The sequence below is a fragment of the Streptomyces sp. NPDC029122 genome, from assembly GCF_055569445.1.
Map to the genome: position 1 here is coordinate 55,268 of NZ_JBVHWK010000026.1, position 55,440 is coordinate 110,707.

The 55,440-nt window shown below is 73.8% G+C and carries 52 protein-coding genes and 1 pseudogene (2 of these 53 only partly in view); 22 read left to right on the forward strand and 31 right to left on the reverse strand.

Annotated features, from left to right (window positions below; genetic code table 11):
* From ACZ4WZ_RS26315 to ACZ4WZ_RS26325, 3 genes are all read right to left on the reverse strand, one after another.
* Positions 1–1,271: the 5' end (the start) of a UvrD-helicase domain-containing protein gene (locus ACZ4WZ_RS26315; RefSeq protein WP_467893986.1), read on the reverse strand. It extends 2,296 nt beyond the left edge of the window; the window shows 1,271 of its 3,567 coding nt (coding positions 1–1,271); its start codon is at positions 1,269–1,271; its stop codon lies off the left edge, out of view.
* A gap of 43 nt (positions 1,272–1,314) precedes the next feature.
* Positions 1,315–5,295, reverse strand: coding sequence for a UvrD-helicase domain-containing protein (locus ACZ4WZ_RS26320; RefSeq protein WP_467894080.1), 3,981 nt, complete (start codon positions 5,293–5,295; stop codon positions 1,315–1,317).
* 285 nt (positions 5,296–5,580) lie between these two features.
* Positions 5,581–5,928, reverse strand: a complete 348-nt coding sequence (locus ACZ4WZ_RS26325; RefSeq protein ID WP_467893988.1) for an MGMT family protein — start codon at positions 5,926–5,928, stop codon at positions 5,581–5,583.
* 119 nt (positions 5,929–6,047) lie between these two features.
* Here ACZ4WZ_RS26325 and ACZ4WZ_RS26330 point away from each other — a divergent pair, with 119 nt between their 5' ends.
* Complete coding sequence (locus ACZ4WZ_RS26330) at positions 6,048–8,756, forward strand: lysylphosphatidylglycerol synthase transmembrane domain-containing protein (protein WP_467893989.1); 2,709 nt, start codon at positions 6,048–6,050, stop codon at positions 8,754–8,756.
* Between the two features lie 508 nt (positions 8,757–9,264).
* Entirely contained in the window at positions 9,265–10,818 is a 1,554-nt protein-coding gene (locus ACZ4WZ_RS26335) for an alpha/beta hydrolase (protein WP_467893990.1), read from the forward strand.
* 74 nt (positions 10,819–10,892) lie between these two features.
* Here ACZ4WZ_RS26335 and moeZ read toward each other — a convergent pair whose 3' ends face one another.
* The 7 genes from moeZ to ACZ4WZ_RS26370 form a co-directional block, all read right to left on the reverse strand.
* On the reverse strand, positions 10,893–12,071 hold the full coding sequence (gene moeZ, locus ACZ4WZ_RS26340; RefSeq protein ID WP_467893992.1) for an adenylyltransferase/sulfurtransferase MoeZ: 1,179 nt from the start codon (positions 12,069–12,071) through the stop codon (positions 10,893–10,895).
* Between the two features lie 78 nt (positions 12,072–12,149).
* Positions 12,150–12,905 carry a spherulation-specific family 4 protein gene (locus ACZ4WZ_RS26345; RefSeq protein WP_467893994.1) on the reverse strand — a complete coding sequence of 252 codons (756 nt, stop codon included), beginning with the start codon at positions 12,903–12,905 and terminating at the stop codon, positions 12,150–12,152.
* Positions 12,893–13,894, reverse strand: coding sequence for an NAD-dependent epimerase/dehydratase (locus tag ACZ4WZ_RS26350; RefSeq protein WP_467893996.1), 1,002 nt, complete (start codon positions 13,892–13,894; stop codon positions 12,893–12,895). Before ACZ4WZ_RS26350 ends, ACZ4WZ_RS26345 begins: the two co-directional genes overlap by 13 nt.
* A gap of 31 nt (positions 13,895–13,925) precedes the next feature.
* Positions 13,926–14,969, reverse strand: a complete 1,044-nt coding sequence (locus tag ACZ4WZ_RS26355; RefSeq protein ID WP_467893998.1) for a hypothetical protein — start codon at positions 14,967–14,969, stop codon at positions 13,926–13,928.
* On the reverse strand, positions 14,966–16,564 hold the full coding sequence (locus ACZ4WZ_RS26360) for a DUF3492 domain-containing protein (RefSeq protein WP_467894000.1): 1,599 nt from the start codon (positions 16,562–16,564) through the stop codon (positions 14,966–14,968). The genes ACZ4WZ_RS26355 and ACZ4WZ_RS26360 overlap by 4 nt, the downstream gene beginning before the upstream one ends.
* A 234-nt stretch (positions 16,565–16,798) precedes the next feature.
* The gene (locus ACZ4WZ_RS26365) at positions 16,799–18,313 is read right to left on the reverse strand and encodes a DUF3152 domain-containing protein (protein ID WP_467894001.1); all 1,515 of its coding nucleotides are present in this window, start codon (positions 18,311–18,313) and stop codon (positions 16,799–16,801) included.
* 4 nt (positions 18,314–18,317) lie between these two features.
* Positions 18,318–19,313, reverse strand: a complete 996-nt coding sequence (locus ACZ4WZ_RS26370) for an alpha/beta fold hydrolase (protein WP_467894003.1) — start codon at positions 19,311–19,313, stop codon at positions 18,318–18,320.
* Positions 19,314–19,447: 134 nt separating this feature from the next.
* On the opposite strand from ACZ4WZ_RS26370, the gene ACZ4WZ_RS26375 reads away from it, so the two are divergent.
* From ACZ4WZ_RS26375 to ACZ4WZ_RS26390, 4 genes are all read left to right on the forward strand, one after another.
* The gene (locus ACZ4WZ_RS26375) at positions 19,448–19,663 is read left to right on the forward strand and encodes a hypothetical protein (protein WP_467894005.1); all 216 of its coding nucleotides are present in this window, start codon (positions 19,448–19,450) and stop codon (positions 19,661–19,663) included.
* 157 nt (positions 19,664–19,820) lie between these two features.
* On the forward strand, positions 19,821–20,459 hold the full coding sequence (locus ACZ4WZ_RS26380) for a TetR/AcrR family transcriptional regulator (protein ID WP_467894006.1): 639 nt from the start codon (positions 19,821–19,823) through the stop codon (positions 20,457–20,459).
* A 120-nt stretch (positions 20,460–20,579) separates the two neighbouring features.
* Entirely contained in the window at positions 20,580–20,807 is a 228-nt protein-coding gene (locus ACZ4WZ_RS26385) for a DUF3107 domain-containing protein (protein ID WP_362467386.1), read from the forward strand.
* Positions 20,808–20,934: 127 nt separating this feature from the next.
* Positions 20,935–21,237, forward strand: coding sequence for a hypothetical protein (locus tag ACZ4WZ_RS26390; protein WP_467894009.1), 303 nt, complete (start codon positions 20,935–20,937; stop codon positions 21,235–21,237).
* A 53-nt stretch (positions 21,238–21,290) separates the two neighbouring features.
* On the opposite strand, the gene ACZ4WZ_RS26395 is transcribed toward ACZ4WZ_RS26390, so the two are convergent.
* The gene (locus ACZ4WZ_RS26395; protein WP_467894010.1) at positions 21,291–22,046 is read right to left on the reverse strand and encodes a ferritin-like fold-containing protein; all 756 of its coding nucleotides are present in this window, start codon (positions 22,044–22,046) and stop codon (positions 21,291–21,293) included.
* 485 nt (positions 22,047–22,531) lie between these two features.
* Here ACZ4WZ_RS26395 and ACZ4WZ_RS26400 point away from each other — a divergent pair, with 485 nt between their 5' ends.
* The 3 genes from ACZ4WZ_RS26400 to ACZ4WZ_RS26410 all read left to right on the forward strand — a co-directional run bounded on the left by ACZ4WZ_RS26400 (position 22,532) and on the right by ACZ4WZ_RS26410 (position 25,722).
* Positions 22,532–24,505 (forward strand): DEAD/DEAH box helicase, encoded by a 1,974-nt coding sequence (locus ACZ4WZ_RS26400; protein WP_467894082.1) that lies wholly within the window; start codon positions 22,532–22,534, stop codon positions 24,503–24,505.
* A 99-nt stretch (positions 24,506–24,604) separates the two neighbouring features.
* On the forward strand, positions 24,605–25,474 hold the full coding sequence (locus tag ACZ4WZ_RS26405) for an alpha/beta fold hydrolase (protein ID WP_467894012.1): 870 nt from the start codon (positions 24,605–24,607) through the stop codon (positions 25,472–25,474).
* A gap of 95 nt (positions 25,475–25,569) precedes the next feature.
* Positions 25,570–25,722, forward strand: a complete 153-nt coding sequence (locus ACZ4WZ_RS26410) for a hypothetical protein (RefSeq protein WP_183067205.1) — start codon at positions 25,570–25,572, stop codon at positions 25,720–25,722.
* Positions 25,723–25,782: 60 nt separating this feature from the next.
* Here ACZ4WZ_RS26410 and ACZ4WZ_RS26415 read toward each other — a convergent pair whose 3' ends face one another.
* From ACZ4WZ_RS26415 to ACZ4WZ_RS26425, 3 genes are all read right to left on the reverse strand, one after another.
* Positions 25,783–26,388: a MarC family protein gene (locus ACZ4WZ_RS26415; RefSeq protein WP_467894014.1), complete on the reverse strand. Its 606-nt coding sequence runs from the start codon at positions 26,386–26,388 to the stop codon at positions 25,783–25,785.
* A gap of 61 nt (positions 26,389–26,449) precedes the next feature.
* On the reverse strand, positions 26,450–27,316 hold the full coding sequence (locus ACZ4WZ_RS26420; RefSeq protein WP_467894016.1) for a PHP domain-containing protein: 867 nt from the start codon (positions 27,314–27,316) through the stop codon (positions 26,450–26,452).
* A 584-nt stretch (positions 27,317–27,900) separates the two neighbouring features.
* Positions 27,901–28,155, reverse strand: coding sequence for a hypothetical protein (locus ACZ4WZ_RS26425; protein ID WP_467894017.1), 255 nt, complete (start codon positions 28,153–28,155; stop codon positions 27,901–27,903).
* 134 nt (positions 28,156–28,289) lie between these two features.
* Between ACZ4WZ_RS26425 and ACZ4WZ_RS26430 the strand changes: the two genes are divergently transcribed.
* Positions 28,290–29,048, forward strand: a complete 759-nt coding sequence (locus ACZ4WZ_RS26430; protein ID WP_467894019.1) for a GntR family transcriptional regulator — start codon at positions 28,290–28,292, stop codon at positions 29,046–29,048.
* 435 nt (positions 29,049–29,483) lie between these two features.
* Here the strand turns inward: ACZ4WZ_RS26430 and ACZ4WZ_RS26435 are convergent, their stop codons facing one another.
* Positions 29,484–30,125, reverse strand: a complete 642-nt coding sequence (locus ACZ4WZ_RS26435; protein ID WP_467894021.1) for a DUF6758 family protein — start codon at positions 30,123–30,125, stop codon at positions 29,484–29,486.
* A 57-nt stretch (positions 30,126–30,182) separates the two neighbouring features.
* Positions 30,183–30,767, reverse strand: coding sequence for a suppressor of fused domain protein (locus ACZ4WZ_RS26440; RefSeq protein ID WP_467894023.1), 585 nt, complete (start codon positions 30,765–30,767; stop codon positions 30,183–30,185).
* A gap of 378 nt (positions 30,768–31,145) precedes the next feature.
* Here ACZ4WZ_RS26440 and ACZ4WZ_RS26445 point away from each other — a divergent pair, with 378 nt between their 5' ends.
* Both ACZ4WZ_RS26445 and ACZ4WZ_RS26450 read left to right on the forward strand, forming a co-directional pair.
* On the forward strand, positions 31,146–32,258 hold the full coding sequence (locus ACZ4WZ_RS26445; RefSeq protein ID WP_467894024.1) for a magnesium and cobalt transport protein CorA: 1,113 nt from the start codon (positions 31,146–31,148) through the stop codon (positions 32,256–32,258).
* Between the two features lie 56 nt (positions 32,259–32,314).
* Positions 32,315–32,827: a hypothetical protein gene (locus tag ACZ4WZ_RS26450; protein WP_467894026.1), complete on the forward strand. Its 513-nt coding sequence runs from the start codon at positions 32,315–32,317 to the stop codon at positions 32,825–32,827.
* On the opposite strand, the gene ACZ4WZ_RS26455 is transcribed toward ACZ4WZ_RS26450, so the two are convergent.
* Complete coding sequence (locus tag ACZ4WZ_RS26455) at positions 32,824–33,624, reverse strand: hypothetical protein (RefSeq protein ID WP_467894028.1); 801 nt, start codon at positions 33,622–33,624, stop codon at positions 32,824–32,826. The genes ACZ4WZ_RS26450 and ACZ4WZ_RS26455 overlap by 4 nt on opposite strands.
* Positions 33,625–33,801: 177 nt before the next feature.
* Between ACZ4WZ_RS26455 and ACZ4WZ_RS26460 the strand changes: the two genes are divergently transcribed.
* From ACZ4WZ_RS26460 to ACZ4WZ_RS26470, 3 genes are all read left to right on the forward strand, one after another.
* On the forward strand, positions 33,802–35,073 hold the full coding sequence (locus ACZ4WZ_RS26460; protein WP_467894030.1) for a magnesium transporter MgtE N-terminal domain-containing protein: 1,272 nt from the start codon (positions 33,802–33,804) through the stop codon (positions 35,071–35,073).
* 97 nt (positions 35,074–35,170) lie between these two features.
* Positions 35,171–35,746 (forward strand): DUF1003 domain-containing protein, encoded by a 576-nt coding sequence (locus ACZ4WZ_RS26465; protein WP_467894084.1) that lies wholly within the window; start codon positions 35,171–35,173, stop codon positions 35,744–35,746.
* Positions 35,747–35,789: 43 nt separating this feature from the next.
* Entirely contained in the window at positions 35,790–36,950 is a 1,161-nt protein-coding gene (locus tag ACZ4WZ_RS26470; protein WP_467894032.1) for an Mrp/NBP35 family ATP-binding protein, read from the forward strand.
* 81 nt (positions 36,951–37,031) lie between these two features.
* On the opposite strand, the gene ACZ4WZ_RS26475 is transcribed toward ACZ4WZ_RS26470, so the two are convergent.
* From ACZ4WZ_RS26475 to sigE, 5 genes and pseudogenes are all read right to left on the reverse strand, one after another.
* Positions 37,032–37,769: a hypothetical protein gene (locus ACZ4WZ_RS26475; protein ID WP_467894034.1), complete on the reverse strand. Its 738-nt coding sequence runs from the start codon at positions 37,767–37,769 to the stop codon at positions 37,032–37,034.
* 129 nt (positions 37,770–37,898) lie between these two features.
* Entirely contained in the window at positions 37,899–38,336 is a 438-nt protein-coding gene (locus ACZ4WZ_RS26480; protein WP_467894035.1) for a sec-independent translocase, read from the reverse strand.
* 158 nt (positions 38,337–38,494) lie between these two features.
* Complete coding sequence (locus tag ACZ4WZ_RS26485) at positions 38,495–39,817, reverse strand: S1C family serine protease (RefSeq protein WP_467894037.1); 1,323 nt, start codon at positions 39,815–39,817, stop codon at positions 38,495–38,497.
* A 240-nt stretch (positions 39,818–40,057) separates the two neighbouring features.
* Positions 40,058–40,558, reverse strand: a pseudogene (locus tag ACZ4WZ_RS26490) (anti-sigma factor family protein); the annotation flags it as partial.
* Complete coding sequence (gene sigE / locus ACZ4WZ_RS26495) at positions 40,555–41,334, reverse strand: RNA polymerase sigma factor SigE (protein ID WP_467894039.1); 780 nt, start codon at positions 41,332–41,334, stop codon at positions 40,555–40,557. The gene sigE and the pseudogene ACZ4WZ_RS26490, both read right to left, overlap by 4 nt.
* Positions 41,335–41,501: 167 nt before the next feature.
* On the opposite strand from sigE, the gene ACZ4WZ_RS26500 reads away from it, so the two are divergent.
* A complete protein-coding gene (locus ACZ4WZ_RS26500; protein ID WP_388934014.1) occupies positions 41,502–42,164 on the forward strand; it encodes an O-methyltransferase in 663 nt (220 codons plus the stop codon).
* A gap of 114 nt (positions 42,165–42,278) precedes the next feature.
* Here the strand turns inward: ACZ4WZ_RS26500 and ACZ4WZ_RS26505 are convergent, their stop codons facing one another.
* Positions 42,279–42,446 (reverse strand): DUF3117 domain-containing protein, encoded by a 168-nt coding sequence (locus ACZ4WZ_RS26505; RefSeq protein WP_003966491.1) that lies wholly within the window; start codon positions 42,444–42,446, stop codon positions 42,279–42,281.
* A 332-nt stretch (positions 42,447–42,778) separates the two neighbouring features.
* Here ACZ4WZ_RS26505 and chcB point away from each other — a divergent pair, with 332 nt between their 5' ends.
* A complete protein-coding gene (gene chcB, locus ACZ4WZ_RS26510) occupies positions 42,779–43,582 on the forward strand; it encodes a 2-cyclohexenylcarbonyl CoA isomerase (RefSeq protein WP_467894041.1) in 804 nt (267 codons plus the stop codon).
* Positions 43,583–43,637: 55 nt separating this feature from the next.
* On the opposite strand, the gene ACZ4WZ_RS26515 is transcribed toward chcB, so the two are convergent.
* Both ACZ4WZ_RS26515 and ACZ4WZ_RS26520 read right to left on the reverse strand, forming a co-directional pair.
* Positions 43,638–44,219, reverse strand: coding sequence for a DNA-3-methyladenine glycosylase I (locus ACZ4WZ_RS26515; RefSeq protein ID WP_467894042.1), 582 nt, complete (start codon positions 44,217–44,219; stop codon positions 43,638–43,640).
* The gene (locus ACZ4WZ_RS26520) at positions 44,216–44,551 is read right to left on the reverse strand and encodes a DivIVA domain-containing protein (protein ID WP_467894044.1); all 336 of its coding nucleotides are present in this window, start codon (positions 44,549–44,551) and stop codon (positions 44,216–44,218) included. The genes ACZ4WZ_RS26515 and ACZ4WZ_RS26520 overlap by 4 nt, the downstream gene beginning before the upstream one ends.
* A 76-nt stretch (positions 44,552–44,627) precedes the next feature.
* Between ACZ4WZ_RS26520 and folP the strand changes: the two genes are divergently transcribed.
* Entirely contained in the window at positions 44,628–45,488 is an 861-nt protein-coding gene (gene folP, locus ACZ4WZ_RS26525; protein WP_388934023.1) for a dihydropteroate synthase, read from the forward strand.
* Positions 45,489–45,574: 86 nt separating this feature from the next.
* Here folP and ACZ4WZ_RS26530 read toward each other — a convergent pair whose 3' ends face one another.
* Positions 45,575–46,339, reverse strand: a complete 765-nt coding sequence (locus ACZ4WZ_RS26530; protein ID WP_467894046.1) for an LOG family protein — start codon at positions 46,337–46,339, stop codon at positions 45,575–45,577.
* A 64-nt stretch (positions 46,340–46,403) separates the two neighbouring features.
* Complete coding sequence (gene dapE, locus ACZ4WZ_RS26535) at positions 46,404–47,483, reverse strand: succinyl-diaminopimelate desuccinylase (protein ID WP_388934027.1); 1,080 nt, start codon at positions 47,481–47,483, stop codon at positions 46,404–46,406.
* A 78-nt stretch (positions 47,484–47,561) separates the two neighbouring features.
* Between dapE and ACZ4WZ_RS26540 the strand changes: the two genes are divergently transcribed.
* Both ACZ4WZ_RS26540 and ACZ4WZ_RS26545 read left to right on the forward strand, forming a co-directional pair.
* Positions 47,562–48,566, forward strand: a complete 1,005-nt coding sequence (locus ACZ4WZ_RS26540) for a hypothetical protein (RefSeq protein WP_467894048.1) — start codon at positions 47,562–47,564, stop codon at positions 48,564–48,566.
* A gap of 340 nt (positions 48,567–48,906) precedes the next feature.
* Positions 48,907–49,248, forward strand: a complete 342-nt coding sequence (locus tag ACZ4WZ_RS26545; RefSeq protein ID WP_467894050.1) for an ATP-binding protein — start codon at positions 48,907–48,909, stop codon at positions 49,246–49,248.
* A gap of 84 nt (positions 49,249–49,332) precedes the next feature.
* On the opposite strand, the gene dapC is transcribed toward ACZ4WZ_RS26545, so the two are convergent.
* Positions 49,333–50,427: a succinyldiaminopimelate transaminase gene (dapC, locus tag ACZ4WZ_RS26550; RefSeq protein WP_467894052.1), complete on the reverse strand. Its 1,095-nt coding sequence runs from the start codon at positions 50,425–50,427 to the stop codon at positions 49,333–49,335.
* 116 nt (positions 50,428–50,543) lie between these two features.
* A complete protein-coding gene (gene fdxA / locus ACZ4WZ_RS26555; RefSeq protein ID WP_007266339.1) occupies positions 50,544–50,876 on the reverse strand; it encodes a ferredoxin in 333 nt (110 codons plus the stop codon).
* Between the two features lie 116 nt (positions 50,877–50,992).
* Between fdxA and ACZ4WZ_RS26560 the strand changes: the two genes are divergently transcribed.
* Together ACZ4WZ_RS26560 and ACZ4WZ_RS26565 are read left to right on the forward strand one after the other, a co-directional pair.
* Positions 50,993–51,976: a GNAT family N-acetyltransferase gene (locus ACZ4WZ_RS26560; protein WP_467894054.1), complete on the forward strand. Its 984-nt coding sequence runs from the start codon at positions 50,993–50,995 to the stop codon at positions 51,974–51,976.
* Positions 51,973–52,758, forward strand: a complete 786-nt coding sequence (locus ACZ4WZ_RS26565) for a transglutaminase family protein (RefSeq protein ID WP_467894055.1) — start codon at positions 51,973–51,975, stop codon at positions 52,756–52,758. The genes ACZ4WZ_RS26560 and ACZ4WZ_RS26565 overlap by 4 nt, the downstream gene beginning before the upstream one ends.
* 134 nt (positions 52,759–52,892) lie before the next feature.
* On the opposite strand, the gene ACZ4WZ_RS26570 is transcribed toward ACZ4WZ_RS26565, so the two are convergent.
* Both ACZ4WZ_RS26570 and ACZ4WZ_RS26575 read right to left on the reverse strand, forming a co-directional pair.
* Positions 52,893–54,860, reverse strand: a complete 1,968-nt coding sequence (locus ACZ4WZ_RS26570) for a peptidoglycan binding domain-containing protein (RefSeq protein WP_467894057.1) — start codon at positions 54,858–54,860, stop codon at positions 52,893–52,895.
* A 205-nt stretch (positions 54,861–55,065) separates the two neighbouring features.
* On the reverse strand, positions 55,066–55,440 hold the 3' portion of the coding sequence (locus ACZ4WZ_RS26575; RefSeq protein WP_467894059.1) for a DUF6113 family protein. It continues 9 nt past the right edge of the window; only the last 375 of its 384 coding nucleotides appear in the window; the start codon falls outside the window, past its right edge; its stop codon occupies positions 55,066–55,068.

A 55,440-nucleotide genomic window follows, 5' to 3' on the forward strand; every position in this document is an offset into this window, starting at 1 on the left:
GCGATCTCGCCCGGCTCGGTGCCCGTGCGCACCAGGTGCGCGACGGAGTCGCCGAGCCATTCGAGCTCCTCGGCGTGGGTGTTCAGCAGGGCGCAGCGGACCACTCCGTCGCGCTCGGCGCCGGGGCCGGGGCGCAGCGCCTCGACGCCCTCGTGGAGGGCTCGGAGCGGGGCGGCGAGGCCGTTGGCCAGGGCGAGGAGGCGGCCGCCGCTGCGGCGGTTCTCGCTGAGGGAGAGCCGGGTCGCGGGGCGGCCGTCGGCGTGCGGGAAGTGCTCGGGGAAGTCGTCGAGGTTGGCGACGGACGCGCCGCGCCAGCCGTAGATGGCCTGGCAGGGGTCGCCGACGGCGGTCACGGCGTGCCCGGTGCCCGCGCCGAAGAGGCCGGACAGCAGCAGCCGCTGGGCGACGGAGGTGTCCTGGTACTCGTCGAGGAGGACCACCCGGAACTCCTCGCGCAGCAGGGCTCCGACCTCCGGGCGGGTGGTCGCGAGCCGCGCGGAGAGGGCGATCTGGTCGCCGAAGTCGAAGAGGTCGCGGGAGCGCTTGGCGGCGCGGTAGCGGGAGACCAGTTCGAGCAGCTCCAGGCGGCCGCGTACCGCTTCGGGGACCTTGCGCAGGTCGTCGTTGGTGAGCTTGGCGCCGGCGAGCCCGTCGAGCAGAGCGGTGTCGTACGCGCGCAGCGCGGCCGGCTCGACGAGGTGCTCGGAGAGTTCCGCGTCGAGCGCGAGGAGGTCGCTGACCAGGTCGGGCACGGACTTGGTGAGGGACGGGTAGGGGCCGGGGGCCTCGCGGAGCACCTTCGCGGCGAGCTGGAAGCGGGTGGCGTCGGCGAGGAGGCGGGCGCTGGGCTCGAGGCCGATGCGCAGGCCGTGGTCCTTGAGGAGCTGCCCGGCGAAGGCGTGGTAGGTGGAGATGCGGGGCTCGCCGCCGGCCGTCCCGGCCTCGACGTCGGCCGGGGAAGGGTCGGGGTCGGTGATGCCGGCCCGGGCGAGGGCCTTGCGTACGCGCTCGGCCAGTTCACCGGCGGCCTTGTTGGTGAAGGTCAGGCCGAGGACCTGTTCGGGGGCGACGGTGCCGGTGCCCACCAGCCAGACGACGCGGGCGGCCATGACTGTGGTCTTGCCGGAGCCGGCGCCCGCGACGATCACCTGGGGGGCGGCGGGGGCGGTGACGCAGGCCAGCTGTTCGGGCGTGAAGGGGATCCCGAGGAGCTCCTTGAGCTGCTCGGGATCGTCGAGGACGGGGGTGCGCCCGGACACGTACGCGGTCACCTCAAAAGGCTAGCCGCAGCCGCCGACACTCCCCGCCGCCGTCTCATTCCACGGTCTGGCGGCCCTCGGGCAGGGCGCTGCAGGCGCTGCGGAAGGCGCAGCGGGTGCAGTGTTCGCCGGTGGCGGGGGCGAAGCGTTCGTCCAGGACCCGTCCGGCGGCGGTGGCCAGCAGGTCGCCGACCCATGCGCCGGAGCTGCCGCCGGACAGCGGCTCCTGCGCCTGGATCCTGGGGACCGCGTCGCCGCCGTCGCGCTTCGCGGCGCCCTGGCGCAGCTGGACGAGTTCGGCGCCGCCCGGTTCGGGGCGGCGGCCGTCGAAGACCTCGTCGACGGCTCCCTGGCGGACGGCCAGCTGGTAGACGGCGAGCTGCGGGTGGCGGGCGACCTCCTCCCTGGTCGGGGCGCCCTTGCCGGTCTTGAAGTCGACGACGTACGCGCGGCCCTGCGGGTCGGTCTCGACGCGGTCCATGGAGCCTCGGATCCGTACGGCGTACTCGCCCGCGTCGAGGGTGACGTCGAAGTCGTGCTCGGTGGCGACGGCGGTGCGGCCGCCGCGGTCGGTGGTGTGCCAGCGCAGGAAGCGTTCGAGGGCCGCGCGGGCGTTGTCCTTCTCCTGGCGGGACTTCCAGGGGGCGTCGAAGGCGAGGGCGTCCCAGACGGAGTCGAGGCGTTCCATGAGGACGGCGAGGTCGGCGGGGGTGCGGCCGGAGGCGACCTCGTCGGCGAGGACGTGGACGACGTTGCCGAAGCCCTGGGCGGCGGTGGAGGGGGCGTCGGCCTTGACCTCGCGGCCCAGGAACCACTGGAGGGAGCAGGTGGTGGCGAGCTGCTCCAGCGCGCTGCCGGAGAGGGCGACGGGCCGGTCCCGGTCGCGGAGCGGGGCGGGCGCGCGGGTGGGCTCGTACAGGCCCCACCAGCGCTGCGGGTGCGCGGCGGGGACCAGCGGGCGGTCGTCGTCGTCGGTGAGCGCGGCGAGACGGGCCAGGCGGCGGGCGGCGGCGTCGCGCAGGGCCGGCGAGGCGTCGGGGTCGACGGTGGTGGCGCGGAGCTCGGCGACGAGGGCGGGGACGGCGAGGGGGCGGCGGGGGCGGCCGGTGACGTCCTTGGGGGTGACGCCGAGTTCGGTGAGGAAGCGGGAGGGCTGGTCGCCGTCCTCGGCGGGGGCCTTGACGGCGGTGACGACGAGCCGGTGGCGGGCGCGGGTGGCGGCGACGTAGAAGAGCCGCCGTTCCTCGGCGAGGAGGGCGCCGGGGGTGAGGGGTTCGGCGAGGCCGTCGCGGCCGATGCGGTCGGCCTCCAGGAGGGAGCCGCGGCGGCGCAGGTCGGGCCAGAGCCCTTCCTGCACCCCGGCGACGACGACGAGCCCCCACTCCAGGCCCTTGGAGCGGTGCGCGGTCATGAGGCGTACCGCGTCGCTGCGTACGGCGCGCCCGGTGAGGGTGTCGGCGGCGATGTCCTCGGCCTCGAGCTGTTCGAGGAAGTTGAGCGCGCCGCGGCCTCCGGTACGTTCCTCCGCGCGGGCGGCGTTGTCGAAGAGGGCGCAGACCGCGTCGAGGTCACGGTCGGCGTTGCGGCCGGCGGTGCCGCCGCGGCGGGCCCGGCGTTCGAGCCGCTGCGGCCAGGGGGTGCCGTCCCAGAGGGCCCACAGGGCCTCCTCGGCGGTTCCGCCGCCCTGGAGCAGCTCGCGGGTCTTGCGCAGCAGCAGGCCGAGGCGCTGCGCTCCGCGGGCGTAGGCGGGGTCGTGGGCGGTGAGCCGCTCGGGCTCGGCGAGGGCGCGGGCCAGCAGCACGTCGGAGGGCGCGGGTACGACGACCCCGGCGGCCCGCTCCTCGTCGCGCAGCGCCCGCCCCAGCCGGCGCAGGTCGGCGGCGTCCATCCCGCCGAGCGGCGAGGTGAGCAGCGCGAGCGCCCCCTCGACCCCGACCCACCCCTCGTCTCCGGCGGCGGTGCCGGGGGGAAGGTCCCGCCCACGCGCCCCGAAGCCCGGAGGGGCCTCCCGCTCCCCGGCACCCGGGTGGGCCGGGTCGGCCGGGGCGGCAGGGGTTGCCGGGTCGGCAGGGGTCGCCGGGTCGGCCGGGGCGGCAGAGTCGGCAGGGGCGGCAGGGGTTGCCGGGTCGGCAGAGGCCCCCGGGTCCGCCGGGGCGGCAGAGTCGGCAGCGGCGGCAGGGGTTGCCGGGTCCGGCCGGCCCGGCAGGCCGGTCTCGGCGGAGCCGGACCCCGACAGGTCCGGTGCGAGCACCGGCACGGCAACCGCGCCACCCGGCGCGGCGCCTGCCTGCTCACCGGCCGCCCGGGTGCGGGCCTCCGGCAGGGTCGCCGACACCGTGGCGCTGCCCGGCCGGGCAGCCGCCGACACGGTGACGTCCGGCTCCGCCCCGGGCACGGCGGCGGCGTCCGGCAGTCCGGCGCCGCCCGGCACGGCGGAGCTACCCGGCACGGCGACGGCGTCCCCGTCGCCGGCTGCCGCGTCAGCGGGACCCGGCAGCACGGCCCCGCTCGCCACCGTGTCCGGGGCTGCGTCCGGAGACGAGGTCGCGTCCGGGCCCGCCGAGGCATCCCGGCCGTCGAGCGGCAGCGGCGTGGCAGCACCGCCCGGGCCCACCGGGGCCTCCCCGCCGTCGAGCGGCAGCGGCGCGGAGGGGACACCCGGGTCCACCGCAGTCTCCCCGCCGTCCGGCGGCAGCATCGCGGGCGCCGCATCGGGGTCCGCCGGGGCCTCCCCGCCGTCGAGCGGCAGCGTTCCCGCGGCCGCCGTGGCGGTGAGGCGGAGGGCCGTCAGGAGGGGGGCGACGGCGGGTTCGTGGCGCAGCGGGGTGGACGCCGCGTCGGTCTCCGCGGGGACCCCCGCCGCGATCAGGGCGCGGCGCATCGCCGGGAGGGTGCGGCCGCCCGCGCGGACCAGGACGGCCATGTCCCGCCAGGGCACGCCGTCCTCCAGGTGGGCCCGGCGCAGGATGTCGGCGATGTTGTCGAGCTCGGCGCCCGCCGTCGGGTAGGTGTACACCTCGACCCGGCCGCCTTCCCGCGCGGGCGCGAGGTCGCGGTGGGCCCGGACCGCGGCGGCGGGCAGACGCGGCAGCGGCATGCGGGTGGTGAGGAGGCGGGTGGCGGCGAGCAGGGCGGAGCCCGAGCGGCGGCCGACCGTCAGCGCCCGGACCTGCGCGCCGGGGAAGGCCGAGTCGAAGTCGAGGACGTTGTTGATGTCGGCGCCCCGGAAGGCGTAGATCGACTGGTCGGGGTCGCCGAAGGCCACCAGCGTCCCGGCGGGGCCGTTCAGCGCGCGCAGCAGCCGCAGCTGGGAGGCGTCGGTGTCCTGGTACTCGTCCACGTAGATCACGTCGTAGGCGGAGGACAGCGACGGGGTGCCCTCGGCCAGGAGGACGGCGCGGTGGAGGAGTTCCGCGTAGTCCAGGGAACCCTGGAGGTCGAGGACGTCGAGGTACTCGGAGAGGAAGGCGGCGGCCGCCTTCCAGTCGGGGCGCCCGATGCGCTCGGCGAAGGTGGCGAGTGCCTCCGGGCCCAGGCCGAGCTCGCGGGCGCGGGCCAGGACGGCGCGGACCTCGTCGGCGAAGCCGCGGGTGGTCAGCGCGGCCCGCAGGTCGTCCGGCCAGCGGATGGACCGCAGCCGCCGCTGGCCCTCCAGCAGGGTGCGGACCATCACGTCCTGCTCCGGGCCGGACAGCAGCCGCAACGGGTCCGCGAAGAGCTCGTGGTCCTGGTGGGCACGGACCAGGCCGTAGCAGAAGGAGTGGAAGGTGGTGGCCTGCGGGGCGCGGGCGCCGCCGAGCCGCAGGGCGGCGCGGTCGCGCAGCTCCACGGCCGCCTTCCGGCTGAAGGTGAGGATCAGGATGCGGGCGGGGTCGGTGCCGGCCTCGACCCGGGCGGCGGCCGCCTCCACGAGGGTGGTGGTCTTGCCGGTGCCCGGTCCGGCGAGCACCAGAAGCGGCCCGCGGGTGTGATCAACCACCGCGCGCTGCGCTGCGTCCAGCACAGGGACGGCCACCTGCCGCGGCCCGGTCCGCACCAGGCGGTACGCGTCAGGTGTCCGCGTACGCCGCTCCGAGCGGCCGGGAGAAGAGGTGATCACGTGGGGTGCCGGTCCTGGTGGGTCTGCGGTTGCTGCGGTCTGGCCGGCGGCCGCGGTGGCCGGGAGGCCCCCGGTCGCGTACGCCGAAGAGGCAACGCTACGCCAACCGCGACGGCCCCCGCAGTCCGTCCCGCCGGGGCCGGGCGTCGCCCGGGAGGCCTTCGGCCTCGTCCTCCGTACGGGCCTTCGACCCTCCGTCCGCATCTCGTATGCCGGAAGCTGTCAGGTGTGAGCCTCGTCGCCCCCCTGTCCCTCCTCGCGCCCGTCCCAGCGCGCCCTGCGCATCGCCAGCCGCGGCTCGCCGGAGGCGGTCTCGCGCAGGGGGGTGCCCTCGGACCGGTAGTGCCCGAGGGCGCGCCGCTCGCTGCCGGGCAGGGGTACGCCGTCCGCCCGCACCACGCGCCACCAGGGCACGGCTCCTCCGTACAGGGCCATGACACGCCCGACTTGGCGCGGTCCTCCCTCGCCGAGCCACTCGGCGACGTCCCCGTACGTCATCACCCGGCCGGGCGGAATCCGCTCGGCGACCTCCAGTACCCGCTCCGCGTAGGCGGGCAGCTCTTCGCTCATTCGGCACATGGTGCCGGATGTTCCGGGCGCCCCGGTGGAAGCCTTCCTTCCGTACCGGCGCGCACCCTGCTGCCCCGCTCGGCCGTCGGTCCGTGCCACCATCTTCCGGGCGGTGACTGGTGATACGTGATCAAGAAGAGACGGATGTGACGGCGAAGGAGCGGGTTGTGAGCCCTCCGGACGGCGCGGCGAGGGGCGATGACGCGCGCCCGGACGAGGCGCACCCCGACGACCCGCCCGGCCACACGCCGACGGCGGCCGACCGCGTCGAGGTGGACGAGCCGCTGCTCGCCGCCCGCGTGCACCGGCCCTCGGACCTGGTCCGCCTGCTCGCCGGGATCCTCGGCATCGCCGTCGTGCTCGGCATCGCCGCCTTCGCCCACGGCACCACCGCGGGCCTGGAGCAGGACATCACGCAGGGCACCGGCCAGGCGCCGGACCTGCTGATCAAGGTCGCGGGGCTGGTGTCCAGCATCGCCGTGCTCCTCGTACCGGTGGCCTTCGCCATCGAGCGGCTGATCAAACGCGACGGGCTGCGCATCGCCGACGGCGTCCTCGCGGCCGTCCTCGCGCACGGGGTGACCCTGGCCACCGACCTGTGGGTGTCCCAGGGCGCCCCCGGGACCATCCAGGACGCCCTCACCCGTGCCACGGGCACGCCCGGCGCCTCCACGGACCCGGTGCACGGGTACCTCGCGCCGGTGATCGCGTACATGACGGCCGTCGGGATGACCCGGCGGCCGCGCTGGCGGGTCGCGCTGTGGGTGGTCCTGCTGCTGGACGCCTTCGCGATGCTGGTCAGCGGGTACACCACACCGTTCTCGATCATCCTGACGGTGCTGATCGGCTGGAGCGTGGCGTACGGAACCCTGTACGCGGTCGGCTCGCCGAACGTCCGGCCCACCGGGCAGAACCTCCTCGCCGGGCTGCGCCGCGTCGGCTTCCAGCCGGTCAGCGCGATGCGCGCGGAGGCCCCGGACGGGGACGGCACGGAGATCGGCGACCGAGGCCGCCGGTACCACGTCACATTGGAGGACGGTCCTCCGCTGGACGTCACCGTCGTGGACCGCGAACAGCAGGCGCAGGGCTTCTTCTACCGGGTCTGGCGGCGGCTGACCCTGCGCGGGATCACCACCCGGCGCAGCATCCAGTCCCTGCGCCAGGCGCTGGAGCAGGAGGCCCTGCTCGCGTACGCCGCCATCGCGGCCGGTGCGAACGCGCCGAAGCTGATCGCCACCTCCGAGCTGGGCCCGGACGCCGTGATGCTCGTCTACGAGCACCTGGGCGGCCGCAACCTGGACGCGCTCGCCGACGAGGAGATCACCGACGAGCTGATCCGCAACGCGTGGGAGCAGGTACGGGCCCTGCAGTCGCGCCGGATCGCGCACCGCCGGCTCACGGGGGACGCGCTGGTGGTGGATCGTTCCGGCAAGGTGATCCTCACGGACCTGCGGGGCGGTGAGATCGCGGCCGGCGACCTGGTGCTGCGGATGGACATCGCACAGCTGCTGACCACGCTCGGCCTGCGGGTCGGCGCGGAGCGGTCGGTGGCCTCGGCGGTGTCGGTGCTCGGCCCGGACGCGGTGGCGGACTGCCTGCCGCTGCTCCAGCCGATCGCGCTGAGCCGGTCCACCCGGGCGACCCTGCGCAAGCTGGCCCGGGAGCGGGCCGACCGGCAGCGGGAAGCCGTACTGGAGTCCTCGCGGGCGGCGAAGACCGCGCGCGAGCCGGGCGACGGCGCCGCACCGGCCGCGCCCAGCCCGGCCGCCGACCGCAAGGCCGAGAAGAGGGCGCTGGACGACGCGCTGGAGGGGGCGCGGGAGGAGGACCTGCTCAGCCAGATCCGTCGGCAGGTGCTGCTGATCCGCCCGCAGGCGCCGGTGGAGCCGGCCCGGCTGGAGCGGATCCGGCCGCGCACGCTGGTGTCCTTCATCGCGGGTGCCTTCGGTGCGTACTTCCTGCTCACGCAGCTGGCGCACGTGGACTTCGCGACCATCGTCGGTCAGGCGCAGTGGGGCTGGGTCGGGGCGGCGCTCGCCTTCTCGGCACTGACGTACTTCGCGGCGGCGATGAGCCTGCTGGGCTTCGTCCCGGAACGGGTGTCCTTCCTGCGGACGGTGGTCGCGCAGGTCGCGGGGTCGTTCGTGAAGCTGGTCGCCCCGGCGGCGGTGGGCGGTGTCGCGCTGAACACCCGGTTCCTGCAACGGGCGGGCGTCCGGCCGGGGCTGGCGGTGGCGAGCGTCGGCGCTTCGCAGCTCTTCGGGCTGGCCAGCCACATCCTGCTGCTGCTGGCCTTCGGCTACCTGACGGGCACGGAGAAGACCCCGGAGATGACCCCGTCGAGGACGGTCATCGCGGGCCTGCTGACGGTGGCGGTACTGGTGCTGGTCGTCACGGCGGTGCCGTTCCTGCGGAAGTTCGTGGTGACGCGGGTGCGGGCGCTGTTCGCGGGTGTGGTGCCGCGCATGCTGGACGTGCTCCAGCGGCCGCAGAAGCTGATGACGGGCATCGGCGGCATGCTGCTGCTGACCGGCTGCTTCGTGATGTGCCTGGACGCCTCGATCCGCGCCTTCGGGGGCGGGGAGGCCATCAGCTACGCGAGCATCGCGGTGGTGTTCCTGGCGGGCAACGCGCTCGGCTCGGCGGCGCCGACGCCCGGCGGCATCGGGGCGGTGGAGACCACCCTGACGCTGGGTCTGATCGCGGCGGGACTGGAGAAGGAGGTCGCGATCTCGGCGGTGCTGCTGTTCCGTCTGATGACCTTCTGGCTGCCGGTGCTGCCGGGGTGGCTGTCGTTCAACTTCCTGACCCGCAAGGAAGCCATCTAGCTCCGCGGGTGGCCGGTGGGGGGCGGGGCCGTGTACGCGGCCGCTGCTTCGCCCGTTCCTCCCCCGGCTACCGCTGGGAGGTGCCCCCAGGAGCTGCGCCCCGGACCCCCCGCCATGGCCTGCCGGCCCCGCCCCCCCTGGTCCCGCGCAGTGGGGGCGCGAGGTCCGGCGGGCGCCCCCGCGGGCGGGGCGCGTACGCCGGTAGCCGACGAGGGGCGTGGGCGTGAAGCCGGCCTGTACGCCGGGTTCTGGCACCCGGTGACCTCGCGGTCGCCGGCACGCGGGCCCGTTGGGCGGCGTCGGCGAACAGCACCCCCCCCGGCCACAGTGTCCTTCCTCGCCACCGGCCACGCCCCGCTCCGGCAGGCCGCGGCCACGGCCCCGGCCGCCCCGGCCGCGGTCCTTCGCCACCGGCCGCGCTCCGCCCCCGGCGGGCCACGGTCGCCGCCCGTCCCCCGGACGGGTCAGCGCGCGGGCGGGGGCAGGGGCGCGCCCACAGGATGGGGACATGCCGAGAAACGTCCTCCGGGCCACCACCGCCGCCGCGCTCGCCGCCACGCTGCTCACCACCGGCGCCTGTTCCGACGGCGACGGCAGCGGCGGCCGGAGAACCGGGTCCGGCGCCGCCGAGCCGGTCAAGCCCCTCTCCTGGGGCGAGTGCAACGCCCCCACGGCCGCCCAGGGCGGCGGGCCGGCGCCCGGCCGGGACTGGCAGTGCGCCACGCTCGACGTACCGCTCGACTACGCCGAGCCGGAGGGCGAGACCATCCCCATCGCCCTGATCCGCGCGAAGGCCCGCCGCCAGGCCGAGCGGCTCGGCTCACTGGTGTTCAACTTCGGCGGTCCCGGCGGGTCCGGGATCTCCACGCTGCCGGGCGCCGCCAAGGAGTACGAGGCCCTGCGCGCCCGGTACGACCTGGTGAGCTTCGACCCGCGCGGGGTCGGCGGCAGCGCCCCCGTCCGCTGTGAGGACGACAGGCAGCTGGACGCCTACTACGCGCAGGACTCCTCCCCCGACACCCCGCAGGAGGAGAAGGCCTACGTCGAAGGCATCCGCACGTACCAGGAGGCCTGCCGGGCCAAGTCCGGCAAGGTGCTCCCGTACGTGGGCACCGAGAACGCCGCCCGCGACCTGGACCGGATCCGCCAGGCCCTCGGCGACAAGAAACTGAACTACTTCGGGATCTCCTACGGCACCGAACTCGGCGGGGTCTACGCCCACCTCTTCCCGAAGAACGTCGGCCGGGCCGTCTTCGACGCCGTGGTGGACCCCACCAAGGACGCCGAACAGGGCGCTCTCGGCCAGGCGAAGGGCTTCCAGCTGGCCCTCGGCAACTTCGCCCAGGACTGCGTGGACCGCGGCGACCAGTGCCGGATCCAGGGCAGCACCGCCAAGGAGATCGAGGCGAACGTCATCGAGCTGCAGAAGGACCTGGGCGCCAGGCCGATCCCCGGCATCGGCGGCCGGCAGCTCACCGAGTCGCAGGCGACCAACGGCATCGCCCAGGCCCTGTACTCCAAGGAGTTGTGGCCGCTGCTGGAACAGGGGCTGGACGAAGCCGAAGGCGGGCAGGGACAGTTGCTGATGGCCCTGTCCGACGCACTCAACGGCCGTGACGAAAACGGCCGTTACAGCAACATCGGCGCGGCCAACACCGCCATCAACTGCGCCGACTCCAAGGAGCGCTACACCCTGGAGGAGACCAAGGCCCGGCTGCCGCGCTTCCGTTCGGCCTCGCCCGTCTTCGGGGACTTCCTCGGCTGGGCCCTGCTGAGCTGCACCGACTGGCCGGTGCCGGGTGCCTGGCGGACCCCGGACGTCTCCGCCCCCGGTTCCGCGCCGATCCTGGTGATCGGCAACACCGGTGACCCGGCGACCCCGTACGAGGGCGCGCGCAAGATGGCCGAGCGGCTCGGCAAGGGCGTGGGCGTGGAGCTGACGTACAAGGGCGAGGGGCACGGCGCGTACAACAGCGGCGACAAGTGCGTCCAGGGCGCGGTGAACGCGTACCTGCTCGGCGGGAAGGTGCCGGGCACGGGCACCGTCTGCGCGGCGGCATGAGGAAGGGGCCGTACCCGCCGGGCGGGTACGGCCCCTTTCCGGGAAGCTGCCGGGGCGACCGGCGGCAACCGGTCCTAGTAGACCGGCTTCTCGGGCTCGATCTGGTGGACCCAGCCGATGACGCCGCCGCCGACGTGCACCGCGTCGGAGAAGCCCGCGGACTTCAGCACCGCGAGGACTTCCGCACTGCGGACACCCGTCTTGCAGTGCAAGACGATCCGCTTGTCCTGCGGGAGGTCCTGGAGGGCGGTGCCCATCAGGAACTCGCCCTTGGGGATCAGCTTCGCGCCGGGGATGGAGACGATCTCGTACTCGTTCTTCTCACGGACGTCGATGATCTCGATCTTCTCGTCCGCGTCGATCCACTCCTTGAGCTGCTTGGGAGTGATCGTGGAGCCCGCGGCGGCCTCCTGGGCCTCCTCCGACACGACGCCGCAGAAGGCCTCGTAGTCGATGAGCTCGGTGACGGTCGCGTTCGGACCGCAGACCGCGCAGTCGGGGTCCTTGCGGACCTTGACCTGGCGGTACTGCATCTCCAGGGCGTCGTAGATCATCAGGCGGCCGACGAGCGGCTCGCCGACGCCGGTGAGGACCTTGATGGCCTCGGTGACCTGGATCGAACCGATGGACGCGCAGAGCACGCCCAGTACGCCGCCCTCGGCGCAGCTCGGGACCATGCCCGGCGGCGGGGGCTCCGGGTACAGGCAGCGGTAGCAGGGGCCGTGCTCGGACCAGAAGACGGAGGCCTGGCCGTCGAAGCGGTAGATCGAACCCCATACGTACGGCTTGTTCAGCAGCACGCAGGCGTCGTTGACCAGGTAGCGCGTGGCGAAGTTGTCCGTGCCGTCGACGATGAGGTCGTACTGGCTGAAGATCTCCATCACGTTGTCGGCTTCGAGCCGCTCTTCGTGCAGGACCACGTTCACGTACGGGTTGATGCCCAGCACGCTGTCGCGGGCGGACTCGGCCTTGGAACGGCCGATGTCCGCCTGGCTGTGGATGATCTGGCGCTGCAGGTTCGACTCGTCGACCTCGTCGAACTCCACGATGCCCAGCGTGCCGACACCGGCCGCGGCCAGGTACATCAGGGCGGGCGAGCCGAGACCGCCGGCACCCACGGCGAGCACCTTGGCGTTCTTCAGGCGCTTCTGCCCGTCCATCCCGACATCGGGGATGATCAGGTGACGCGAGTACCGACGGACCTCGTCAACGGTGAGCTCAGCGGCTGGCTCAACCAGGGGTGGCAGCGACACGGGGACTCCAGGGTCATCCCCGCGGACGCGGGGAGCATTTAAGGGTTGTTCTATCCCGTAACAGTGCCACGCCCGTCTTCATTCCAAGACACCCGTCCCGATCCGCGAGACGATTTCGTCCCAGTACGCGGGCATGGAGGCCCAGGGGTCGCGGTCGGCCGCGCCGCGCCGGTCGGTGAACCAGATGGTGCCCGCTCCCTGCCAGCGGGCGATCCGCATGGCCTCCTCCAGGTGCGTGCTCGGCACCCCGTGGACGAGGTGGCAGAACCGCTCCGGCGGATGGTCGGCTGTCCACTCCGCCACCTGCGACCAGCGGTAGTCGGCCCAGGCCCCGGAGAAGGTGACCAGCTGGTCGGCGGCCTCCACGTAGCCCTCGTAGGGGTGCGTTCCGTGCCCCAGCACGATCCGCATGCCCTCTCCGAGCCCCCGCAGCGCGTCCGTCACCCGGCGGACGGCGGGCAGGTCCGCCCGGTCGGCGGGGGCGCCGGCCAGGTAGAAACCGCTGACGCCGTACCAGTCGCGGAACCGGTGCGCGTCGGAGAGCAGCTCCCCGAAGGAGCGGGAGCCGTCCCGTACGGCGAGGTGCCCGAGGACGGTTCCGCCCGCGGCCCGCAGCTTCGCGGCCGCCTCCGTGCAGTGCGGGTCGGGCCGGCCGCCGGGGCCGGCCGCGACGTTGAGCACCGCCCAGTGGAGGGGGGTCCCGGGGCGGGTCAGCTCGGCCCACTCCACCGGGGCGACCAGCGGGTGCGCGTAGCCGGGGATGCCCAGGCCGAGCCGGCCGGCCTCGGTCGCGGCCGTCGCCGTGGACCCCGGCGGGGTGGTCAGATGCGGCACGCCGCCTCCATCCAGATGTCCGCGAGGGACTCCTCCAGGTTGATCCGGGGCCGCCAGCCGAGCCGGTCGCGGGCGGTGCGGACGTCGGCCTGCTGCCAGGCGCCGCAGCCGTCGGGGTAGGGGTACGCCTGGGGGGCCGCGGCGAGCTGCTCGGGCGTGGCCTCGGAGCGGGGGGAGCCGATGGCGGCCAGGCCGGGCGGCCGGCCGCCGTGCCCGTGCCGGCCGTCGCCGTGCGGTACGTCCAGCTCGTGCAGGGCGCCGCCGTAGCCGGCGACCCGGGCGAGGACGGCCGCCGCGTCGCGCAGCCGGACCGCGCGGCCGGTGCCGATGTTCACGACGCCCTGGGCGGCGGACAGGGACGCGGCGTGCACCGCCCGCGCGACGTCCCGTACGTCGACGAAGTCGCGCTGCACCCCGAGGCCGCTCAGCTTGAGCTCGCCGTCCCCGGACTGCATGGCCCGCCGCATCGCCTCGGCGAGCCGGCCGAGCGGGGAACCGGCCGGGGTGCCGGGTCCGACGGGCGAGAAGACCCGCAGGACGACGGCGTCCAGTCCCGAGCCGAGGACCAGCTCGGTGGCGGCGAGTTTGCTGACGCCGTACGGCCCGCCGGGTCTCGGGACCGCGTCCTCGGCCGTGGAGGACCCGGGCTGGCTGGGCCCGTACTCGGCGGCGCAGCCGAGCTGGACGAGGCGGGCCCCGCAGCCGCTGCGGCGCAGGGACTCGCAGATGGTGGCGACGGCGACGGTGTTGTGCCGGGTCAGTTCCCGGGCACCGCCGCGGGTGGCGCCCGCGCAGTTGATGACGACGCCCGGGTGGACGGCGTCCAGGAACCGGGTGAGCGCGCCGGGGCTGCCGGTGGCGAGGTCGAAGCGGACGTCGGCGTCGTCGCCGCGGCCGAGCGCGGTGAGCTGTACGGCGGGGTCGGCGAGCAGCCGGTCCGCGACGTAGCGCCCGAGGTATCCGTTGGCTCCGATCAGCAGCACCCTCATCGCGCAACCCCTTGGTCGATTGGCTGGCCGGTCATCCTGTTTCTCCTTGGTTTCGCTGGGGTCGGTGACGCGCGTGTGCGGAGGCACGGGACAGCGCGAGGAAGGCGTGTACGAGGAGTCCCGCCGCGGCGGCCGCGACCGCCGCCGGGGCCGGGACCAGGGCGAGCGCCAGGGCCGCGGCCACCGGGGGGCGGCGGGCCCCGTGCCGGAGCAGCAGCCGGGCCAGGAACAGCAGCACCGCGAGCGGCACGGCCGTCCCCGGGGCGGCCCCGGTGAGCACGGCCGCCCCCGTGGCGGCCGCGGCGAACAGCAGGAGGGTCCCGGCGAGCAGCGGCCGCGCCCCGGCGGCGAAGTCCTCCAGGGCCCGGCTCCCGGCGAGCCGGCGGCGCGCCCGGGCGGCGTAGAGGACCGCGGCGAGGTGTCCGGGGGCGACGGCCAGCGCGAGGGCCGCGCCGAGGGCGGGGCCGTGCCGGTGGACGGCCCAGCCGACGGCGGCCGCCGCCAGCAGGTGGACGGCGCGGGGGAAGCGGCCCCGGGCGCTGCGCCCGGGCCACACCAGCGCGGCGGCGGTGACGAGCGCCGCGAGGGGTCCGGCCCCCGGGGTCCCGGTGGCGGCCGCGCCGAGGGCGAGGGCGCCGGGCAGCAGGGCGTACCCGAAGCCGCGTACCGCCCGGGCGGTGGCCGGGGGCTGCGCGGGCGCGGGATCGGGTGCCTCGCCGCGCGGGCTCCGCGCGTACAGCTCCTCGGCGAGGGTGAAGACGTCCCGGTGCCGGAACCGTGCGGCGGTGCGGTCGGTGAGGCCGTGCGCCTCCAGTCCGGCGGCGATCTCCAGCGGGTCGACGGCCCGCTCGCAGAGCTCCCGGTGCCGGTGCAGCAGCGCCTTGACGGGGTCCCCGCCGGCCCTGCGGCGGGCCTTCTCCGGCCCGCCCGCGCCGGCCGCGCCGGCAGCCCCCGCCCCGGCGGCCGCGGCCGGCCCCGTCCCGTACGCGCCGGCCGCGTCGGCGGGAGCCGGGGCGGGGTCCGCCGCGGGGAGGGCCTCGGGCGGCGGCGCGCCCGCGATGTCCGAGGTCGTCATGCCATCGCCTCCGAAGCCAGTCCCGTCTCGGCCGGGCGGGTGACCCACGGCCCCGGCACCCGCGCCTCCGCCGGGCAGGCGAACGGCACCTCCCCCTCGGGCCGCGCCGAACCGGTGGCCAGCAGCCGCAGGTAGCTCTCGCGGAAGGCCTCCACGTTCTGCTCGACGGTGAAGAGTTCCAGCGCCCTCGCCCGCGCCGCGGCGCCCAGCCGCTGGGCCCGCTCGGGGTCCTCCAGCAGCGCGAGGCAGGCCTCGGCCAGGGCGCGGGGGTTGCGCGGGGGGACGACGAGCCCGGTGCCGCCGATGACCTCGCGGACGGCCCCGACGTCGGTGGAGACGGTGGCCCGGCCGCAGAACATGGCCTCGGCCAGGGTGATGGGGAAGCCCTCGATCACCGAGGACAGCAGCACGATCCGCCCGGCCCCGTACGCGTCGGCGGGCGTGGGCGCCTCGGGGCCGCCGATCTCCTCGAAGGTGACGGGGCTCTCCCCCACGGTCCGCGCGTCGGCGGCCTCGTCGGGGAAGAGCTGTGCGGCCAGCGAGCGGCAGTCGGCCAGGTATCCGGGGGCGGCCGCCGAGGCGAAGATCCGCAGCCGGGTGTGGGGTGCGGCCCGGCGGACCTCCGCGAAGGCGTGCAGCAGGGCGATCAGGTCCTTGGCCGGCTCGACCCGCCCGACCCACACCAGGGTGTCCGGGTCCCCTCGGCCGGGGTCCTCGCCGACGGTGGCGAATCGGTCCGCCTCCATGCCCGGGTAGACCGTCCGCAGCCGCTCCCGGGACGCCCCGCAGCGCTCCTGCCAGCGGCGGGCGTGCGCGTTGCCGGGGGTGAGCAGGTCGGCGCGGGCGTAGATCTCCCCGGCGAGGCGGATGTGGAAGGCGGCCAGCAGGGCGCGCACGGCGGGCCGGGTCTCCTCGCGCCGTTCCAGGTAGTGGGCGCGGAGCTGGACGCCGTACTCGGTGACCAGCAGCGGGACCCCGAAGAAGCGTTTGGCCAGCAGTCCGGGGACGGCCGCCACCCCGCCGGCGGCGGCGTGGCACACGTCGGCCCGGCCGAGGCCCTCGTCCTCGTCCTCGCCCTCGTACCAGTCGAGGGACAACGGGCGCAGGGCGCGCTCCAGTTCGTCGACGAACTGGAGCAGGTCGGGGACCGCCGCCGTCCGCACGGCGCGGCTCGCGCCCCGGGCGCGGCAGCCGGCCTCCACCACCCGCACGGCGGTCTCGGAGCGCAGGGCCGCGTACATCCCGCCCTGTTCACCGGCGAGTTCGGCGAGACCGTACAGTCCGGCGGCGAAGGCCTCGGGCCCGCCCTCGCAGATCCCCCGGACCAGCTCCGCGAGGCCCTCCGCGAAGCGCCGCCGCTCGCGGCGGGAGTACGTCCGCCCGTCGTCGGCGGGGGCCCACAGCGGGGCGGTGCGCACGCGGGTGACGTGCGGCGGGAGCGTGACCCGGCCGCGCTCCTCCTGGCCGGCGGTGCGGCTCAGCGCGTAGAGCTCGAACTCGTGCTGCGGCAGTCCGCGCACGAGCCGGTCGCACCAGAGCCCGGCCTCTCCCGCCGCATACGGATAACCACCTTCCGTGACCAGTCCGATCCGCACGAGTGGCACCCCCGATCTCCCGTTCCGGGCGGTCGCCGTCGGTCCGGCGACCCGCCGCGGGAAACTCAAGCGGATGCGCCGGTGGCGCGGCGGACGGTTGTCCGTCGCGCCACCGGAAGGGGTGAAGAGTCGTAACTTTCCCGTACGGTTCGCGTTCGAGCACGCTAGGAAGGGCGTTACGCGAAGGTCACCCGGCGTTCGGTACCGCGGGCCCGTCCGGGGCCGTGGGCCCGGTCAATTGCCGGGGTACACCCAGGGGTTGGCCTTGCAGGGGATGTTGTCGATGTTCAGGGACTTCGTCTGCTGCTGCATGATCGGCGCGAGGGCGCCCGGGGTCTGACAGCTGACGTGTCCGTGGCCGAGCCGGTGTCCGACCTCGTGGTTGATGAGCATCTGCCGGTAGGCGAGCATCTGGTCGGGGCCGTAGGTCGGCGAACCCTGGCCCCACCGGAAGGCGTTGATCATCACGCGCTCGGTGGCGGCGGAGTCGCAGGAGACGTTGTCGACGGTGGTGTCCAGCCCGGATTTCGCGCACCAGACGCCGGTGGTCCCGGGGCTGGCCAGGGTGATCACGAACTCGGCCTCGCCGCCCGGCACCCGCTCGAAGGTCATCGCACCGTCGTGGGCCCAGCTGCGCGGGTCGTTGAGCGTGCGCTGCACGGCGTCGGCGAACAGCTGCGGGTCCATGCCGAGGCCCTGTTCCACGTCGACCCGGTAGCGCACCCGCTTCCCCTTGCCCGGGGCCTTGTCGACGCCGGGCACGGTGTCGAAGTTCCCCGGGCCGGCGAGCTTGGCGTCGATGGGCAGCTGCCGCGCCATCCGCTCCTCGTACGTGGGCGGCTGTGCGGCCGGGGCCGGCGGGACGGACGGGGTGGGGCGGCCGTCGGAGCGGGAGGCGGGCGAGCGGTCGCTCTGGGTGCGCGGGAGCGCATCGTCCCCGGCGGCGCGGGTGGCGGCGGCGTCGGAGTCGCCCTCGGTGGCCACCTGTCCGGCGACGACGACGGCGAGCACGGTGGTGACGGCCGCGGCGGCCATTCCGGTGTACGTACGGATCTTCGCGCCACGGCCGCTCGCGGGGGCGGCGGGCGCTTCGGGCGTGCGGGGCCCGGGCACCCGGCGGTGGGAGCCGGTCGAGCCGAGGGGGTCGCGCGGGGCGGACGCCGGCGCCGGGCGGACCACCGCCGGGGCGGGTGCGGGCGCGGGGGTGGCGGCCCGGGGGGCGCCGAGCCGGTCGCCGTGGACGGCACCCGCCCCGGGGGCCCGGCCGGCGCCGCCGCCTTCGCGCTGCTCGGGGTGGCCGCCGGGGCGTGCACCGCGGGATGCGGGGCGGGCCTGGGGCGCGTACCCCTGGTGGACGACGGTGGGCTCGGTGTCCCGGTGCGCGCCGCCGGGAGGCCCGGGGTAGGGCGCGGGCTCGTACGGGTCGTGGGCGTAGCGGTCGTGGGGGTAGTGCTGGGGCGCGTGTGCCTCGTGGGGCGCCGGGTCGTACGGGTCGGGGGTGTACTGCCGGTGCGCGGGGGCCCCGTGGGGCGCGGGCTCGGGCGCGTACTGCCCGCGCGCGTAGGCCTCGTGGGGCGCCGGCTCGTACGGGTCGGGGGTGTACAGCCCGTCCGTGTACAGCCCGTCCGCGTGGGAGCCGGCGGCGTAGGGGCCGGCCTCGTACCCCTGGGGCTCGTACGCCGCCGTCGGCGGCCCGGGCTCCGCGGGCGGACGGACCGGGGCGGAGGCCTTGCGACTATGTCGTCCCACGTCCTCAGCCCTTGCCGTCTTCGGTACTTCGGTCGGATACCCGGTCGGCGGTGTCACGCAGGAGGTCCCGGAAGGCCGCCGCGACCACCTCGGGGTACTCCATCATCGCCACGTGCCCGGCCTCGGGCAGGCACACCAGCCGCGAGCCCCGGAAGGACGCGGCGGCCTTGCGCGCCATACGGTACGACACCAGTCGGTCGCGCCCACCGTAGACGAGCAGGGCCGGCGCGAGCACGCGCTGCGCCTGGCGCCACAGTCCGTGTTGCCCGCCGAGGGTGTACGCGTCGACGATCCCCCGCGAGGAGCGGGTCATCGCGTCCCAGAAGTAGGGCAGCGCCATGCGCCGCTCCATCTCCTCGACGGCGGCGCGGAAGCCCTCCGCCGTCACCCGTGAGGGGTCTCCGTAACAGAGGGCCGTCACTCCCCGGGTGCGCTGTTCGGCCGTCATCCCGTGCGTGAGCCGGCCGAAGAGCGCGGCGATGCCCGGGAGGGCCAGCAGGGCGGTGGGCACGGCCGCCCTCTGCACGCGCAGCTCCGGCAGCGCGGGCGAGACGAGCGTCAGGGTCCGCACCAGGTCCGGGCGGACGGCCGCGACGCGGGTGGAGACCGCCCCGCCGAGGGAGTTGCCGAAGAGGTGCACCGGCCCGCGCCCGGCGGCGTCGAGGTGGCGGATGACGGCGCGGGCGAGCGCGGTCACCGAGTAGTCCCGGTCGGCGGGCGGCGGGGACCAGCCGAATCCGGGCAGGTCCACGGCCTCGCCGTCGACGCTTCCGGCCAGCTGCTCCATGAGGGCCGACCAGTTCTGGGAGGAACCGCCGAGCCCGTGGACGAAGAGCGCGGGCGGCAGGCCCGCCCGCTGCGGCGGCCGGAAACGTACGTTCATTTCCAGGCCCGGCAGCGCGACGGTGCGCAGCTGCTCCCCGTCGGCCACCCGGACGGCACCTGCCTGGGAGGCCGGTCCGGCGGTGGACCGTACGCCCGGCGGCTCGGTCGAAGACATGGGCCAATGTTACGAGACGATCACGCCCGGCCCCTTGCGTTCGCTTGTGTTCGCGGTCACAGGACCGTCTGGCGGCGGACTGCCGTTCCTCCTAGGCTCGTAGTGGGATGACGAGCGAAGGCGAGGGGAGCGGAATGACTGTCGACCCTGCGGAGCCGGACACCTTCCGGGAAGAGTTGCGGGACGCCATCGGCACCGAGGCGCCGGAAGCGGACGCCGCCGAGCAGCACACCGAGATCCAGCCGCAGGAGGACGATCCGCTCGTCGGCCTGGATCCGGACGAGGCGCCGGTGGCGGACGCCGCCGAGCAGGCCCGGGTGGTCCCGCTGGACGAGGAGGACTACCGCTGACCCGCTCCGACGGGCGCTGACCAGCGTGTCAGGCCTGTGTCCAAGCGGTCCGTACCGCGAGAAAACTCGGCTTGAACCCACCAGATTCGGTTACCGAAAAGTACGATGGCGGCGCGGCGCAGAGCGCACTGTGTTCTTAGAGAAAGTGGGAGGCGGCGTGACAGCCATCGAGCAGACCGAGGCAGCGCGTCCGCGGGGCACGCGACTGCCGCGCCGGGCCCGGCGCAACCAGCTGCTGGGCGCGGCCCAGGAGGTTTTCGTCGCGCAGGGCTATCACGCGGCCGCGATGGATGACATCGCCGAGCGCGCCGGCGTCAGCAAGCCGGTGCTCTACCAGCACTTCCCCGGCAAGCTCGACCTGTACCTGGCCCTGCTGGACCAGCACTGCGAGAGCCTGCTGCAGGCCGTGCGCGGGGCGCTGGCGTCGACCAGCGACAACAAGCTGCGCGTGGCGGCGACGATGGACGCCTACTTCGCGTACGTCGAGGACGAGGGGGGCGCGTTCCGGCTGGTGTTCGAGTCGGACCTGACGAACGAGCCGGCGGTGCGCGAGCGCGTCGACCGGGTCTCGCTCCAGTGCGCGGAAGCCATCTCGGACGTCATCGCCGAGGACACGGGCCTGTCGAAGGACGAGTCGATGCTGCTGGCGGTGGGCCTGGGCGGGGTCTCGCAGGTCGTCGCCCGGTACTGGCTCTCCAGTGAGAGCCCGGTCGCCCGCGACACGGCGGTGGGCCTGCTGACCTCGCTGGCGTGGCGCGGCATCGCCGGTTTCCCGCTGCACGGCACGGAGGCCTGACCGGCGGTTGTTCGCTGCCAGCGTGTCCGCCGCGAGCCGATCGTGTCCCCTCTCCGGGCTAATGTGGACCGGGTACGGCGCGGCTGATCGCGCGAACCGGACCGTCGGAGGGACAAAGCCGTGGAGGTCAAGATCGGCGTGCAGCACGCACCCCGGGAGATCGTGCTGGAGAGCGACCTGAGCGCCGAGGAGCTGGAGGCCATCGTGGCCGCCGCGCTGTCCGGTACGGCGCCGCTGCTGAGCCTGACCGACGTCAAGGGCCGCAAGGTCCTCGTGCCGTCCGACCGCCTGTCGTACGTCGACCTGGGCGAGCCGAGCGTGCGCAAGGTCGGTTTCGGGGCGCTCTGACGCTCGTTCGAGGCACCGAGGACGAAGGAAACGGCCCGGCGGATGGTTCCGCCGGGCCGTTTCCCTTTCTTCCGCTTCGGGTAGGGAGCGCAGTGACCCGTTTGCCCTGACGCATGGGAGTGACCAGATGCTGCTGATGGAGGCGCTCGGCTCAGGTCTGCTGGGCCTCGCACTGGCCGGCGCCGCCTCGCGGGTCCTCGCGCAGCGACTGCCCTCCACGAGAACGGTGCTGGTCAGCGGGGTGGTCGGCGCCCTTTTCGGGGCGTATCTGACGCACATGTCGCTGGGCCCGGGGCACAACACCCTGTTCGCGACGCTGCTGGGGGGCGTCGGTGTGTCCGCCGTGGTCCTCTCCCTGCTGCTGCGTCCCGCCGCCGGCTCCCGGAGGTCCCCCCGGCGCGCTCCGTTTTCGCTCTCGTCGGGGGGCTGAGCGCGGCTCGCGTCCCGGTGGAGCGGTGCGTGCCGGGAGGGTTCCCAGGACCGTCAGGCCGCGAGGCCCAGGGCGGCCATGCGCTTGGTGTGCGCCTTGGTGATCCGGGTGAACATCTCGCCGACGGCCGCCAGGTCGAAGCCGGCCGCCATCCCGTCGACGCCGCCGACCAGCATGGTGGACAGCGCGTCGCGCTCGGCGACCACGCGCTGCGCCTGCGAGAGGGCCTCGCCCATCAGCCGGCGGGCCCACAGCGCGAGCCGTCCGCCGCAGCGCGGGTCGGCCTCGATGGCGGCGCGGACCTTCTCGACGGCGAAGCCGCCGTGGCCCGTGTCGTCGAGGACGCCGACGACCAGGGCGCGGGTGTCGGTGTCGAGGTGGTTGGCGACCTCGCGGTAGAAGTCACTGGCGATCGAGTCGCCGACGTACGCCTTGACCAGGCCCTCCAGCCAGTCGGAGGGGGCGGTCTGGCGGTGGAAGTCGTCCACGCCCTTGGCGAAGGGCTCCATCGCGGCGGTCGGCTCGGCGTCGATGGCCGCGAGGCGGTCGCGCAGCCGCTCGAAGTGGTGGAATTCGGCGGAGGCCATTTTCGCCAGCTCGGCCTTGTCGCCGAGGGTGGGGGCGAGCTTCGCGTCCTCCGCGAGGCGCTCGAAGGCCGCGAGCTCCCCGTACGCCAGCGCGCCGAGCAGGTCCACGACGGCGGCCCGGTACTGGGGCGAGGCGGAGGCCGTCGCCCAGTCCTGGGCGGCGATTCCCTGGGCCCCCAGGGTGTTGTCGTCGGCGGGAGATGCGTTTTCTACGGTCGACATGCTCCGCACAATAGCCCGCCGAAAGGGCGCACAAGTCACCACTGGCGCGCACTGCCGCTCCGTGTAAACACGCCTACGTGGTGAATTCACCCGACACACCTGCGCGATTCCGGGGTACAGTGGTAATGCGCCTGCCGGATACTCGGCGGGCCATCCGAATGAGGATGCCCGGTCGGTGGCCCGATCGGCTCCACCCGACCGCCCTCGGTGTGGTGGTGCGCCCATGCGTACCGGCCCGCACGAGGGGCCCCCTCAGCGGCAGAAGCGCTTGAGCGAAGGCCAGTGGTCCCGCGCAGCTTCGCACGGCTCGCCCGAACGTGGGCGCAGTCCTGCAGGCCCGGCACGGTAAGACCCCCTCGCCGCCTCGCGCCGCGTCTCACAGAAGAGGCAGCACCCTGACTACTTTCCGTGACCTCGGGATCTTCCCCGAGACGGCCGAGGCCCTCGAAGCCGTCGGCATCGTGTCCCCCTTCCCCATCCAGGAGATGACCCTCCCCGTCGCCCTCTCCGGCTCGGACGTCATCGGCCAGGCGAAGACCGGAACCGGCAAGACGCTCGGTTTCGGCCTTCCGCTGCTGGAGCGGGTCGTCGTCCCCGCGGACGTCGAGGTCGGCCGGGCCAGGCCCGACCAGCTGACCGACGCTCCCCAGGCCCTCGTGGTGGTTCCCACCCGCGAGCTCTGCACCCAGGTCACCAACGACCTGCTCACCGCGGGCAAGGTCCGCAACGTCCGCGTCCTCGCCATATACGGCGGCCGCGCTTACGAGCCCCAGGTCGAGGCGCTCAAGAAGGGCGTCGACGTGATCGTCGGCACCCCGGGCCGCCTGCTGGACCTGGCGGGGCAGAAGAAGCTCGACCTCTCGCACGTCAAGGCCCTCGTCCTGGACGAGGCCGACGAGATGCTCGACCTGGGCTTCCTGCCCGACGTCGAGAAGATCATGAACCTGCTGCCCGCGAAGCGCCAGACGATGCTGTTCTCGGCGACCATGCCGGGCGCGGTCATCGGCCTGGCCCGCCGGTACATGTCGCAGCCGACGCACATCCGCGCCACCTCGCCCGAGGGCGAGGGCGTGACCGTCGCCAACATCACGCAGCACGTCTTCCGTGCGCACAACATGGACAAGCCGGAGCTCGTCTCCCGCATCCTCCAGGCCGAGGGCCGTGGCCTGGCCATGATCTTCTGCCGTACCAAGCGCACGGCGGCCGACATCGCCGAGCAGCTGGAGAAGCGCGGCTTCGCCTCGGGCGCCGTCCACGGCGACCTGGGCCAGGGCGCCCGCGAGCAGGCGCTGCGCGCGTTCCGCAACGGCAAGGTCGACGTGCTGGTGTGCACCGACGTCGCCGCGCGCGGCATCGACGTCGAGGGCGTGACGCACGTCATCAACTACCAGACGCCGGAGGACGAGAAGACCTTCCTGCACCGCGTGGGCCGCACCGGCCGCGCGGGCAACAAGGGCATCGCCGTCACCCTGGTCGACTGGGACGACATCCCGCGCTGGCAGCTGATCAACAAGGCGCTGGAGCTGGACTTCCACGACCCGGTCGAGACGTACTCCACGTCCCCGCACCTGTACGAGCAGATGAACATCCCGGCCGGCACCAAGGGCATCCTGCCGCGCGCCGAGCGCACGCGGGCCGGCCTGAAGGCCGAGGACCTCGAGGACCTGGGCGAGACCGGCGGGCGCGGTGGCCGTGGCGGCCGCGGTGCTGCCGCCGCCGCCGTGGTGACCGAGGAACGTCCGCCGCGTACCCGGACGCCGCGCCAGCGTCGCCGGACCCGTGGCGGTGCCGAGCTGGACGGGGAGGCGGGCGTCGAGTCCGCCGCCGTGGCCGAGGCGCCGGCCGCCGAGGTTCCCGCCGCCGACGAGTCGCGCCGGCCTCGCCGTCGCCGGACGCGGGTGAGCGCTTCGGCCGTCGCCGCGGTGGCCGAGGCCGCCGTCACCGAGGCCCCCGCCGCGGTCACCGCTCCGGTGGCGGTCGTGGTCGAGACCCCGGCCGTGGTGGAGGCCCCCGTGGCCGAGGCTCCGGCCGTGGCCGAGGAGGCCCCGGTCAAGCCGAAGCGCACGCGGACCCGCAAGGCCACCGTCGCCGAGGCCCCCGCCGTCGAGGCTCCCGTGGCCGAGGCTCCGGCCGTGGTGGAGGCCCCCGTGGCCGAGGCTCCGGCCGTGGCCGAGGAGGCCCCGGTCAAGCCGAAGCGGACGCGGACCCGCAAGGCCGCCGCCGAGGCCCCCGCCGTCGAGACCCCGGCCGCCGGGGCGGCCCCGGTCAAGCCGCGCCGGGTCCCGACGCGCAAGGCCGCGCCGACCCCGATCCCCGACGTGGTCAAGGGCGCCGTCGCCGACGCGCCCGCGCCGCGCCGGACCCGGGCCCGGAAGGCGGCCGTGGCCGCGGCTCCGGAGCCGGACTTCCAGATGGCCCCGCCGGTCGAGCCGGTCAGGACGACCCGCCGGTTCCGCTGACCCGGCCGGGCAGACGCCCGTACGACGGCCCCGGTCCCCTTCGAGGGGGCCGGGGCCGTCGCCGTACCGGGCCGCACTACGGGCCGGTAACCTCGGGCCATGAGCAAGCCGCCGCGCCTCACGCTGCCCCCCGTCGCCCGCGCGTACCGCCTGCACACCGCCCGCGGCGAGTTCGCCGTCCACGAGGCGGGCGAGCCCGTACGCGGAACGGCCCTGCTGGTCCCCGGGTTCACGGGCAGCAAGGAGGACTTCATCGCCCTGCTGGAGCCGCTCGCCGCCGCCGGATACCGGGTGGTCGCCGTCGACGGGCGCGGCCAGTACGAGAGCCCCGGCCCGCGCGACGAGGCCGCGTACGAGCTCCCGGAGCTGGCGCTCGACGTGCTGGCGCAGGCCCGCGCACTGGGCGCGGGCCCGGGAGGAGAGCCCCTGCACCTGGTCGGCCACTCCCTGGGCGGGCTCGTCGCGCGCGCCGCGGTGCTCCGCGACGCCGCGCCCTTCGCCTCCCTCACCCTGCTGAGCAGCGGGCCCGCCGCCATCGCGGAGGAGCAGCAGGCCCGTACGAAGCTGCTGGTCATGGCGCTGGAGGAACTGCGGGAGGACATGGGGGCCGTATGGACGGCGATGCGCGCCCAGGACCCGCCGGACGCCGAGCCCGACTCCGCCGAGCTGGCGGCGTTCCTGCGCGAGCGGTGGCTGCGCACGGCTCCGGAGCAGCTGATCACCACGGGGCGGGTGCTGATCTCGGAGCCCGACCGGGTGGCGGAGCTGGCGGCGGTGCCGCTGCCCAAGCTGGTCCTGTCCGGTGTGGTCGACTACGCCTGGCCGGTGTCGCTGATGGACGAGATGGCCGTCCGTCTGGCTGCTTCCCGTGTGGTGGTCGAGGGCGCGGAGCACTCCCCCAACGCGGAGAACCCGCAGGTCACGGCTGGTGCTCTAGTGGACTTCTGGCGATCCTTTAGCGGCCGGTAGTTAGGTAAGGAAAAAATTTCCTTAGCGTAGGGAATGTTTCTCGCGCGACACCTGTTGACCCCTGTGCAAGGAGAACACCGACGAAGGGAGAAGCCGTGCGCTTCGAGATTCTGCGCCTGGACGACGTCGACGGAACCGCCGTGGACAGCACCGTCGTGGACGCGGCCTCCGTCAACCGGATCGTGCAGCAGGCGGCCTCCATCGGCCAGCGCATCCTGATCCGACCGGCCGAGAGTGCGTCCTCCTGATGATTTCGAAACGCCCCCGCACCGATCCGGTGCGGGGGCGTTTCGCATGCGTGGGGGCGGTCAGGCGCCGCGGATGACCTGGAGCACGCCGTTGATGATCTGCTGGACGGCGATGGCCGACAGCATCATGCCGGCGAGCCGGGTGACGAGGACGACGCCGCCGTCCTTGATGACGCGGATGATCACCAGCGAGTAGCGCATGGTCAGCCACAGCACGACGTGCATGGCGGCGATCGCGACCCAGACGGAGACCTGGCCGCTCACGCCGTCGGCCTTCTGCACGGCAAGGATGACGGAGACGATCGCACCGGGACCGGCCAGCAGCGGCATGCCCAGCGGGACGAGCGCGACGTTGACGTCCTTGGTCTGCTTGGGCTCGTCCGTCTTGCCGGTGAGCAGGTCGAGCGCGATCAGCAGGAGCAGCAGGCCACCGGCGATCATCAGCGCCGGGACGGAGACGTGCAGGTAGTCCAGGATCTGCTGGCCGCAGATGCCGAAGACGGCGATGACTCCGAAGGCCACGCAGACGGCCTGCCAGGCCATGCGGCGCTGGACCTTCGCGGGACGGCCCGAGGTCAGGGCCAGGAAGATCGGCGTGATCCCCGGGGGGTCCATAATCACAAAAAGCGTGAGAAAAAGGGATCCGAAGACGGCGAAATCAAACACAGTGATGCCTTGCAGTGAGGGGTGTTACCGAAAAGCGGGAGGGGAGGTGTGGGCGCGGCGCTTACGCGCGGGCGTCTCCACCGGCACCGGGCACGGGGAAGGCCCCCGCCGCCCGGCGCGTGATCTCGCCGTAGATCTCGGGGTCCGTGGTGTACTCCCCGAGACGACAGGTCTTGCGGCTGCCGTGGTAGTCGCTGGAGCCGGTCGTCAGCAGACCGAGGTCCCCGGCCAGTCCGCGCAGCCGGGCGCGGGTGGCGGCGTCGTGGTCCATGTGGTCCACCTCGATGCCGTCCAGGCCCGCGGCCGCGAGGGCGGCTATCGCGGACTCGGGCACGCATGCGCCGCGCTTGACGGCGGCGGGGTGCGCGAAGACGGTGACCCCGCCGGCCGCCTTGACCAGGCGGATGGCGTCAAAGGGGTCGAGCTCGTGCTTCTCGGCGTACGCGCGGCCGCCGTCGGCGAGCCAGTCGGCGGTGAACGCGTCGGACACGGTGGGGACGACGCCCAGCTCGACCATGGCGGTGGCGATGTGGGGCCGGCCCACGGAGCCGTCGCCGGCGATCCGGGCCACCTGCTCCCAGGTGACGTCCACCCCGAGCGCCTGGAGCTTGCCCACCATGGACTGGGCGCGGGGGGTGCGGTCGTCCCGTACGAGTTCCCGCTCGCGGGCGAGCTCGGGCTCCTCGGGGTCGAAGAGGTACGCCAGCATGTGCATGCCGACGCCGTCGAGGCGGCAGGACAGCTCGGCGCCGGTGACCAGCGTCAGCCCGGCCGGGAGCGCGGCAATGGCCTCGGCGTATCCCCCGACGGTGTCGTGGTCGGTCAGCGCGACCACGTCCAGCCCGGCGGCGGCGGCGTTGCGCACCAGCTCGGCGGGGGTGTCGGTGCCGTCGGAGGCCGTGGAGTGGGCGTGCAGGTCGATGCGCACAGCCGGACTCCAGGGTTCACGCGGACGGGGGACACCCCAGGGTACCGCTCGCGGGGCCCGAGACGGCCCCACGGGGCGGGGGGCCTCGCGGTAGGGGGCCGGGGGCGGGGGGTGGTCGGCCACCGGCGTTCCGGGCGGGGCGGGGGCTGCGGGGGCGGGGTGTCGGCGGGGCCGTCTCAGGGCTGGTTTGGGGGTTTCCCGTCAGTCCCATCGTCCTTCCGTGTCGTGCCGGTCCGTCAAGGGCGCTCCTTCGTCGCGTCGCTTCGCGATGGCCTTCGGCCACCCTTGACCGACCGACCCGCCCCGGAAAGACAAGGACTGCCGGGAACCCCCCAAAAGAACGGTCACGGGGCAGGAATGGAGGGGCGGGTCCCTCAGCGACGAGACGAGGGGCCAGGCGTCGGCCTCTCCCGGATCCGGGCCCACCAGACAGCGAACCCGGGCCGGAGGCCCACTACCCGCACCACATGCCGACCAGAGCAGCGAGGGAAGCGGATGGGCGCGACAGATCGCTACGCGCTCCTCCCGGCATAGCGTCCGACGACCGTCCGGCCCCATCCGGGACCGGTGGGCGCGACAGATCGCTACGCGCTCCTCTGGTCTCGGCGTCCGCTGGCCGTCCGGGGCTGGTCAAAGGCGGGCTCGACGTTGCCCACGGCCGTGGTGAACTCCCGACCGGAGGCGTTACGGATGTAGGCGAGCTCCATCCAGCGCTCGACACCGGTGTCCGAGACGTTCTCGTTGATCACCGCCATCAGCACGCCCTCGACGCCCGAGGCGATGTCGCGGACGCAACGGCGGAGGAGCCGGTGGGGCACGTACTCGTAGCACTCACTCATCGGACGCCGCCTCGAAGGTGCAGAGGAAGCGTTCCCAGCCGACTTGAGCACGGTTCAAGAGGTTTTCGCTGAGGTCTCCATATTGGGCCGTTTGGCCCTAGTGTGTCTAGAGAAGAGAAGGAGTGATCGTTTCAATGAGCAGCCAGGGCGGCACTCGCCAGCCGAAGTACCAGCGGATTGCTGACGCGCTGAGGGCGGCGATCCGGTCCGGCGAGTACGGCCCGGGTGACCGTCTGCCGGGCGAGAACGACCTCATGGCCACCTACGATGTCGCGCGGATGACCGCACGCCAGGCCCTCGGCGTGCTCCAGAGCGAAGGCCTCGCGGAAGCGCGCAAGGGTGCCGGTGTCTTCGTCCGAGCTTTCAGGCCCCTGCGACGGCATGGCATCCAGCGGCTCGCGCAGGAACAGTGGGGTTCGGGACGTTCCATCTGGTCGACGGACAGCGCAGATCGAGAACTCGTCGTCGATCAGGTCGAGGTGCACGAAGAGCCGGCGAGTGACGCGATTGCCTCGGCTCTCGGCATTCCGGACGAGTCTCCGGTCTGGGTGCGCAGCCGCCGGTTCGTCCTGGACGGCAAGCCGGTGCTCTTCGCGACGTCCCATTTGCCGTCAGACATCGTGGCCGCCTCTGCCATCACCCGGTCCGACACCGGGCCTGGTGGGACATACGCAAGGCTGGCCGAGCTGGGCCACGAGCCCGTTCACTTCCGTGAGGAGGTTCGGTGCCGTATGCCTTCCGCCGGCGAGGCCGAACGTCTCGCCCTCTCCTTGGGGACGCCCGTCATCCAGATCGTCCGCACCGCGTTCGCGGGGGACGGCCGGGCCGTTGAGGTCAACGACATGACTCTGGACTCTGCTTCCTACGTCCTGGAATACGACTTCGACGCCTAGTGCTTTCCGGCGATGGCGGCACCAACCGCCAGTCGCCGAGACCAGAGAAGCGTGTAGCGATCTGACGCGCCCACCGGTCCCGGATGCTGCCCTGGTCGCCATGTGGTGCGGGTAGCCGGACCCCAGGCCTGGCCGGGCAGCGCACGGGCCCGAATGCGGGACACGGCCAGGGCCCGGCCCCTCGTCTCGTCACTGAGGGAGCCGCTCCCCTCCGCCTGCCCCGTGACCGTTCTTCTGGGGGGTTCCCGGCAGTCTTTCGGCTTTCCGGGGCGGGTCGGGCTGTCAAGGGTGGCCGAAGGCCATCGCGAAGCGACGCGACGAAGGAGCGCCCTTGACGGGCCGGCACGCACCGGAAGGACGATGGGACTGACGGGAACCCCCCAAACCGGCTGTGAGACCGCCCGGGCAGGACACCGCCCCCGCAGCCCCCGCCCCTCACGGCCCCAGGATGCGGGGGCTCAGGGCGCCGCAGGGGAGGAGCTCGACCTCCGAGCCGGCGTCGCGGAGGTCCGTCAGTACCAGTTCGTCGTACATGAGGAGGCCCGTCTGCTCCGGCCAGACGATGGCCCACAGCCACAGCCCGCGCGCCTCCCCCGCGAAGACGGCGCGGTCGTCGGGAGCTCCGTTGAGGTGCCACAGCGGAGTGGGCCGGCCCGCGGCGACGACCTTGGCGTGCGGCGGGGAGGAGACGTCGATGTACGGCCCCGGGTCGGGGGCGTCGATGCCGGCGAAGCGGGAGCCGAGTCCGACGCCCAGCTCCTCCGCGATCAGGACCAGCTCCCCGAGACCGCCGAGCGGTCCCGGGCCGGTGCAGGCCACGGCGGTGGCCCGGCCGCCGCTGCGGTCGTCACCGGCGCTCGCGACGCCGGTGAACAGCCAGCCGACCGGCAGCGGCCACGGCATCCACACGGGCACGTTCGCCCGGTTGACGACCACCTCCAGCCCCTCGACGCTGGGCGGGATCACAGGCTGTAGCGGGTGGACGGCGCCGTGCACCGCGCACTGCCACGAGTCGGAGAAGAGGCCGGGCGCACGGACCCGGCCACCGCACTTCGGGCAACTCGGTTCGCCCCTCATAAGAAGCACGCTCCTCCCCGCCCGGGGCGTCGTCAAGACGCGGTCACCCGTCCGGGCTCAGTCCAGTGCGACGGCCGTACGCAGAGGGTCCCGCAGATCCGTGCCGCGCGCGAGCCAGCGCTCCTGGAGCGCGGCGGCTCCGTGCACCCGCTTCCAGGCGGCCTCGTTCGCCGTCATGGGGAGGAGGGGGAGGAAGCGGACGGGCTCCATGGGCTCGTCGAGTTCCAGGTCCTCGACCAGTCCGCCGGGCTCGGCGACGAGGACGGAGCTGAACGGCGCCCCGTCCCAGAGCGGTTCGCCGACGTCGAGCGAGGCTCCGGGGGCCACCACCAGCCCCTCGACCATCGGGGAGGCCGCCAGCACCGCCAGCGGCCGCAGCAGTTTGTCGGTGGGCGCGAGGCCCGCCCGTACGGTCAGTACCAGTTCGGCGCGCGGGCCGCGCACCGGGTCGGCGACGACGGCGGTGGGGTCGGTCATCGGGTGGGCGGACATGCCGAGGGTCGCGTACCGGACGAGGTCGCCCTCGGCGAAGCGGAGGACCTCGATGCGGTCGGTGCCAAGGAAGGTGACGGAGGCGCGGGCGTCGGGTTCGCCGAGCGTGCTGCGCAGCCGGGCTTCGACGAGGGCCAGAATTTCTGCCATGCAGCGAGCATAGAACTCGTATCCGGCGGGTAAAGGGCGGGTCTTGACCATCCGTCGGCTGATAGTGTTGACAGCTGGTCGGGGCCGCACTCAGAAGAGTTGTTTCAGGGCTCCGGCGACAGGACGTCCCCCACGGGGGACCGGCCGGAGGAGGTGGGGCTGCGATGGACCGAAGTCGATCGTGCAGTACCAATCGCTCTTCGGCGTCCGTCAAGGGCGGCTCCAGCCACCTTTGATCTTCTGATCAGCAGAAGAGCGACGGCAGAACTTTGTCCTCCCGTCCTGTTTCCCTCCGTCGGCCCCGGGCTGCCCGCCCCCGGTCCGCAGAGGGCCTCCCACCCGTACGGTCCAGCGGCCGTGCGCGAGAAGGAGCCTGCCATGTCGATGCTGCCCTACCTCCGTGCCGCCGTCCGTCCGGCACTGCGCAAGCCCACCCCCGTACAGCCCGGCTACGACACCACCCGCGACCCCTCCACCAGCAGCGCGGTGGTCGACTGCGCCGTCTACCGCGACGGCCGGCGGGCGCAGGGGGACCGTCTGACGCCCCGTGAGGCCCTGCGCCGGGTGCGCGAGGACGGGGGCTTCGCCTGGATCGGTCTGCACGAGCCCACCCACGACGAGTTCGCCGGGATCGCCGCCACCTTCGGCCTGCACCCGCTCGCCGTGGAGGACGCGGTGCACGCCCACCAGCGGCCGAAGCTGGAGCGCTACGACGAGACCCTCTTCACCGTCTTCAAGACGATCCACTACGTGGAGCACGCCGAACTCACCGCCACCAGCGAGGTGGTGGAGACGGGTGAGGTGATGTGCTTCACCGGCCCCGACTTCGTCATCACCGTCCGGCACGGCGGACAGGGCTCCCTGCGGAACCTGCGCCACCGCCTCCAGGGCGACCCGGAGCTGCTCTCGCGGGGCCCCTCGGCCGTGCTGCACTCCATCGCCGACCACGTGGTCGACGGGTACATCGCGGTCGCGGCGGCCGTGCAGGACGACATCGACGAGGTGGAGAGCGCGGTCTTCGCCGCTCCCGCCAAGGGCGTCGCCCGGGGCGGTGACGCGGGCCGCATCTACCAGCTCAAGCGCGAGGTGCTGGAGTTCAAGCGGGCGGTCTCGCCGCTGCTGCGCCCGATGGAGCTGCTGAGCGAGCGGCCCATGCGGCTGGTGGACCCCGACATCCAGAAGTACTTCCGGGACGTGGCCGACCACCTCGCGCGGGTGCACGAGCAGGTCATCGGCTTCGACGAGCTGCTGAACTCGATCCTCCAGGCGAACCTCGCCCAGGCCTCGGTCGCGCAGAACGAGGACATGCGCAAGATCACCTCCTGGGCGGCGATCATCGCCGTGCCGACGATGATCTGCGGCGTGTACGGGATGAACTTCGAGCACATGCCGGAGCTGCACTGGCGCTACGGCTATCCGCTGGTGATGGCCGCCATCGTGGGCAGCTGCTTCGCCATCCACCGGACCCTGCGCCGCAACGGCTGGCTGTAGACCCTCCGGGTGCCGCCGGTCCCACCGGCCGGGTGGGCACCGCCTACCCTGTGCGCATGACTCTCAGCGCGCTCGATCTGGCCCTCGTCGAGGAGGCCTCCAAGAAGTCCGGCCTGATCTGGGTCCGCGGCACCGGTGCCGACCGGGCCCTGTGGCACGCCTGGGTGGACGGCGCCGCGCACGTGCTCGGCGACGGGCCGGGCGAGCAGCCGTTCCCCGGGCTCACCGACGGCGCCTCGGCCGAGGTGACCGTACGCAGCAAGGACAAGGGCGGCCGGCTCGTGGCCTGGACCGCGGCCGTACGGGAGCTCGTGCCCGGCAGCGACTCCTGGGAGGCCGCCGTCGCCGAGCTCAAGGGGAAGCGGCTGAACGCGCCCGACTCGGAGCAGATGACGCAGCGCTGGGCGCGCGAGTGCCGGCTGCTGCGCCTGGAGCCGGTGGCGGTGGCCGACCGGCTGCCGGCCGGCTCGCTGGCCGCCCGGCCGCTGGGCTCCCCGGCGGTCACCCGCGGGCCGGTCCCGGCGGGCCTGCCGAAGCTGCTGCTGAAGCGGAAGAGGGCGGGACGCTAGCGGGTGGGGTCGGATCCCTGGCCAGACTTCGAGGGGGCCGGGGAGGCGGTGGGGCCGGTGCCCTTGCCGTCCTTGGTGGTGGGCAGCTGGCTGCCGTAGTCCACGGTCTGGTCCTGCGCGGGCGCCTCCAGCGGGAAGGGCTTGCCCCACTCGGAGAGCTCCACCCGGCCGGCGCCGCCCGCACGCTCCATCAGCAGCGGGTACGGGGTCCCCTCCAGGGACACCGACAGCTTGCCGCCCTTGCCGGCGTCCGCCGAGACGGGGACCGCGCGGGTGTGCCCGACCGTGGTGTAGGCGCCCTTGCTGAGCTTGCCCTGGAGGCCCAGCAGCCCGTCCAGCAGGACGTGCATGTCGGTGAAGCCGCGGAACTGCTTGTACGAGGGATCCCCTTCGGGCACCTTCACGTACTTGTCCCCGAGCTTGCCCGCCGAGTCGGACTTCCCCCAGAAGGCCGCGCTGGCCTTCAGGTACAGCTGCTCGCCGACCCGCAGCAGCTGGAAGGTGTCCTCGGCCGATTTCACCTCGCCGGAGCCGCCGTCCGCCTTCAGCCGCATGTCGAGGGTGAAGGTCTTGCCGCCGGTGACGAGCGTGCCCGAGAGGTGGACCGAGTTCGCCGCGGTCGCGGCGGCCTTGGCCTGGCCCTCGATCTTGTCAGCGGTGAGCTTGCCGACCCCGTTCGTCCCCTTGTCCGGATCCGTCTTCTCCGCGCAGCCCGTCCCGGCGACGGTGAGGCCCGCGCACAGGGCACCGATGAAGGCGGCCCGGCGCAACCGTACGGCGGAGGTGTAGGCGGTCACGGGCGGGTGCCTCTCGTCGGGGGTCTGCGGGCAGCAGGCAGCGTACCCGCCCCGGGGCGCGGTCCCCCCGGGGCCCCGGACACCCCGGCCGGACAGCCCCACCAGGACGCCTTCCCGCGGCACGGGCTAGCCTGAGGCTCGGCACGACTGTTGATGGACGCTCTAGGAGGCGCACGGATGGCTGCAGGCGCCCCGCGGATCTTCGTCTCGCATCTGTCCGGTGTGCCCGTCTTCGACCCCAACGGCGACCAGGTCGGCCGTGTCCGCGACATCGTCGCGATGCTGCGGGTCGGCGGCCGTCCGCCCCGGCTGCTGGGCCTGGTGGTCGAGGTGGTCAGCCGGCGCCGGATCTTCCTGCCGATGACCCGGGTGACGGGTGTGGAGTCCGGCCAGGTCATCACCACCGGTGTCGTCAACATGCGGCGCTTCGAGCAGCGCCCCACCGAGCGGCTGGTCCTCGGCGAACTGCTGGACCGCCGGGTGACGCTGGTCGCCACGGGCGAGGAGGTCACCGTCCTGGACGTGGCCATCCAGCAGCTGCCGGCGCGCCGTGACTGGGAGATCGACCGGATCTTCGTGCGCAAGGGCAAGGGCGGCGCGCTGCGCCGGCGCGGCGAGACGCTGACCGTGGAGTGGTCGGCGGTCACCGGCTTCTCCCTGGAGGAGGAGGGCCAGGGTGCCGAGAACCTGGTCGCGACCTTCGAGCAGATGCGTCCGGCGGACCTGGCGAACGTCCTGCACCACCTGACGCCGAAGCGGCGCGCCGAGGTGGCCAACGCGCTCGACGACGACCGGCTCGCGGACGTCCTGGAGGAGCTGCCCGAGGACGACCAGGTGGAGATCCTCGGCAAGCTGAAGGAGGAGCGCGCCGCCGACGTCCTGGAGGCCATGGACCCGGACGACGCGGCCGACCTGCTCTCGGAGCTGCCGGAGGAGGAGAAGGAGCGGCTGCTGACGCTGATGCAGCCGGACGACGCGGCCGACGTGCGCCGACTGCTGTCGTACGAGGAGAACACGGCGGGCGGTCTGATGACGACGGAGCCGATCGTGCTGCGCCCGGACGCGACGGTCGCGGACGCGCTGGCCCGCGTGCGCAAGTCCGACCTGTCACCGGCGCTGGCGGCGCAGGTCTACGTCTGCCGGCCGCCGGACGAGACGCCGACGGGCAAGTACCTGGGGACGGTGCACTTCCAGCGGCTGCTGCGCGACCCCCCGTTCACCCTGGTCAGTTCCCTCGTGGACGCGGACCTGCCGCCGCTGCGCCCGGACGCCTCGCTGCCGGCGGTGACGAGCTACCTGGCCGCGTACAACATGGTCGCGGCGCCCGTCGTAGACGAGAGCGGCTCCCTGCTGGGGGCGGTCACCGTCGACGACGTACTGGACCACCTGCTGCCCGACGACTGGCGGGAGACGGACTTCCACTCCGAGGAGGCCCTGCGTGGGCACTGAGCGCGGGCGTGGCGACGCGGCGCGGGAGCGGCGCCGCGAGCGGCGCGAGCATGCCCGGGAGGGGCTCTCGGAGCGGCTGGAGGAGGCCGCGGAGCGGCTGCGCCACGAGCGGACGGAACGTTCCGGCGAACGGGCGAGGAGCGCGGCGCCCACCGGCGCGAGCGCGCTGACGCGTTCGCGCGTACGGCTCGACCAGCCGCGTGCGGCGCGCCGCAGGCTGCTGCCGGAGTACGACCCGGAGGCTTTCGGGCGGCTGTCGGAGCGGGTCGCGCGGTTCCTGGGCACGGGCCGGTTCATCGTCTGGATGACCCTGGTCATCGTGGTGTGGGTGCTGTGGAACATCTTCGCGCCGAAGGACATGCGCTGGGACGAGTACCCCTTCATCTTCCTGACGCTGATGCTGTCCCTCCAGGCCTCGTACGCGGCCCCGCTGATCCTGCTCGCGCAGAACCGGCAGGACGACCGGGACCGGGTCAACCTGGAGCAGGACCGCAAGCAGAACGAGCGCTCCATCGCCGACACGGAGTACCTGACGCGGGAGATCGCGGCGCTGCGGATGGGCCTGGGCGAGGTCGCCACCCGCGACTGGATCAGGTCGGAGTTCCAGGACCTGATCAAGGAGATGGACGAGCGGCGTCTATTCCCCGGGGAAAGTGACGAAGGCGACCGCTGATCGGCTTACCTGAGCCCTGCCGCCGAGCCGTACCATCGGGGACATGGCTACCGAGACACCCTCCGCCGCCGTGCCGGAGCAGGACGCGATCCTGGACGCGCTGGCGACGGTCAACGACCCCGAGATCCACCGGCCGATCACCGAGCTCGGCATGGTCAAATCGGTGGAGATCGGTGAGGGCGGCGCCGTCGCCGTCACGGTCTACCTCACGGTGTCGGGCTGCCCCATGCGCGAGACCATCACGAAGAACGTGACCGAGGCCGTGGAGAAGGTCGCGGGCGTCACCTCCGTCGCCGTCTCCCTGGACGTGATGAGCGACGAGCAGCGCAAGGAGCTGGCGGCCACGCTGCGCGGCGGCACCGCCGAGCGGGAGGTGCCCTTCGCCAAGCCCGGTTCGCTGACCCGTGTCTACGCGGTCGCCTCCGGCAAGGGCGGCGTCGGCAAGTCCTCCGTGACGGTCAACCTGGCCGCGGCGATGGCGGCCGACGGTCTGAAGGTCGGCGTGGTCGACGCCGACATCTACGGGCACAGCGTGCCGCGGATGCTGGGCGTGGAGGGCAAGCCCACCCAGGTCGAGAACATGATCATGCCGCCGTCCGCCAACGGTGTGAAGGTCATCTCCATCGGCATGTTCACCCCGGGCAACGCCCCCGTGGTGTGGCGCGGCCCGATGCTGCACCGAGCCCTCCAGCAGTTCCTGGCGGACGTGTTCTGGGGCGACCTGGACGTGCTGCTGCTGGACCTGCCGCCGGGCACCGGCGACATCGCGATCTCCGTGGCGCAGCTGGTGCCGAACGCCGAGATCCTCGTCGTGACCACCCCGCAGCAGGCGGCCGCCGAGGTCGCGGAGCGGGCCGGCTCGATCGCGGTGCAGACGCACCAGAAGATCGTCGGCGTCGTCGAGAACATGTCGGGCCTGCCGTGCCCGCACTGCGACGAGATGGTGGACGTGTTCGGTTCGGGCGGCGGTCAGAAGGTCGCCGACGGTCTGACGAGGACGGTCGGCTCGACGGTTCCCGTGCTCGGCACGATCCCGATCGACGTGCGGCTGCGCGAGGGCGGCGACGACGGCAAGCCGGTCGTCCTGTCCGACCCGGACTCCCCGGCGGGTGCGGCCCTGCGAACGATCGCGGGCAAGCTGGGCGGCCGCGCGCGCGGCCTGTCGGGCATGTCCCTGGGGATCACCCCGCGCAACAAGTTCTAAACCCCGAAGCCCCGCCTGGCCCGCGTCGAGGGCACCGCCTGCGGGCGGTGCCCTTTCGCGTACCCGGTCCGCGCGCCGGGTCTACTCGTACGCCCCGAGGTCGGCGATCGCGGAGAAGCCGAGCCCGTAGGCGCTCATCCCCCGCCCGTAGGCCCCGATGTGGACCCCGTTCCCCGTGGATCCGGCGAGCACCCATCCGAATTCCGACTCGCGGTAGTGGAACGGCGTCGGTTCGCCGTCCACCGGCAGCGACAGCGTCGACCAGTCCGGCCCGGTGAGGTCGTCGGCGAGTTCCCAGGCGGCCTCGGTCTGCTGGTCCAGCCAGTCGTCGCGCCGGGTGTGGTCCATCTGCGGCGGCCAGCTGTAGGCGAGCAGCCCCGAGCCGGCCAGCCAGGCCGCCGAGGAGACCGAGGTGGCCTCCAGGACGCCGGTGCCGTCGCCGCTGCGGCGCAGGGGGTTGCTGGCGACCGTGACCACCACCGCGAAGCGGTCCTTCTCGCCGGTGGCGATCTCGCCGCGGGCGGACGGTTCGTCGCCGTGGCCGGTGGAGCCGTGCTCCACGGTGCCGTCGGCTCCGGTGCCGACCTGCATGAGCCAGCGGGGGCCGGTGAAGGCCCCGTCCAGCCCGTACCAGGGGAACTGCGCGTTCAGGTAGCCCGCCGCCGCCCGGCGGGCGGCCGGGACGGGTGAGGCGGCCTCGGGGGGCCGGCCGGTGCCGGCCTGGCCGGTGTGCTCCGCGGGCTCGGTCAGCGCGGGCGGTGCGTCTTCGGGGGCTTCGGCAGGCTGCGCGCCTACGCGGCTACTGCTCGTCGTCTCCATGGGTGGCCTCTCGTTCCGTGGGGTCCGGAACGGCCCTCGCTGCGCTGGGGTGCCCCCCTCCGCGGGCGGCCCGGGTCCGGACAGATGGAGGATAGCCATCCGGCCCCGGTTCGACCGGCAGGCTGCGGCTCAGGTGGCGTCGGCGTCGAAGGGGGTGCGCGGCTCCTGGGCGGGGGGCGCGGGCTTCTTCAGCAGGTCCGGGCCGGCGCCGGCGGCGGGCGCGGCGGCGGCACGGGGCTCGTCGGCCTCGCGGCCGTTGACCGCGTCGGTGACCTCGTTCAGCTCCTTGCGGAGATCGAAGCTGCTGCGCAGTTCCTGGAGGTCCTCGTTCTCGGTCAGCTGCTTGCGGATGAAGGTCTTCGGGTTCAGGTCCTCGAACTCGAAGTCCTTGAACTCCGGGCCCAGTTCGGAGCGGATGTCCTGCTTGGCGCTGTCCGAGAACGCGCGGATCTTCCTGATGAAGCCCGAGACGTCCTGGATCACCTTCGGCAGCTTGTCCGGGCCGAAGACGAGGATGGCGAGCACCACGATGGTGACCAGCTCGAGTGCGCCTATGTCGTTGAACACCTTGCCGCTCCTCGGCTCTCTCCACATCCGGCCCGGTCAACGGTACCCGGCGTTTCTTGCGCGCCCCTACGCCGGTGCGGGACCCTTCGCGGATTCACCCGGGCGTCATCCGGTATTCGTGTGGCGGACCGCGCCGCCCGCCGGCGCCCCGGGGCGTCTCAGGAGCCGCTCGCCGAGCCGAGGGCCACGGTCAGGGTGCGTTCCCCGCCGTCGCGCAGCACGGTCAGGCCGAGGCGGTCGCCGGGCCGGTGCGCCCTGATCTTGATGATGAGCTCGTCGCCGCCGTGTACGCGTACGCCGTCCACCTTGGTGATCACGTCGCCGGGCCTGATCCCGGCGCGGGCGCCCGGCCCGTCGGCCACCACGGAGGGCTTGCCGGCCTCGCCCTCGGCGTCGACCCGGGCTCCGTCGCCCTTGTACTCCATGTCCAGGGTGACGCCGATGACGGGGTGGGTGGCGCGGCCGGTGCGGATGAGTTCCTCGGCGACCCGTTTGCCCTGGTTGACGGGGATGGCGAAGCCGAGGCCGATGCTGCCGCTCTGGCGGGTGGGGTCGTCGCCGTCCTCGCCCTTGTCGGCGCCGCGGATGGCGCTGTTGATGCCGATCACGTGGGCGCGGGAGTCGAGGAGGAGGCCGCCGGAGTTGCCGGGGTTGATGGGGGCGTCGGTCTGGAGGGCGTCGACGTAGCTGATGTCGCTGCCGTCGCGCTTGCCGCCGCCCGCGGTGATGGGGCGGCCGGTGGCGCTGATGATGCCCGAGGTGACGGTGTTGGAGAGGTCGAAGGGGGCGCCGATGGCCACCACCGGGTCGCCGACGCGGACGTTCTCGGAGTTGCCGAGGGCCAGCGGGCGCAGGCCGCGGACACCGCTGACCTTCACCACCGCCAGGTCGTAGCCGCTGTCGTGGCCGACCGGCTCGGCGGGGACGCTCTCGCCGGTGCTGAAGGTGACCGTGATGTCCCGGGCGTCGGCGACGACGTGGTTGTTCGTCAGGATGTGGCCCTGCCCGTCGAGGACGAAGCCGGTTCCGGTGCCGCTGCCGCCGCCCCCGCTGACGTGCAGGGTGACCACGCCGGGCAGTGCGGTGGCCGCGATGCCCGCCACGCTGTCGGGGGCCCGGCCCTTGTCGTCGGCGGCGGCCTGCGGGAGCTCCAGCCGGGTGGCGGTGCGCCGCTCGGCGAGGATGCCGAGGTAGCCGCCCGCGCACCCCGCGAGGAGGGCGATGACGGTGCCGAGCAGGGCCAGCGTCCACAGCCCGGGGGCGCGGCGCGGCCCGCCGCGGTCGACGACCTGGAGCGGAGCGGCGGCCCAGGGGTCGTAGCGGGGGCGGCCGGCCCCGGCGGCGGGAGCGGCGGCCGGAGCGGGCTCGGAGGCGGGAACGGGCGGGGCCCCGGCGGTGTCCGCCCGCGGGCCGGGCTCCGGGGCGTCCGCGGGCCGGCTCCACCACGTCGGAGCCGGACCGTTCTGCTGACTGTCGGACATGGGCACTCCCCCGCGGGCCTGGCGCACCGCGGGGCGGCGCGTGTGCCGCAGATTCAACCAGGTGCCCGGGCCCCCGGGGGGCCCGGGTCAGCGGGAGAGCGAGACCGGCTCCGCCGTCACCGGGACCGAGGGAGCCACCGAGGGCAGCTGCCCCGCCGGCACCGGGCCGGTCGGCGCCACGGGGGTGGGGACGCGGTCACGGACGAAGGCGTCGGTCAGCGGCACGGAGGGCCCCGGCCGGGTCGCGGGCGCCTCGCCCCGGGCCTTCGGCTCGAGCCCGTCCAGCGGCAGCGAGCCGCCGAGCGCGAGCGCGGCCAGTGACACGGCTCCCGCCGCCACGAAGGCGAAGCGGCGTCTGGGCCGACCCACCTCGTGGATACGGAAACCCTCGCGCGGGGCGGCCGGGGCGGAGTACCCGAACGAGGAGAAGGGGTCGACACCCGGAGCCGGGGGCGCGAGCGGAGCCCCCGGTCCGCCGCCCGGCCCGGCGGGCCCCTCGGGGCCCGCTCCCGGCAGCCCCTGGAGCCGGGCCAGCAGCCCGGCGGACAGCGGCGGCGGGGCGCTCTCCACGAACAGGGTCTTCAGCCGGCGCTGCGCGTCGGCCTCGGCCTTGCACTTGGCGCAGGTGGCCAGGTGCGCCAGCACCCGCTCGCGCGCGTCGTGCTTCAGCTCCCCGTCCACCAGGGCGGCGAGCCGGTCGCCCAGGTGCTGTTCGGCGGGGGAGGGACTGGCTCCGCTCACTCGGCTCCGCCCTCTCCGCCGGCACCCGGCGCGCCCACCGACACGCCCGCCAGCGCGCGCTGCTCGGCGCGGGCCTGGGGAGAGCGGTGCTTGAGCGCCTTGCGCAGGTGCGAGCGGCCCCGGTGGATCCGACTGCGGACCGTGCCGAGCTTCACCCCGAGCGTGGCGGCGATCTCCTCGTAGGACAGGCCCTCGATGTCGCAGAGCACCACGGCGGCACGGAACTCGGGCGCGAGGGTGTCCAGCGCCTGCTGCACGTCCGCGTCGAAGTGGGTGTCGTGGAGCACCTGCTGGGGGGACGGCTCACGGCTCGGCAGCCGCTCGGCGGCGTCGTCGCCCAGCGCGTCGAAACGGATCCGCTGCTTGCGGCGCACCATGTCCAGGAACAGGTTGGTGGTGATGCGGTGCAGCCAGCCCTCGAAGGTGCCGGGCGTGTAGGTGGACAGCGAGCGGAAGACGCGGACGAAGACTTCCTGCGTCAGGTCCTCGGCGTCGTGCTGGTTGCCCGTCAGGCGGTAGGCGAGGCGGTAGACCCGCGCGCTGTGCGTGCTGACGATCTCCTCCCAGGTGGGAGGGGTCCACGCCTGGGAGCCCGCATCGGCGGCGAAGGTCGCGGTGGTCGCGGTGTGGGCGGTGTGGAAGCGGTCAGCAGTGTAGGTCACGGATTTCGGCTCACCCGCCGACCAGAAGAGACGTCTCAGTACGCCTCCACGATCCACAAGCGCAGCCGCACCTCCCCTGTCGGCTCTGGTGGTGTCCAGTGGAGCCCCTACCATAGCCACCCCTCCCGTCAGCTCTGGATAAGCGTTTTTGCACTAACTTTGCACGAGCCTCGGGGTCCGGACCGCCGATCTGCCCACAGCCGTCCCCTCTATCCCGCCTCTCACCCTCCCAACGCCCGGTCCCATCTGCGGGTTCCCGACGCCAGCGGATACAGTCACCGTTGCGCCAACTATGGGGACAGGAGAGGGTCATTAGCGGCAACCGGCAGACGAGCTGGGCGTTCGCCGACGCGTTCGTCGCCGAGGACGACGCTCTGCGATGGGCCCGAGACCGGTCCAGGGAAGCGGGCCTGCGGTCCGTGTCCCCCGGCACCGGGGCCGCGCTGCGTCTGCTCGCCGCCACCGCCGACGCCAAGGCCGTCGCCGAGATCGGTACGGGCACCGGCGTCTCGGGGATCCACCTGCTGCACGGGATGCGGCCGGACGGGGTCCTGACCACCGTGGACCCCGAAGCCGACCGGCAGGCCTTCGCCCGCCAGGCCTTCCGCGCCGCCGGCTTCGCGGGCAACCGGGCCCGCTTCATCCCGGGCCGCGCCCTGGACGTCCTGCCCCGGCTCGCCGACGGCGGGTACGACCTGGTCTTCTGCGACGGCGACCCGGCCGAGTCCCTCGACTACCTCGCGGAATCGTTGCGTCTGCTGAGGCCGGGCGGGCTGGTGTGCTTCGAGGGGGTCTTCGCCGACGGGCGCACCGTCGACTCCGCCGCGCAGCCGGTGGAGGTCATCCGGGTGCGCGAGCTGCTGCGCAGCGTCCGGGAGAGCCCGGCCCTGGAGGCGGCCCTGCTCCCGGTGGGCGACGGGCTCCTCTGCGCGGTCCGCCGCTGACCCGCCGAACGGCCCCGCGAGCGCCGGGCGGCCCCTGGACCGGCCCGGGGGAACGCGACACCGCCCCCGCCGCGAAGCGGCGGGGGCGGTGTCAAGATCTGGTGGTGCCGAGGCTCAGCCGACGACCTTCTTCAGGGCGTCACCCAGGGCGTCCGCCTCGTCCGGGGTCAGCTCCACGACGAGCCGACCACCGCCTTCGAGCGGTACGCGCATGACGATGCCTCGCCCCTCCTTGGTGACCTCGAGCGGGCCGTCGCCCGTCCGCGGCTTCATGGCCGCCATGCTCGTTCCCCTTCCTGAAACCAGCTCATCGTCAGCCGACGGCCCCGTTCAGGCGCCTAGTACCCGGCATCGAACACATTGCTTCCCAGCCATTATCCCGCATGTCAGGACCCGATGACCAACATCGGACGGGAACGCTTGCGCAACGCGCTCGGCCAAAACCACTCATTTCGGGGATCCGCCTGCGATACTTCGCCGCTGCCCCCAGGGCTGGGGCTCCGCTTTGTTTGACGCACATCACATGACCACCCCCGGTCCCGTCCGCCATGCTGGCCCTTGCACCGGCCGGTACCGGCCGGTAGCCAAGCCCGCGACGAAGGGGGACCCCCGCCATGGCCGACAGCGTGCTCTACGAAGTCACCGACGGACTCGCGACCGTCACCATCAACCGGCCCGACGCGATGAACGCCATGAACACGGAGGCCAAGGTCGCCCTGCGCGACGCCGTCCGGGCGGCGGCCGCCGACACCGCCGTACGGGCGGTGCTGCTCACCGCCGCCGGGAACCGGGCCTTCTGCGTGGGCCAGGACCTCAAGGAGCACATCGGGAACCTGGCGGCGGACCGCGAGAGCGGCTCGAAGCTCACGATGAGCACCGTCTCCGAGCACTACAACCCGATCGTGCGGGCCCTGACGGAGATGCCCAAGCCCGTCGTGGCCGGGGTGAACGGCGTCGCCGCGGGGGCCGGCTTCGGATTCGCGCTCGCGGCCGACTACCGCGTCGTCGCGGACACGGCGTCCTTCAACACCTCCTTCGCCGGGGTCGCGCTGACCGCCGACTCCGGGGTGTCCTGGACACTGCCCCGTCTGATCGGTGCCTCCCGGGCCTCCGACCTGCTGCTGTTCCCCCGCTCCGTCAAGGCGCAGGAGGCCTACGAGCTGGGCATCGCGAACCGCCTGGTCCCCGCCGAGTCCCTGCACGCCGAGGCCGAGGCGGTCGCCCGTGCCCTCGCCGCGGGCCCCACGGTGGCCTACGCGGCCCTGAAGGAGTCCCTGGCGTACGGCGCCTCGCACTCCCTCTCCGAGGCCCTGGAGCGCGAGGACGTCCTCCAGACCCGGGCGGGCGCCTCCGAGGACCACTCCATCGCCGTCGAGGCCTTCCTCTCGAAGCGGCCGCCGCGGTACCTCGGCCGCTGACGCCTAGGTCGTCTCTTTCGGATCTTGCGGGTGAGGCGAGATCGGAAGAGACGGCCTAGCCCCCGCGGGAGACGCACCCCTCCAGGTGGTCGTTGACCAGGCCGCACGCCTGCATCAGGGCGTAGGCCGTGGTCGGCCCGACGAAGCGGATGCCCGCCTTCTTGAGGGCCTTGGCCAGGGCCGTGGACTCCGGGGTCACCGCCGGCACGTCGGCGGTGCTCCTCGGGGCCCGGCCCGGCTCCTCGGGGGCGTGCGACCAGATCAGCCGGTCCAGCTCCCCCGCCTCCCAGCCGGCCAGCACCTTCGCGTTGGCGAGGGTGGCCTCGATCTTGGCCCGGTTGCGGATGATCCCCTCGTCGCCCATCAGCCGCTCCGCGTCGGCCGGGCCGAACTCCGCGACCGCGGCGATCCGGAAGTCCGAGAACGCCTTGCGGAAGCCCTCGCGCCGGCGCAGGATCGTCAGCCACGACAGTCCGGACTGGAAGGCCTCCAGGCACAGCCGCTCGTACAGCGCGTCGTCCCCGTGGACGGGCCTGCCCCATTCGGTGTCGTGATAGCGGACGTAGTCCTCCGTGGACAGCCCCCACGGACAGCGCAGGCCGCCGTCCGGGCCCGCCAGCGGCGCGGCGCCGCTCACCGCTCGTCCTTCGTGAGGTCGACCCGGTCCGCCGGGGCCTGGGCGCGCGCCGCCGTCAGCTCCGCGATCCGCGCGTCCCGCTCGGCCAGCTCGGCCGCGAGCCGGTCCAGTACGTCGTCCACCTCGGCCATCCGGTAGCCGCGCGGCGCGACCGGCAGGCGCAGGGCGTCGATGTCCGCCCGTACGACCGGCCGGCTCTCCGGCAGCGCGTCGGCGACCCGGTCCGGCTCGGCCTCGGGCAGCACGGCCTCCGCGCCCGCGCCGACCACCGCGAGGGTGACCGCGGCCACGACCACGACCAGCGCGATCAGCAAGAACCAGAACACGATCAACTCCCCTGAGAGACTCCGGCCACCAGGTTAAGGTCGCAGACGAGGCGCGAGGGTCGCCGAAGGAGGAAAGAGCAGGATGCTGCGACTGGGCACGCGCGAGTTCGACACCCACGAGCCGGTGATCATGGCCATCGTGAACCGCACCCCGGACTCCTTCTACGACCAGGGCGCGACCTTCCGCGACGAGCCGGCCCTCGAGCGGGTGGAGCGGGCCGTCGCCGAGGGCGCGGCGATCATCGACATCGGCGGGGTCAAGGCGGGCCCCGGTGAGCACGTGGACGCGGCGGAGGAGGCCCGGCGCACGGTCGGCTTCGTGGCGGAGGTGCGCCGCCGCCACCCGGACGTGGTGATCAGCGTGGACACCTGGCGGCACGAGGTCGGCGAGGCGGTCTGCGAGGCCGGGGCGGACGTGCTGAACGACGCGTGGGGCGGGGTGGACCCCCGGCTGGCGGAGGTCGCGGCGCGCTACGGCGCGGGCATCGTCTGCACCCACGCGGGCGGGGTGGAGCCGCGCACGCGGCCGCACCGGACCTCGTACGAGGACGTGATGGAGGACATCCTGCGCGTCACGGTCGGGCTCGCGGAGCGGGCCGAGGCCCTCGGGGTGCCCCGGGAGTCCATCATGATCGACCCGGGTCACGACTTCGGGAAGAACACCCGGCACTCACTGGAGGCCACCCGCCGCCTCGCGGAGATGACCGAAACCGGTTGGCCGGTGCTGGTCTCCCTGTCCAACAAGGACTTCGTCGGCGAGACCCTCGACAAGCCGGTCAAGGAGCGCCTGCTGGGCACCCTGGCGACCACCGCCGTCTCGGCCTGGCTCGGCGCGCAGGTCTACCGCGTCCACGAGGTCGCGGAGACCCGGCAGGTCCTCGACATGGTCCGCTCGATCCAGGGCCACCGGCCGCCGGCCGTGGCCCGCCGCGGACTCGCCTGACCCCGCGTCGGCCGCGGGAGGCCGCGGGGCGCCGGGGGGGGGGGGAGGCCGGGGCCGCGGCGCCGGGGCGGCGCGGCCCCCCGTCCCTACTTGCCGACTTCCTTCGTCACCAGCGCGATGGCCTCTTCCACGTCGTCGGTGACGTGGAAGAGGTAGAGGTCCTTCTCCGAGGCCTTGCCCTGGGCGATGACCGTGTTGCGCAGCCAGTCGATCAGACCGCCCCAGTACTCCGTGCCGAAGAGCACGATGGGGAACCTGGTGATCTTCTGCGTCTGCACCAGGGTCAGCGCCTCGAACATCTCGTCCAGCGTGCCCAGTCCGCCCGGCAGCACCACGAAGCCCTGGCTGTACTTCACGAACATCGTCTTGCGGACGAAGAAGTACCGGAAGTTCAGCCCGAGGTCCACGTGCTGGTTGAGCCCCTGCTCGAAGGGGAGCTCGATGCCCAGGCCGACGGAGATGCCGTTCGCCTCGCGGGCACCCTTGTTGGCGGCCTCCATGGCGCCCGGGCCGCCGCCGGTGATCACCGCGAAGCCGGCCTCGACGAGCGCGCTGCCGATCCGTACGCCCGCCTCGTACTCCGGCGAGTCCACCGGCGTGCGGGCCGAGCCGAACACGCTGATCGCGGGCGGCAGCTCCGCCAGGGTGCCGAAGCCCTCGATGAACTCCGACTGGATGCGCAGGACCCGCCAGGGATCGGTGTGCACCCACTCGGAGGGTCCGGCCGAGTCCAGCAGCCTCTGGTCCGTCGTGCTGCCCGCCTGCACCTGGCCGCGTCTGCGCAGCACCGGCCCGAGCTGCTGCTCCTCGGGCCGACGACGGGACCCCTCGGCACTGCCGTGGTTGCCCATGATGTGCTCCCTCCAGCTGATCGTTGGATCAGGTTAGGCGCACAAAAGTGACGGGAGGGGGAATTTACGAGGTCAGCCAGGCGCGGAGTCGTTCCTCGCAGTGCAGGATCGCCTTCGTCTCGACGCGTTCGTCGACCTTGTGGGCCAGCAGCGCGTCGCCCGGCCCGTAGTTGACCGCCGGCACGCCGAGCGCGCTGAAGCGGGAGACGTCCGTCCAGCCGAACTTGGGCATCGGCCGGCCGCCGACCGCCTCCATGAAGGCCGCCGCGGCCGGGTGGGACAGGCCCGGCAGGGCGCCGCCGGAGGAGTCGTCGACCACGAACTCGGCGATGTCGCAGTCCGCGAAGACCTCCCGTACGTGGGCCAGCGCGTCGGCCTCGCTGCGGTCGGGGGCGTAGCGGAAGTTCACGGTCACGGTGCAGGAGTCCGGGATGACGTTGTTGGCGACGCCGCCCTCGATGCGGACCGCGTTGAGGCCCTCGTGGTACTCCAGGCCGTCGATGACCGGCTTGCGGGGCTCGTACGCGGCCAGCTTCGCCAGGATCGGGCTCGCGGTGTGGATGGCGTTGGAGCCCATCCAGCTGCGCGCGGAGTGGGCGCGCTCGCCCTTGGTGCGCAGCAGCACGCGCAGGGTGCCCTGGCAGCCGCCCTCGACCTCGGCGTTGGAGGGTTCCAGCAGTACGGCGAAGTCGCCGGTCAGCCAGTCGGGGTGGGCGGCCGCGACCTTGCCGAGGCCGTTGAGGTCGGCGGCGACCTCCTCCTGGTCGTAGAAGACGAAGGTGAGGTCGCGATTGGGTTCGGGGACCGTCGCGGCGATCCTCAGCTGCACGGCCACCCCGGACTTCATGTCCGTCGTGCCGCAGCCCCACAGCACGTCGTTCTCGTCCAGGCGGGACGGGACGTTGTCGGCGATCGGCACGGTGTCGAGGTGGCCGGCCAGGACGACGCGCTCGGCGCGGCCGAGGTGCGTACGGGCCACCACGTTGTTGCCGAGGCGGTCGACGGTGAGGTGCGGGAGGGCGCGCAGCGCTTCTTCCACGAGGTCGGCGAGCACCTTCTCGTCGCCGCTCACGGAGGGGATGTCGACGAGCCGGGCGGTCAGCTCGGCAGCGTCCAGGGTGAGGTCCAGCTCGGATTCGGACATGGAACTGACCCTAACGCCCCGGGATGGGCGGGAAGCGGGAGCGTCCGGCCGGTGGACGGTTAATCGGCCTCAAGTACGGTGGGCCGCGTGTCCGAGACCGATCGCTCCCGCCCCCGTTCCCGCCGGCCGTTCCGCAAGGCCGTGGGCCTGGTCGTCCTGCTCGGGGTGATCGGGTACTTCGCCGTCCAGCGCGACTCCAACAACGGCGCCTCCTACTGCACGGCCACGGCGACGGGGGCGGGGTCCGCGGGCGCGGGGACCGTCCAGACGTACGAGATGACCCACGAGCAGGCGGCGAACGCGGCGACGATAGCCGCCGTCGGGATCTCCAAGGGGCTCCCGGACCGGGCGGTGACCATCGCGCTGGCGACGGCGATGCAGGAGTCGGCGCTGCGCAACCTCGACCACGGCGACCGCGATTCGCTGGGGCTCTTCCAGCAGCGGCCTTCGCAGGGGTGGGGCACCCCGGAGCAGATCATGGACCCGGTGTACTCGGCGGGGATCTTCTACGACCGGCTGGCGGAGATCAAGGGCTACACCCGGCTGCCGCTGACGGTGGCCGCGCAGAAGGTGCAGCTCAGCGGTTTCCCGCAGGCGTACGCGAAGCACGAGCCGGACGCGACGGTGCTGACGGCCGCCTTCGGCGAGAACGGCATACCGGCCTCTCTGGCCTGCTCGGGCCCGGCGCCCTCGGCGGGAGATCCGGAGAAGGTGCGGGCGGAGCTGACGCGGGCCTTCGGCCCCGCGGCGCGGGACGCGCTGGGCGCGGGCCGGGCGGGCGCTCCGGCGGGCCGGTCGGCGCCGGGCGGGGCGGTTCCGGAGCCCGAGGTGGGGCTGCGGCTCAAGGAGGGCGGCGGCCCGGCCGAGGCGCGGCGGGGCCGGGCGATGGCCCACTGGGCGGTGGCCCGGTCGAAGGAACTGGGCATCGCCAGGGTCTCGTACGACGGCTCCTCGTGGGTGGCCGGCCGGGACGGCGGCGCGTGGCAGGGTGAGGGCGGCGGCCGCAAGGGCGGCGCCGGGGACCCGCACGACGCGGCTCCGGGCGAGGTACGGATCTTCGTGGGGCGCCCCGCGGCCCGCTGACCGCCGGCGGCGGACGCTCGCGGAGGCCGTCGACCGGTTCCGGGCGGCCGCTCGCCGGCCGGCCCGGCCCCGGCGTGCGCCCCCGGCGCGCGGACGGCCCGGCACGACGCGCCGGCGGCACGGTCAGGCGTACGGGCCGTCACCCGGGAGGGGTGTCCACGCGTTCGGGCCGTACACCCGGAAGGCGGACAGAAGCGCAGGTCGGCGGGGGTCCGGTGCTCTTGTCACGGAAGCCGATTAAACGATGCGTTACTGATCCTTTACCCGGCTGGTCCGCAACTCCCCCCACCCCGGGAGCGGTTGTACAGGTCGTACTCAGCCGCTACCGCTTAGGAGCATCATGACCCTCCCCCTGACCCGTCGGATCGCCCGCGCCGCGCTTCTCCTCGCAGCCGGTACCGCTCCCGTGGTCGGTGCGGCAGGCGCCGCCAGCGCGGCCGACGCCGTGGGCCTGGAGTCCCTGCCGAAGCTGAACACGCTCACCGCCCCCGACACCGGCGCGGCCACCGACGCCGCGCACACCGCCACCGAGGCCCTCCCGGCCGCCGCCCCCGTCGCCGGTCCCGCCTCCGAGGTCGTCGGCAGCGCGGGCGCGGCCGGCCAGACGCTGGGCGGCCTGCCGGTCGCCGGCCAGCTGCCGGTGAGCCAGCTGCCGCTGGGCGGCCTCCCGCTGGGCGGCTGAACCACCGCCGGACGCGCTAACGCCCGAGGGGGCCGGGAGCAGCTGCTCCCGGCCCCCTCGGGCCGTCGTCCGTGCGCCGTCGGCTCAGCCGAGGCGCTTGACCGCGGCCGCGACCCGCTCGTCGGTGGCCGTGAAGGCGACGCGGACGAACTTCGCGCCCGCCTCGCCGTAGAAGTCGCCCGGCGCGACCAGGATGCCGAGTCCGGCGAGGTGCGCGACGGTGTCCCAGCAGGGCTCGTCACGGGTCGCCCACAGGTAGAGGCTGGCCTCGCTGTGCTCGATGCGGAAGCCGTGCGCCTCCAGGGCCGTGCGCAGTGCCTCGCGGCGGGCGGCGTAGCGGGCGCGCTGTTCCTCGACGTGGGCGTCGTCGCCGAGGGCCGCCACCGTGGCCGCCTGCACCGGGGCGGGGGTCATCATGCCGCCGTGCTTGCGGATCTCCAGCAGCTCCCCGAGCACGGCCGCGTCACCGGCGATGAACGCGGCCCGGTAACCCGCCAGGTTGGACCGCTTGGAGAGGGAGTGCACCGCCACGAGGCCCTCGTAGGAGCCCCCGCACACGTCGTCGTGGAGGACGGAGACGGGCTCGGCCTCCCAGCCCAGCTCCAGGTAGCACTCGTCGCTGAAGAGCAGGATGCCGTGCTCGCGCGCCCAGGCGACGATCCGGACCAGCTCCTCCTTCGGGATGACCTTCCCGGTGGGGTTGGACGGGGAGTTGAGCCACAGCAGCTTCACGCCCGCCGGGTCCAGCTCCATGGGGTCGTCGTACACGACGGCCTCGGCGCCGCACAGCCGCGCGCCCACCTCGTACGTCGGGTACGCGAGCCGCGGGTAGGCCACCTTGTCGCCGGCGCCCAGGCCCAGCTGGGTCGGCAGCCAGGCCACCAGTTCCTTGGAGCCGACCACCGGCAGGACGTTGCGGTGTCCGGCGGCGCTCGCGCCGAGCCGGCCCCGCAGCCAGCCGGTGATCGCGTCGCGCAGCGCGGGCGTCCCCCACACCGTCGGGTAGCCCGGAGAGTCCGCGGCGGCGACCAGGGCGCGCTGGATCAGGTCGGGCACCGGGTCCACGGGGGTGCCGACCGACAGGTCGACGATGCCGTCAGCGTGGGCCGCCGCCGTGGCCTTGTAGGGCTCCAGCTTGTCCCAGGGAAAGGCGGGAAGACGGTCGGAAACTGCGGCCACGGTGCTCTCTGCTCTCTCTGGGCTGCTGCGGGGGGCTGTGTCGTACGGGGAAACGGCTCGGTCCCGCGCGGCAGCGGGGCCGTACGGGACCGAGGGGCGCGTCTGCCGTGAAACGGTCAGTGCTCGCCGGCGTTGATGTCGGCGGGCAGCGCGGCGACGAAGGGGTGGTCGCGCTCGATCAGGCCGAGCTTGGAGGCACCACCGGGCGAACCGAGCTCGTCGAAGAACTCGACGTTCGCCTTGTAGTAGTCCTTCCACTCCTCCGGGGTGTCGTCCTCGTAGAAGATGGCCTCGACCGGGCAGACCGGCTCACACGCGCCGCAGTCGACGCACTCGTCCGGGTGGATGTACAAGGACCGCTGGCCCTCGTAGATGCAGTCGACGGGGCACTCTTCGATGCATGCCTTGTCCTTGACGTCGACACAAGGCTCCGCGATGACGTAGGTCACGCTCTCGTTCCTCCTCGGTAGGGCTTTCCATTCGCGCGGGAGCGCGGCGTCGTCGATGCCCGCACCTAGTATCTCCGTTCCCGGGCACGATCCGAACAGGAGGGGCGGACAGAGCTGTGGAAATCACTGCCGGTGGACTGCTGGAGATCCGTATCACCCCCGCTGACGTGGGTAAACGAGTCTCTGTACGACGGGTGGAGGACGGGGGGAGCACCACCCCGTCGTTCGCGGACGCGGTCGGGGTTCTCACATCCTGGACCGGGGGTGTGCTGACGATCACACGCAAGGACGGCGTGTCCGTCCACATCGCGGAATCGTCGCTGGTGGCGGGCAAGGTGGTGCCTCCGGCACCGGCCCGCCGCAGGGGTCCCGCGGCCTCCTTCGAGGAGCTGGCACGGGTCACGGCGCGGGCCTGGCAGCCGCTGGAGAGCGAGCAGCTCGGCGAGTGGACGCTGCGGGCCGCCGCGGGGTTCACCCGGCGGGCCAACTCCGTGCTCGCGCTCGGCGACCCCGGGATACCCGTCGGTGAAGCACTCGCGCGGGTGACCGCCTGGTACGCGGAACGCAACCTTCCGGCGTATGTGCAGGCCGCGACCGGTGCCGCCGGGACGCAGGAGCTGCTCTGCGCGGAGCTGGAGCGGCACGGCTGGGTGAAGGAGGTCTCCGCGGAGGTGCGCGTCGGGGCGCTGGCCCCGGTCGCCGACGCCGACGCGGACGTGGCGGACGTACGGCTCACGCGCGAGCCGGACGAGCGGTGGCTGGAGCGCTACGGCAAGGTCCGGGACCCGGAGTCGGCCCGGCGGGTGCTGGTCGGGGGCCCGTCGGTGTGGTTCGCCTCCCTGGGCGGCGGCCGGGCCGTCGGGCGGTGCGTGGTGGACGGCCGCTGGGCCGGTTTCGCGGCCGTCACCGTCGCTCCGGAGGACCGGCGCCGGGGGCTCGCGACGGCGGTGATGACGGCGCTGGCCCGGCGGGCCCTGGAGGAGGGCGCGTCCGCGGCGTGGCTCCAGGTGGAGACGGACAACCCGCCGGCGCGGGCCCTGTACGACGGGATGGGCTTCGCCGCGCACCACGCCTACCACCACTTCCGGGCGGCGCGGTGAACACCCGGGACCTCTTCGCCGAGGAGGCCCGCTCAGAGCGGCCCGACCTGGCCCGGATGTGCCTGCTGCTGGCCGCGGAGGCGGACCCGGAGCTGGACGAACGGGCCATGGACGAGGCCGAGATCGAGCTCGACCGGCTCGCGGGGTTGCTGCCGTACGGGCTGCGGGACGCGCGGGCCTGGGCCTCCGCGGTGACGGAGCTGCTGGGGGGCCGGCTGGGCTTCCACGGCACCCCGAACGACTACGACCGGCTGTCGTCCTCCCTCCTGCACGAGGTGCTGCGGCGCAGGCGGGGCCTGCCGATCCTGCTCTCGGTGGTGTGGCTGGAGGTGGCCCGGCGGGCGGGCGCGCCGGTGTACGGGCTGGGGCTGCCGGGGCACTTCGTGGTGGGCTTCGGGGACCCGGAGGAGTCGGTGGTGGTGGACCCCTTCGCCGGCGGCGCCTCGCTGGGCGCGGGCCCGGCGGAGCTGGCCTCCTCCCCCAAGACCCCGGCGCGGACCCTGGACATCGTGCTGCGGATCCTGAACAACATCCGCGCCTGGGCCTCCTCCCGCCCGGAGCACTCGGGGGTCGCGCTGTGGGCCCTGGACCTGTCGCTGCTGCTGCCCTCCCACCCGGCGTCGCTGCGGTACGAGCGGGCGCGGCTGCTGGTGGAACGGGGCGCGTTCCGCGAGGGCGCGGCCGAACTGGAGGCGTACGCGGAGGTCATGGACGCGGTGGACGCCGCCACCGCCGCCCGCATCCGCGGCGAGGCCGTCGCCGCCCGCGCGCTGCTGAACTGACGTCCCGCCGGACCGCTCGCGCGCTGCGACGCCCACGGCTCGGGCCAGGGGTGCCGGGAAGGCCGCGAAGCCCCTTCCCGGAGCGGGAAGGGGCTTCGCGTACGGGCCGTGCGGGGGCCGGCCGGGCGGGCCGGTCAGCTCGCGTTGGTGTCGATGGTGACGGTCCGCTCGGCGGGGGTCTTGCCGATCAAGGCCCGGCCGAGGGCGCCCGCGACGTCCTGCGGGGTCACGGGGGTCTTGGCGCCGGTGCCCCGGGTGATCAGGATGCCGTCGAAGGTGTTCCCGTAGGTGGCCTTCAGGGCTTCCAGGTCGTACTTCTCGACGAGGCGTCCGTCCACGGCCGACATGCTGAGGATCTTCGGCAGGGACTTGGCGCCGAAGGCGATGGACTTGGTGCCCGCCTTGACCGTGGCGTTGCCGGACATGGCGGGCTCCGCGAACTCCTTCATGGCCCGGTCCAGTTCGGCCTGGGTGACCGTGGGTTCCTTCTTGGCGACGGGGAGTTCGACGGTGGGTGCCTTGCCGTTGGCGACGAGCTCGCGGAAGGCCTTGGTGACCTTGTCGACGGAGCCGTCGACGTCGAGGCCGTCACCGGCCTTGCCGGGGACGGCGACGGCCTTGCCGGTGTCGAACTTGATGGTGGCCTCGGAGGCCGATCCGGCGGTGCCGGCCAGCTCCTGGAGGGAGACCCGCAGCTTCTCCTCGTCGACCGGCATGACGGCGGTGGCCGTGCGCTCGACCCCGAAGAGGGAGCCGATGACGGTCACGGGGTTGTAGTCGCTGCCGGTGGCGTTGCGGACGGTGGTCTGGCTGTCGAGGGTCAGGCCGGCCTTCTCGGGCTTCAGCTCGACCGTCTTGCCGCCGACGCTGAGCTGGAGCGGGGCGGCGGCGCGCTTGCCGAAGGCGGTCTGGAGCTTGGCGACGGCGTCGTCACGGGTGCCGCTGATGTCGACGCCGAGGACGGTGGTGCCCTTGGGGACGTCGGAGTGGTTCATCAGCAGGCCGGCGCCGTAGGCCACGCCCGCGAGGACGACGATGCCGCCGCCCAGCATGACCAGCTTGGAGCGGCCCTTCTTGGCGGGCTTGCCGGACGGGGCGCCCTTGCCGGACTTGCCGGCCGGGGCGGGCGCCGGCCGGGCCTGGCGCGGCGGCTGCGGGCCGGGCGGCGGGGCGGCGGGGCCCGGCGCGGGCACCGGGGTGGGGGCCGGGGCGTCGAAGGCCTCGGGGCCGGGCCAGCTCGGGGTCTCCTCGGCGCCGACGGATACGGTGCCCAGCGCGGGTCCTCCGGTCGGCCCGGTCGGCTCCGCGAAGGCGGGGAAGGCCTCCGTGACGGGCCCGTTGTCGTACCCGGCGTACCCCTGGGGCGCGCCGGCTCCGGGGCCGCCGACGGCGGGGGCCGGTGCGAAGCCGGCTCCGCTGCCGTACGCGGCCGGCGGCTGCGGGCGCCCGGGCTCGGCCGGGGGGGCGAAGCCCGCCCCGGTGCCGGTGGGCGCGGCGGAGCCGTAGCCCGCGCCGGGAGCACCGGGCGCGGGCGACCCGGGAGCACCGGGCGCGGGGGCGGGGGGCGCCGCGGGCGCGGGCGTCGCCGCCGGCGGGGGCGTCGCCGCCTTGCGCGGGGCGAACCAGTTGCTGGCCGGCTCCTCGGCGGGCGCGGGGGCGGGCTCCGGCGCGGGGGCGGACTGCCCGCGGGCCGGGGCCGGGGCCGCGGGGAGCGCGGGGGCCGGCGCCGCGGGCCGTGCCTGCGCGGCGGGGCGGCGCTCGGTCGTGCGCGGGGCCCCGGCCCGGTCCGGCCCGGCGGCGGCCGGGGACGCGTCCTGGCCGCCGTCCTTCACGGGTTTGCGTACGACCACGGGCGGGATGGGCCGGGAACCGGGGATGTTGATCCGGATCCGGGTCGTCAGGTGGGTCTCGGTCTTCGGCCCGTCGGTGTCGGGCGTGGACGGGTTCGAGGTCACAGGGTTCTCCTCCGGGACGATCGCGGCGCCGGGACCGGGTGGCACGGACGGATACTGGCCGGTTCCATACGGCGGCGTACCCGAGGGGTAGGCGGCTCCACCGTGCCCTTGGGGCCCGGGGGACGAACTGTCGGTTTCACGACTCAAGGCAGGTTCTCCCGGTTGGCTCCGCCGCCCGTCATTCCGTGCGCGGGCAGCTCGGCGGCCCGTCCACCATACTGGCCGCCGCCCGTGCGCAACTGTCGGCCAGGAATCCCACGTTCCTCTTCTGCTTCCGCGCGCCCCCGCGCGAGGGCCCGTCAAACCCCCGCAACACGTCCCCGATCGGCGGGTGCGGGAGTTCCGGGGCCTGCTATCCGCGGGACTTGGCGGCCGGAACCGGCCCCTGCGCGGAGCCGCGCATCGTGGCGCACATCACAGCGGCCGCACTTCCCCCCAAAAGGTATGCGTACATGCCGATCCCGGAGGAACCGAGCAGGAAGTCCCCTTCGGGGCGGGGGAGGCTGAGGACGACGTAGGAGAGGAACCAGCCGGCCGCGCCCGCGCCCACGCCGGGTCCCGCGCCGACGGCGATCCGGCCCGCGAGGAACACCCCGCAGAGGGCGAGCAGCGCCAGCAGCAGGCCGACCGGGAACCACAGGTCGACCACGAGCCAGCCGGCCGCGCCGGTGAGCGCGCCCGCGACGAGCAGGCCGAGCAGGGCGGCGATGCGCCCCGGGGTCAGCGC

Excerpts from the sequence above, each read along its gene's own strand:
- ACZ4WZ_RS26445 (WP_467894024.1), top strand. The coding sequence starts at position 31,146 with ATGTCGATGCTGCCCTACCTCCGTGCCGCCGTCCGTCCGGCACTGCGC.
- sigE (WP_467894039.1), bottom strand. The coding sequence starts at position 41,334 with ATGGTAGGGGCTCCACTGGACACCACCAGAGCCGACAGGGGAGGTGCG.
- ACZ4WZ_RS26435 (WP_467894021.1), bottom strand. The coding sequence starts at position 30,125 with ATGAGGGGCGAACCGAGTTGCCCGAAGTGCGGTGGCCGGGTCCGTGCG.
- ACZ4WZ_RS26530 (WP_467894046.1), bottom strand. The coding sequence starts at position 46,339 with ATGGGCAACCACGGCAGTGCCGAGGGGTCCCGTCGTCGGCCCGAGGAG.
- ACZ4WZ_RS26405 (WP_467894012.1), top strand. The coding sequence starts at position 24,605 with ATGAGCAAGCCGCCGCGCCTCACGCTGCCCCCCGTCGCCCGCGCGTAC.
- folP (WP_388934023.1), top strand. The coding sequence starts at position 44,628 with ATGCTGCGACTGGGCACGCGCGAGTTCGACACCCACGAGCCGGTGATC.
- ACZ4WZ_RS26470 (WP_467894032.1), top strand. The coding sequence starts at position 35,790 with ATGGCTACCGAGACACCCTCCGCCGCCGTGCCGGAGCAGGACGCGATC.
- ACZ4WZ_RS26440 (WP_467894023.1), bottom strand. The coding sequence starts at position 30,767 with ATGGCAGAAATTCTGGCCCTCGTCGAAGCCCGGCTGCGCAGCACGCTC.
- ACZ4WZ_RS26505 (WP_003966491.1), bottom strand. The coding sequence starts at position 42,446 with ATGGCGGCCATGAAGCCGCGGACGGGCGACGGCCCGCTCGAGGTCACC.
- ACZ4WZ_RS26395 (WP_467894010.1), bottom strand. The coding sequence starts at position 22,046 with ATGTCGACCGTAGAAAACGCATCTCCCGCCGACGACAACACCCTGGGG.
- chcB (WP_467894041.1), top strand. The coding sequence starts at position 42,779 with ATGGCCGACAGCGTGCTCTACGAAGTCACCGACGGACTCGCGACCGTC.
- dapE (WP_388934027.1), bottom strand. The coding sequence starts at position 47,483 with ATGTCCGAATCCGAGCTGGACCTCACCCTGGACGCTGCCGAGCTGACC.
- ACZ4WZ_RS26355 (WP_467893998.1), bottom strand. The coding sequence starts at position 14,969 with ATGACGACCTCGGACATCGCGGGCGCGCCGCCGCCCGAGGCCCTCCCC.
- ACZ4WZ_RS26425 (WP_467894017.1), bottom strand. The coding sequence starts at position 28,155 with ATGAGTGAGTGCTACGAGTACGTGCCCCACCGGCTCCTCCGCCGTTGC.
- ACZ4WZ_RS26475 (WP_467894034.1), bottom strand. The coding sequence starts at position 37,769 with ATGGAGACGACGAGCAGTAGCCGCGTAGGCGCGCAGCCTGCCGAAGCC.
- ACZ4WZ_RS26545 (WP_467894050.1), top strand. The coding sequence starts at position 48,907 with ATGACCCTCCCCCTGACCCGTCGGATCGCCCGCGCCGCGCTTCTCCTC.
- ACZ4WZ_RS26375 (WP_467894005.1), top strand. The coding sequence starts at position 19,448 with ATGACTGTCGACCCTGCGGAGCCGGACACCTTCCGGGAAGAGTTGCGG.
- ACZ4WZ_RS26325 (WP_467893988.1), bottom strand. The coding sequence starts at position 5,928 with ATGAGCGAAGAGCTGCCCGCCTACGCGGAGCGGGTACTGGAGGTCGCC.
- ACZ4WZ_RS26335 (WP_467893990.1), top strand. The coding sequence starts at position 9,265 with ATGCCGAGAAACGTCCTCCGGGCCACCACCGCCGCCGCGCTCGCCGCC.
- ACZ4WZ_RS26485 (WP_467894037.1), bottom strand. The coding sequence starts at position 39,817 with ATGTCCGACAGTCAGCAGAACGGTCCGGCTCCGACGTGGTGGAGCCGG.
- ACZ4WZ_RS26390 (WP_467894009.1), top strand. The coding sequence starts at position 20,935 with ATGCTGCTGATGGAGGCGCTCGGCTCAGGTCTGCTGGGCCTCGCACTG.
- ACZ4WZ_RS26430 (WP_467894019.1), top strand. The coding sequence starts at position 28,290 with ATGAGCAGCCAGGGCGGCACTCGCCAGCCGAAGTACCAGCGGATTGCT.
- ACZ4WZ_RS26370 (WP_467894003.1), bottom strand. The coding sequence starts at position 19,313 with ATGTCTTCGACCGAGCCGCCGGGCGTACGGTCCACCGCCGGACCGGCC.
- ACZ4WZ_RS26350 (WP_467893996.1), bottom strand. The coding sequence starts at position 13,894 with ATGAGGGTGCTGCTGATCGGAGCCAACGGATACCTCGGGCGCTACGTC.
- ACZ4WZ_RS26450 (WP_467894026.1), top strand. The coding sequence starts at position 32,315 with ATGACTCTCAGCGCGCTCGATCTGGCCCTCGTCGAGGAGGCCTCCAAG.
- ACZ4WZ_RS26400 (WP_467894082.1), top strand. The coding sequence starts at position 22,532 with ATGACCCTCCCCGTCGCCCTCTCCGGCTCGGACGTCATCGGCCAGGCG.
- ACZ4WZ_RS26460 (WP_467894030.1), top strand. The coding sequence starts at position 33,802 with ATGGCTGCAGGCGCCCCGCGGATCTTCGTCTCGCATCTGTCCGGTGTG.